Here is a 43,787-nt window from a genome sequence, read left to right as displayed (position 1 = left end):
TAGGCTGATTCAAGGCATTTACGGGAGAAAAAATCGGCTCAAACATGAAGAAATGAAATGACTGAGTCAGCCGAGAAGAATTTCCCCGCTTATTCGCACCTTCCTTAGCAACGGTAATGTATGCAACAGCGAGAACAATAAAAGCAGCAATAAACGCTCCAATTACCCACTTACCGCGCCATAGTTGTACTACTAAATCCAGTAAATCAATTTGCTCCGGGTCATTGCTGCGATTGACCAGGCTATCGTTGTTCTGCGTCATACAATCCCTAACAGATGAAAAAGGGCAAAAATAATCTTGTTTCCATAGTGTATCTCTTGTTGTAGAAAATTCTATAAGAATACGATGAGTTATATCGGAAAGATGGGTTATGTATGTGAAGAGCAACGCGCTATCATAGTCGGAATCTGATGTCCTGGGACATCAACAAGAACACTGTGAATGAGGGAAGCTATGAAATTTCTGGTAACGGGCGCGGCGGGCTTTATCGGTTCTCATGTCAGCAAGCGCCTGCTTGATGCAGGGCATGAAGTTGTTGGGATTGATAATCTGAATGATTACTATGACCCTAACCTCAAGCTCGCTCGCCTCGAACTGCTCAAATCCGAGAGTTTTACCTTCCACAAGCTGGACTTAGCGGACCGCGAGGGCATGACTGCGCTCTTCGCCAATGAAAAATTTGACCGCGTGATCCATCTTGCCGCACAAGCGGGCGTGCGTTACTCGCTGGAAAACCCGCATGCCTATGCAGATGCTAACCTGGTAGGTCACCTGAACGTGCTGGAAGGCTGTCGCCACAATAAGGTTCAGCATCTTCTGTATGCGTCATCCAGTTCTGTTTACGGCCTCAACCGTAAGATGCCGTTTTCAACTGACGACACCGTAGACCATCCGGTATCCCTGTATGCGGCAACCAAAAAAGCCAATGAGTTGATGTCGCATACCTATTCGCATCTGTATAACCTACCGACCACTGGCCTGCGCTTCTTTACCGTCTATGGCCCGTGGGGACGCCCGGACATGGCGCTGTTTAAATTCACCAAAGCCATGATTGAAGGCAACAGTATCGACGTATACAACTACGGCAAGATGAAGCGCGACTTCACCTATATTGATGATATTGCGGAGGCGATTATTCGCCTACAGGACGTCATTCCTCAGGCCGATGCCGACTGGACAGTCGAAACCGGTTCGCCAGCAACCAGCTCTGCCCCGTATCGCGTGTATAACATCGGTAACAGTTCACCTGTCGAACTGATGGATTACATTACCGCGCTTGAAGAGGCGCTGGGCAAGGAAGCGGTAAAAAATATGATGCCGATCCAGCCGGGTGACGTGCTGGAGACCAGTGCGGACACCAAAGCGCTGTATGACGTTATTGGGTTTAAACCACAAACCTCAGTCAAAGAAGGCGTGAAAAACTTCGTCGACTGGTACCGCAACTTCTATAACGTTTAAAAACAAAAAACCCGGCAGAGCGCCGGGTTTTTTTATATCACGATATTAATCAGTCGCTGCCGAACAAATCGCGGGTATAGACTTTATCTTTAACGTCCGCCAGCTCTTCCGCCATACGGTTGGAGATAATTACGTCCGCTTCTTTTTTGAATGCATCCAGATCGCGGATCACACGCGAATGGAAGAACTCGTCTTCCTGCATGGCCGGTTCATAAATAATGACCTGCACGCCCTTCGCCTTAATACGCTTCATGATCCCCTGAATGGAAGAAGCGCGGAAGTTATCGGAACCGCTCTTCATGATCAGACGGTACACGCCGACCACTTTCGGCTGGCGCGCAAGAATAGAATCGGAGATGAAATCTTTACGCGTCCGGTTAGCGTCAACAATCGCCGATATCAGGTTATTCGGCACAGCCTGGTAGTTTGCCAGCAGCTGCTTGGTATCTTTTGGCAGGCAATAGCCACCGTAGCCAAATGACGGGTTGTTATAGTGGTTGCCAATACGCGGGTCGAGGCAAACCCCTTCAATAATCTGGCGCGTGTTCAACCCAAGACTTTCTGCGTAGCTGTCGAGCTCATTGAAGTACGCGACTCGCATTGCCAGATAGGTGTTTGCGAAAAGCTTAATCGCCTCCGCTTCGGTGGAGTCCGTAAACAGCACCGGAATATCTTTCTTCACTGCGCCTTCCTGCAGCAGTGCGGCAAAGCGTTCAGCGCGCTCAGAACGTTCGCCAATAACGATACGGGAAGGATGCAGGTTATCGTAAAGCGCTCTCCCCTCACGCAGGAACTCTGGCGAGAAGAAGATATTATCAATACCAAACTTTTCTTTGATGGATTTGGTAAAGCCGACAGGAATGGTCGATTTAATAACCATCACCGCATCAGGATTAATCGCAATAACATCTTTGATAACCGCTTCTACGGTTGAGGTGTTGAAGTAATTGGTTTTTGGATCGTAGTCAGTAGGCGTCGCAATGATGACGTAATCCGCATCGCGGTATGCATCTTCTTTATCTGTCGTGGCGCGGAAATTCAGCGGTTTGTTGCTGAGATAGTCCTGGATTTCTTTGTCGACAATCGGCGATTTCTTCTGATTGAGCATATCCACTTTGGCCTGCACGATATCCAGCGCAACCACTTCATGGTTCTGAGCAATCAGAATGCCGTTAGAAAGACCGACATACCCTGTTCCGGAAATTGTTATTTTCATTCGCTAATGACTTCTTTTAGTTAACTGTATTGATGGCCGGCAGACCATCGCGATAAACATAACTGTTGGGCTTTGTACCTCCTGGCAAACAGCACTGTCAAGGCAAACCAGGAGTAATCATTACGAGCGGGACGAGATTCAGACTACTTCGATTATTGCGCGGCATTTTTTGCATAAAAAAACCCGGAGACGAGCTCCGGGTTGATGTTATTGCAGAGAGTTAACTCACTCCATCCATTCGGTATGGAACACACCTTCTTTATCCGTGCGCTTGTAAGTATGCGCGCCGAAATAGTCACGCTGTGCCTGGATCAGGTTGGCAGGCAGAACAGCAGCACGATAGCTGTCGTAGTATGCCACCGCAGCAGAGAAGGTTGGAACCGGGATACCGTTCTGTACAGCGTAGGCAACCACGTCACGCAGCGCCTGCTGGTACTCGTCTGCAATCTTCTTAAAGTACGGTGCCAGGAGAAGGTTAGCGATACCTGCGTTTTCAGCATAGGCATCGGTGATTTTCTGCAGGAACTGCGCACGAATGATGCAACCCGCGCGGAAGATCTTCGCGATCTCGCCGTAGTTCAGGTCCCAGTTATTCTCGTCAGACGCCGCACGCAGCTGTGAGAAGCCCTGCGCGTAGGAGACGATTTTACCCAAGTACAGGGCGCGACGAACTTTCTCGACGAATTCAGCTTTGTCACCTGCTGGTTTAGCCTGTGGGCCTGACAGCACTTTAGAAGCCGCAACGCGCTGCTCTTTCAGAGAAGAGATATAACGCGCAAAGACGGATTCGGTGATCAGAGACAGCGGCTCGCCCAGATCCAGAGAGCTCTGGCTGGTCCATTTACCGGTACCTTTGTTCGCTGCTTCATCCAGAATCACATCAACCAGGTATTTACCTTCTTCATCTTTCTTCGTGAAGATATCTTTGGTGATGTCGATCAGGTAGCTGTTCAGCTCGCCTTTGTTCCACTCGGTAAAGGTTTCAGCCAGCTCTTCATTAGAGAGATTCAGGCCGCCTTTCAGCAGGGAGTATGCCTCTGCGATCAGCTGCATATCGCCGTATTCGATGCCGTTGTGCACCATTTTTACATAGTGACCCGCACCGTCCGGACCGATATAAGTCACACACGGCTCGCCATCTTCCGCAACAGCAGCGATTTTAGTCAGAATAGGCGCAACCAGTTCGTACGCTTCTTTCTGGCCACCAGGCATGATAGATGGGCCTTTCAGCGCGCCCTCTTCACCGCCGGAAACGCCGGTACCGATGAAGTTGAAGCCTTCAGCGGACAGCTCACGGTTACGACGAATGGTGTCCTGGAAGAAGGTGTTACCGCCATCAATGATGATATCGCCTTTTTCAAGGTAAGGCTTTAGGGAGTCAATTGCAGCATCGGTACCCGCGCCTGCTTTGACCATTAACAGGATACGACGGGGCGTTTCCAGAGACTCAACAAATTCTTTTACCGTATAGAAAGGAACGAGTTTCTTGCCTGGGTTTTCGGCAATCACTTCTTCAGTCTTATCACGGGAGCGGTTGAAAACGGAGACGGTATAACCACGGCTTTCGATGTTGAGCGCCAGGTTGCGCCCCATCACAGCCATACCGACAACGCCGATCTGTTGCTTGGACATTACATACTCCTGTCAGGTGTGGTCACTGTCGGGTAACCCCGACAGATATAATTTGCAAGAATCTTAACTCATAAATCAGGGACAGAGGTAGGCATTTGTGGCCTTGATCACGCCAGACGACACAAAACGGGATATATCAAATCCCCACAAAAGGTGCAGGTATATTTTATTTATAAATGAACTAAATCACAACAGATAATAAATTCTCTTATTTATTATGTTTTTTATTAATTGCTTTTTGATAAAGTTCAACCGTTTTATTATACATTGCGTTGAATGAGAAGTTTTCAAGGAAAAATTCATTTCCTGACTTGCCTAATTCAACACGTAAAGCACTATCACTAATTAAGTCAGCGAGTCTGTTTTTAATGGCATCAATATCTGCACGAGGAACGAGATATCCCGTTTTGCCATCAATGACAGATTCAGAAACGCCACCAACGTCTGATGCTAAAACAGGCAAGCCTGCACGCATAGCCTCGAGAATACTGATAGGGAAACCTTCCCAGTTAGAAATTAACAGGAAAATATCACTGTCTGCCAGCAAGGCATCAACGTCTAAACGTTCGCCTGTGAACAGTACATTTTCGCTAATTCCAAGATCCTGTGAAAGCTGTTTCATCTCATCTAACCTGGGACCTTTTCCTACCAGCGTCAACGCCCAGTTTCTTGTTTCTAATCGACTCAACGCTTTCAATAGGCTTTCATGATCTTTTTGTTCTGAAAAACGAGCTACCGAAATCAACTTCACTACGTCGTGAGTATGGTAAACATGAGGAGCAGCACTTTTTAACGGCACGCCATTATGGATCACCGTTTGCTGACTGGCAGACGCAACGTTATGTTCGATTGCAAGTTGTTTATCTTGAGCAGAGACTGTGATTATTTCATCAGTAATTTTACTGAATAATCGTTCAATAACAATGTACAAGCGACGTTTCTTATCATGAACACCATTTGCGAATGACCAACCGTGTACGGTGAAAACAACAGGAATTTTCAGGAAAAGAGCTGCCAACCTCCCTACAATTCCAGCTTTAGAAGAATGAAGTGCAATAACATCCGGAGAAAATTCTTTTATAATCTTGCGTATAATTAAAGCGCATTTAATATCTTTATAAGGCGATATTTCCCTTACCAGCTCAGGGATAATATGAACTTTCACATTTAATGCGCGAACATCATCAACCAGAGCGCCTTGCTCTCCAACGATTAACTCAACTTGATGACCATCCTTTACTAAACCAGATGTCATATCACGCAAATGAGTCTGAGCCCCACCGATTTCATTCGCGCGTGTAATTATATAAAGAATTTTCATAGTTTTTGAAACAGTCCGATAAGTATATCGTTACTAACGCTCATTAACTTGCAACGAGACAGCTACACCTGGTATTAATGTCTTTTGAATGGTCCAAATCTTCCAGAAAGACCATCAGAAATACCGTAAAAGATCATCATCAACGTTTTCTTTTTTTCTTTATTAAGAATTAAAGATATTGCAGCACGAGCAAAATTAAGGAAAACCTCACGAATCTTATAACCCACTGGTATATATGGCTTTCTGATCATAAAGAAGCTATTTCTGACCAAAAAGTAACGTCGCATCGGGCTATGAACAGATATTTTACGTCCTAACAGATTCAGCCTTGAATCACCAATCGTATGAGCCATTGACGCCTGATTAGTCATTGCAACGCGATACCCAAATTTTTTAGCACGCAGGGCCCACTCCACGTCAATATAATCCACGAACAATGCTTCTTCCATTTTACCAACTTTCTCGTAAACTTCAGAAGAAAAGAAAGAGCCAGATGCAATAACGTAGGTAACATCTGTTATTACTTCTATTGGCGTTCGTTTAATAAATGGACCGATGTAATTAGTGCCCCAATAGAATTCGTTTGTGTGCGGATCATAAAAAGAAGGCCCCAAGATACCAACGTTGTACTGAGTGTAAATCTTACTCATGGCGCTGATGAAATTAGCACCTAACACACTGTCTTGATCAAGAAGTAATAAATATTCGGCACCGCAAGATATAGCATTTTGGATACCAATATTTTGCGCATGCGAAAGACCCATATTCTCGGGCAAGTTGATCAGGACGAAATTAAATTTTTCTGCTAAATTTTTTATCTCTTCGTAATTTCGAGAGCCGTTATCTATTATAACAGCACTGTCTATTTGGCCTTGCAAAGAAAGAAATTGCTTTTCTAAGCAAAGTATATCAGGGTTAAATGTCACAGTTACAGAACTAATCACGACCTATCACCTATTAATTTTTTTGTATTTTTCAACAGTATCTTTTACTGCATTCAAATAACCATAGCCATTTTTTTTATCAGGCTCAAGATACGTACCCTCAGCCCATTCATTCCAAGCATTTATAAATAAAAATGGTACATTAGCAGCAATAGATTTTTTATAAAGTTTATCGAAATTATTTTTAAATACCTGAGGATTACTTCCTTTCATCACGAGTGATTTAGTTTTTTTCCTTGGCGTATTATCCCAATCAACGAATGCACCTGAATAATGTGTTTCACTAAAATCCTTTTCAAGGATTTTGTCCCAAATTGATTGATAAGATAATATCTGCTCAACGTAATTTGTTTTTAATTTTTCATTGGAAATACGTTTTATTCTTCCGATAACTTTTCGCAATATTGGTTTAAGTTTCCCCATATTGTGTTCAAAAGTACACATTGGTTCAAAATTTAACTCGGCATCAAAATCTAGCTTACGATGATCTTGAGCGAATGAGGTAAGTGTTGACACAAAATGTATATCACCGAAAGACGTTTCTTTTGCCAGTTTCCGCCAATACTGAATCCATGCATTACACTTTTCAAAGCTAGCAGAACGATATAACAGAAATACAGGCTTACCATTATGTTTAATGTATCTTTCGTCTTCAAAAAATGGCTTGAGATAGTTAAAGTGATTTAACCAGTCTGATTCATCACCATAACTTTGGGGCATGATAACATCTCGATGACTACCATCCCAACTACGCGTCCATGGTTCGTTAGCCCATGAAAAAAGGAACGGGAGATGTATATCTTTGTTCTTCAGTAAAAGTTCAGCTGGTTTGTCCAGTAAACGCTTGCCATTAAACCAGTAATGATAGAAACAAAAACCATCAATATTATGCTTTTTTGCAAGTTCCGATTGCCATTTTAATGTTTCTACATCAAGCAAATTATAATAATAATCATTCAGAGGTTCTCTGGGCTGGTTATGATTTTTAAAAAGAGGCGTAGCCTTTTTAACATTGACCCATTCGGTAAAACCTTCTCCCCACCATTTATTATTTTCTTCGATCTCATGAAATTGCGGAAGATAAAATGCTAATGTTTTCAAAAATTACTCCTTATATTTCTATAACAAACTACAAAAAAATGAACTGATAACGAAATCAGGAAATAATCCCAAAAGAAGGATAACTGCACCGGCAAAAATTGATGAGAAAAGAAAATAACAATCAAAGCAAACAGGGAGTTGAAGTTAAGGAATGAGTTCTTATTGATAATGCAATTGTGATTTCTCGATACAATATATCCAAACAGCATACTGAGTACAGCTAACCCTAAACTACCGAAATAAAGAAAGGGTAATAACAAGGATGTATAAAAAGCATTAAAATAACCACCACTGCCCAGCAGAACGAAATTTTGTACTTTTGTGAAGAAAGCGCTTTGGTCGTAAAACTTAGCGCCAAGTATACCTAAGAATGAAAATGGACTTGAAAGCTCATACAAAGTATCAGTATCACCGCTATCAATTGCATGAGTAAAAAGTGAGTAACCTGCAATCGCATAATTGCGAGTATTAATCAGGCTTTGACTTAAGTCGCTATCACCTCTAAAAGTGAATATAGCTAATAACAAAATCAAAAATACAGCCAGAGCAAAAACAACCTTCTTCAAGGTCATTTTGCTATCATAGCAATATAATATTAATATTGCTGCCAGCACCGGGGCGAAAACATAGTATCTTGAAATCAAGATACTTTCTTTTCCAATCAACATTAAAAATGATAAAAATAAGATTGCAGATTTATTTTTATTAATCTTCAAATACAAACCATAACTAATACCAAAAAGCGGCACCAGGGTTGCAAATACAAATAAATAAGCAGCAAATGCTCCAAAGTATTCTTTTATTGATTGATCTTTAAATAAACTTTCTCTGTATTCTGCGAACGAAATACCACTCGCCATTATATTTTTAAACAAAAACACCAAATAAATCAATATGAAGAAGTTAATTGCAAGTAAAATTTTTACCTGCAAGGAAGCATTAAAGAGCGATTGATTATTTATTAGATTATCTTGCTGATGAAATCTTGTTGTTTTATTACCTATATAGCATCCTAAGAAAAAATATAAATAAGCAACAATTAGGATCATCAAACCAGAATCAAATGTGATGTAGAGGCTACTTTGTGAAACCCATAATACTAATGCAAAGACAACATACAGGCATAAATAAACAGATGGATTTCTAGGTCTTCGTTTAATCATCTTGAATTCTTTTCGCTATTAAAACTCACCAGGACAAAAATAGCCGAAACAATTATTTCTGTAATAATCACGCTAATTGTCACGCCATATGTTGGATTCAGATGCATTAATAGTATAGAAACTATAATATGCATAAAACTCACAGCAAGATATGTTTTCCTGACAATTTTTGTGAAATGATTAGGTATTAACCACCATTGTCCATATACAACGCCCACTGAAACGATAAATGGCAAAGGAGACATCATCAACAATATCATCGAAGATATTCGATATTCCGCACTATAATAATAAAGTGATACAGGGTATCCTATGACAGCCATTGCGATCGATATTAACAATCCGTACGCAATAAACTTCTTACCATACAAGTTCCAGATTTCATTTAGTGTTTTTCCTTCACTAATCAATGAACTGACTCTTGGGAACATCGCTTGCTGAACGGGACTCATCAAACCTTGCGCTGCAGTTCGGATTTTATCTGCTGCTGAGAAATAACCTGCCAGCGTCGGACCACCAAAATATCCAATGATTAATATATTTAAAGTTGTATAAAAACTTATAGTTATATTAGATACAAAAAGGTCAAATCCCTTAGATAAAACCGAATAGATTTCTTGTATTGATACTTGAGTAAATTTGGCCAATTTTTGTTTTTTTATAAAGAAACAAGCCAAAATACCTGAGATAAACATCCCTGATGATTGGCTTATAACGGCCATATTCATATCTTCAGGCGTTTTTACTAAAAGGAAAATCAGCACAAGGGAGACAAATTTTGCAATGGTTGTACAAATTGCAATACCCTGCATTTTTTCAATCCCTTGAAATAACCATACAGGAAATAAAACTGTACCTATTACGGATATCATCCCCAACAGGATCAGATAAGGGTATACACTCGTACCATTAATAATTACATATAAAGCAAAAATACATGAAACTATCAGTAATAAAACTAACTTAGCAGCAGTTACTGCTGTATAAATAGAATCAATTTTGGATTGATTATTCTTATTAACTGAAATCAGTAACGTCGCACTAAAGTTAAAGCCATAATCAACAAAAATTATTATGTATTGTAGCCACGCCTGGACCATAGCTACAATTCCAAAATTTTCAGCCCCTAACACTCGCATTAAATATGGGAGGGTTAACAAAGGGAATAAATAATTTGAAGCCTGTACAAAAAATAGCAGTATAATGTTTTTTTTCACTGGTATGATACACTCAGTAATGTGAAAAAAGCCTGTATGCTATTTACAGGCCTGCGTAGGAATTAATAGTCTGAATCTTTAAAAGCTTTACCAGCAAGATCTTTCGAAGACAAACTCGGTGAACAATCGGGGGTGACAGGCCATTGAATATTCAGTTCGCTGTCTGACCATAAGATTGAACGCTCATGTTCAGGAGAATAATAATTAGTTGTTTTATACACAAATTCTGCTGTATCGCTCAGAACATAAAATCCATGAGCAAATCCCTCAGGGATCCATAATTGCTTTTTATTTTCTGCAGATAAATGTACGCCAACCCATTTCCCATAATTGGGTGAGTCTTTACGAATATCGACAGCGACATCAAAAACTTCGCCGACGACACAACGGACTAATTTACCTTGAGCATAGGGCTGTAGTTGGTAGTGCAAACCACGAAGTACATTTTTGCTGGATTTAGAGTGATTATCCTGAATAAAATTAACTTCTTTACCAACAGCTTCGTTGAAAATTCGCTGATTGAAACTTTCCATAAAGAAACCACGATCATCACCAAAAACTTTCGGCTCAAAAATTAGCACATCGGGTATTTCTGTTTTAATGATATTCATTAATTAATAACCTTTAATCATTTTCAGTAAATATTGTCCATATTGGTTTTTTGACAACGGAGCAGCGAGTTTTTTAACCTGCTCATCATCAATAAATTCTTTGCGGTAAGCAATTTCTTCAGGACAAGCCACTTTCAGCCCCTGGCGTTCTTCAATGGTTGCAATGAAGTTACTCGCTTCAATCAGGCTCTGATGAGTCCCTGTGTCAAGCCAGGCAAAGCCACGGCCCATCATAGCCACGGAAAGCTTTCCTTGCTCCATATAAATACGGTTAATATCCGTGATTTCCAGTTCACCACGTGCTGACGGTTTTAAATTCTTCGCCATCTCAACGACACTGTTATCGTAGAAATAGAGTCCCGTCACCGCATAATTACTCTTCGGTTCCAGCGGTTTTTCTTCGAGGCTGATGGCGGTACCACTTTTATCAAACTCGACAACACCGTAACGCTCAGGATCGTTCACGTGATAGGCAAAGACCGTTGCACCATTTTCTTTATTAACCGCGGCATCCATCAATTTAGGAAGGTCGTGACCATAGAAAATGTTATCCCCCAACACCAGGGCGCAATCATCGTTACCAATGAATTCTTCGCCAATAACAAAAGCCTGTGCCAGACCATCCGGGCTTGGCTGGACTTTGTATTGCAGATTCAGACCCCACTGGCTTCCATCACCCAGAAGTTGTTCAAAACGCGGTGTATCCTGCGGAGTACTAATAATTAAAATATCTCGAATACCAGCCAGCATCAGCGTTGAAAGAGGATAGTAAATCATCGGCTTATCATAAATAGGCAATAATTGTTTACTAACAGCCATGGTCACTGGATACAAACGAGTGCCAGAGCCACCCGCCAGAATAATACCTTTACGCGTTTTCATTTCATCATCTCTATAGTCATAGGATGCCCATTCCCAGGCATCCCGATCATTATTAAATTGCTGTTGCTGTAAACCACTCAGTCAGCATACGCTTAACCCCCTCGTCCCACTGAGGCAGTACGAGGTTGAAATTCTGCTGGAACTTTAACGTATTGAGGCGGGAGTTTGCCGGACGTTTTGCAGGCGTAGGGTACGCACTGGTCGGCACCCCATGAAGCAGCTTTAATGCCAGTTCAATTCCTGCTTTGCGCGCTTCATCAAATACCAGAGAGGCATAGTCGTACCAGGTTGTTGTACCACTGGCAACCAGATGATAAGTCCCTGCCACTTCAGGTTTATTCAGGGCAACCCGAATAGCATGAGCCGTACAGTCTGCTAATAACTCAGCACCCGTAGGGGCCCCAAATTGGTCGTTAATAACAGACAGCTCAGAACGCTCTTTTGCCAGTCGCAGCATAGTACGCGCAAAATTATTCCCTTTACCGGCATAAACCCAGCTAGTCCGGAAGATCAAATGGCGTGAACAATTTTCACTTAACGCTTTTTCACCAGCAAGTTTGGTCTCACCATACACATTAAGCGGCGCTGTGGCGTCCGTTTCAAGCCACGGCGTATCACCATTACCAGGGAATACGTAATCAGTAGAGTAGTGAACAACCCAGGCCCCCAATTTTTGGGCCTCTTTGGCAATCGCCTCCACACTCGTGGCATTCAGCAACTGAGCAAATTCGGGTTCTGACTCGGCCTTATCGACGGCGGTATGCGCGGCCGCGTTGACGATGACATCAGGCTTAATGCGGCGCACCGTTTCTGCAATGCCTTCAGGGTTGCTGAAATCACCGCAATACTCCTGCGAATGGACGTCAATAGCAATCAAATTACCCAGCGGCGCAAGGGCACGTTGTAGCTCCCAACCCACCTGACCGGTTTTACCGAATAGAAGAATATTCATCAAGCACGGCCTCCATAGTTTTCTTCAATCCAGGACTTGTAGCTACCGCTTTTTACGTTCTCTACCCATTGTGTGTTCGCCAAGTACCATTCTACGGTTTTGCGAATGCCACTTTCGAACGTTTCCTGAGGCTTCCAGCCAAGTTCCTTACTAATTTTTTCTGCATCAATCGCGTAGCGACGATCGTGACCCGGACGGTCAGCAACATACGTTATCTGGTCACGATAGGAACCTTCCTTCGGCACAATTTCATCCAGCAGTGAGCAGATGGTATTTACCACATCAAGATTCTGCTTTTCATTGTGGCCGCCGATGTTATAGGTTTCACCTATCTTGCCCTGTGTCACTACGGTATATAATGCGCGGGCGTGATCTTCCACGTACAGCCAGTCACGAATTTGGTCTCCTTTACCGTAAACTGGCAGAGCTTTACCATCCAACGCATTGAGAATGACCAACGGGATAAGTTTTTCAGGGAAGTGGTAAGGACCGTAATTATTAGAACAGTTAGTCACAATAGTCGGGAAGCCGTAGGTACGCAGCCAGGCACGGACCAAATGGTCGCTGGAGGCTTTTGAAGCAGAATATGGACTGCTTGGCGCATAGGCGGTTTGTTCAGTAAACAGAGGGAGTTCAGAATCCTCTGTAACTTCATCCGGATGCGGAAGGTCGCCATAAACTTCATCTGTTGAGATATGGTGAAAGCGAAATGACGCTTTTTTATCAGCAGTTAACTCAGCCCAGTATTTACGGCTGGCTTCCAGCAGAACATAAGTGCCAACAATGTTAGTCTCGATAAAAGCTGCCGGGCCGGTAATTGAGCGATCAACGTGGCTCTCGGCGGCCAGATGCATCACAGCATCCGGCTGGTGCTCTGCAAAAATACGCGCCATGGCGTCGCTGTCGCAGATATCAGCATGTTCAAAATGATAGCGATTGCTGAGTGAGACACCAGCCAGCGATTCAAGATTTCCTGCATAAGTCAGTTTATCAACGTTAATAACAGAGTCTTGCGTATCATTAATAATGTGTCGTACCACTGCAGACCCAATAAAGCCTGCTCCACCAGTGACCAGAATTTTCACGTTTATTTCGCTCTTAATGTTTTCAGGAACAATGAATTATATTCCGTCGCCCCGATAACTATCGAAAAGTATCCGGGGCGGAGAAAATGACAATCTGCTATTTTAACTTGCCTTTTCATTCCAAAGTAAATCGCAGATACCATCCGTAGGATTGAACGCAGCAGGTGCTTGCAAGAGTATCTCACGCACACGTTCATAGTCGAATTCGCAGCAGGCTTTGTCGAGATCGTTGAGAATCATACTCATCTCACTCCAAGGCAACATCACTTCGTTAGCAGTCCTGATACGCGGGTGCTGTGTTGCAGAGACATTGTCGCCGATAAGCAACTCTTCATACAGTTTCTCACCTGGACGCAGACCCGTCGTTTTTATCGTAATATCACCATAGGGGTTTTTATCATCACGAACGGTTAGCCCTTGCAGCGTAATCATGCGGTGTGCAAGATCGATAATCCTGACGGGTTCCCCCATATCCAGAACAAAAACATCGCCGCCCGTGCCCATGGCTCCCGCCTGGATCACCAATTGAGCCGCTTCAGGAATGGTCATAAAGTAACGCGTGATATCTTCGTGAGTCAGCGTCACCGGTCCACCTGCAGCAATCTGTTTTTCAAATAACGGCACAACTGAGCCTGATGAGCCTAACACGTTGCCGAAACGAACCATACTGAAGCAGGTTTTACTGGATTCCTTCGCCAGCGCTTGCAGCACCAGCTCCGCCATGCGCTTGGTCGCCCCCATGGTGTTGGTAGGGCGAACGGCTTTATCAGTCGAAATCAGAACAAAGTTTTCAACACCGCAACTTGCCGCAGCCTGAGCGCAGCTCAACGTACCAAAGATATTATTGCGCACGCCATCAAGTACGTTGAACTCGACAAGCGGTACATGCTTGTACGCCGCAGCATGATAAATTGTGTCGACGTTGAATGCTCTGATTAACCTTTCGAGATGCTCTTTATCCTGAACGTTTCCGAGGATCGGATAGATTTTAACCTTAAAATCCTGACCCAGATTCAGGTTACGCAGTTCGGAATCAATGGAATAGAGGGAGAATTCGGACAGTTCGAAAAGAATAAGCTGGTTTGGCTTATTTTTAAGTATCTGTCGGCATAGTTCAGACCCTATTGACCCCCCTGCCCCGGTAACCATCACTGTTTTCCCGTTAATATTACGGGATATCAGTTCCGGAATGGGTGAGACAGGATCGCGGCCCAGCAGGTCTGTAATAACGACTTTCCGCAAGGAATCAATACTTGCCTTCCCCTCCACCAAATCGACCATTCCCGGGATGGAAAGCACTTCGCACGGCAGACCTTCCAGGGTTTTAATGACTTCGTTCTTTCTTGCCCGGCTTGCGCTTGGCATGGCCAGCAGAATTTTCTTCGCTTCGTATTTCTCAACCAGCCAGGGCAGTTTTTCTGGTGCGAAGACGCTTACCCCGTGAATCACCTGACCTTGCAGGGCACGGTTATCATCGACAAAAGCAACGGGGTAATATTCGTCCATCTGGCTCAGCGCAGGCAGTAATTGACGACCCGATGCACCTGCACCATAAATAACTACCCGAGTACCCAGATTCAACCCACGATTCACCAACATCCTCATTCCAAGCCGTGATCCGGCAATAAGCAGTAGACCGAATGAGAAATAGATAAAAGGAATCGTTCTCGGCAAATAGAGGTTGGTATAGAACGCTGCGATAATAAGTAAAATGGACGATATGACCATCCCCATCGTTACGACCAATAATATCTTGGCAGTAATATAACGAATTACTGCCCGATACAGTCCTAATTTAACAAATATTGCCAGAGTAACTAAAATAATTGAGAAAATAAAAAGCCAATGCTCCGTACTATATAATGGAGTCATTGAATCAATGCGCACCCAAAATGCAAACCAAAATGCGCACAGCAGAAGCACAACATCTATAGAGAGTGTGATAATACGTTTTATTGGTCGTGGTAAAGATATTAAATAATTTAGCATACTAAAAACTGGTCGCCTCACTAAAGCTTGCATTCAGTTTATAAAATAGTACCAGCAGGACACACTGAGTAATCGTCTACTTTAGTATTATAACCGCCCACTGTCCCCGCCTGGAGAAACGCTGCTTTCCCAATCACAGCGCTGCCCGCAAGATGGACACCAACACCTAAATGAGCGAAATCACCAAGAACGGCATCGTGATCTATTGTCGAGTGGCTATTCACAATCGTCGCCAAACCTAATTTTGCGTTGGCACCCACTACAGCTCCCGCTAACACAACAGTTCCCTCAGCAAGGGTCGCCGATGGACTGACAAATGCAAAGGGATGTATAAGCGTTACAGGATGAATACCTAAGCCGAGCAGTTGCTGATAGAGCTGCTCTCTGACTTTATTGTTTCCGATGCCAATAGCGACATGACTGACCTTACCAATATGTAACTGTAGTTCGGAAATTTTTCCAATAATCAGCTGATTAATTTCCTGGCAGGCAGAGGTATTATCGTCGAGGAAAACGATATCCTTATATCCCAGCAGTCTCGCTGTCTCGTACAGCGTACGGCCATGACCACCCGCTCCCAAAATCAATAAGTCATGCATTGACATTGCTCTCTTTGTCTTTAACACCTGCACCACATTTCAGTGCAACAACGAGAAGCGGGAACCAGGCGATGAGTAGCCCCACAACACCATCAATTTTGCCTGAGGCAATAAAAAAGGCGATGGGGAAGAGCCACAGAAGATTGACGGCAATCGCCAATGATGTCACCGGAACGTGGCTGCCATATTTTCTTGCAAGAATTTGGTAGCCATGGCTGGCATGTGCTTCATAGACCTTTTTACCTGCTACGAGCCTCCTCAATAAAGTTGTCGTGGCATCGACGATAAATACGCCCAGCAAACATAATTCTGCAATAAAGAAATGTGTATCTGCTTTCGCAATATGGAGAATCATCAGTCCGATAGTTATCCCCAGGAAACCACTCCCGGCATCGCCCATGAAGATTTTTGCTCTCGGGAAATTCCAGACAATAAAACCGGCCGCGGCACCGATAAGGGCAAGCGTCAGCGGATAAATACTTCCAGGCGCGTCCGTGTACTGGTTTACAACAATTAATATAGCACTACATGCGGCAAATGTTATTGCTTCAGCGCTGGCTAAGCCATTAATCCCATCCATAAAATTATATAAGTTCAGCATCCAGACCAGATATACACAGCCGAGAATCATACCAATCCAGGATAAAGAAAGATCGTAACCAAACAGCGTAATTACAGGGAAGGAACCCAGGAAATAGATGCCAATTGCTGCTGCCATGAAATGCATCAATAGACGCCAGCGTGCCGCAATATGACCATGATCATCAAGGAAGCCAATGATAGCGACAATTACACCTGGAATAAATAAACCCAGGAAACTGTCGAACGTAAGCGTATGGTTAAAATAAAATCCTACCAAAGCGACCAGGAGCGTCAGGACGATCGCTACTCCACCACCTCGCGGGGTCGGCACAGAATGAGAACTTCGCTGGTTTGGGCGGTCAATAACATTATGCTTTATTGCATACCCCCGCAATCCCCAAGTCAGTGCGCAGGAGGCTAAAAAAGCGAATATCACAATCCCATAATTCGTCATTATTTATTACCTTCGATATAATATTTCGCCGTTTTTTTCATCGTTTCATAAAGCGTTATCGGGGGCGTCCAGTTTAAATGCTCCCGGGATTTAGAGGCATCGACTTCCAGATCGCCAAACAGCTGATCGTAAATACCTCGTTTACCAACAGAAGAAAGCAATAACCTGAAGATACCCGTTGGGAAAGAGACCAGTTTCGCTTTAATGCCCATTCCTGAAGCAAAGGCATTAATCATATCTGCTGTAGAAGGTCGTTCCACATCTGCGAGTAAATAGAGTTGATTTTTGGATTTCTCATTTACCACGCATTCGTTGATGAAACTGACGACATTATCCAGAGACACCAGCGCTCGCTTGTTCCTGACATTTTTAAATGGCAACGGTAGGTTTTTAGAAACCAGTTTTAAAAGGCGCTGTATATTACCCGGTGCATTTTCACCACAAATCAATGCCGGGCGAACAATAGTGATCGCCATATCGCTTTCTGCAAATTGATTAAGCAGACTCTGCTCGGCTTCTCGCTTGGAAATGGCGTAATCAGAGGTGGGTTGTGGCTCCGAGGCTTCAGTAAATGGAATCCCTGAGGTGGCATTACCGTTAACGCCGATTGAGCTTACAAAGATAAAATGTTTAACTCCGCTGGTCGCAGCATCGCTCGCTAATTTCATCGTTGCGTCGTGATTGACACGGCGAAATTCCGCTAAAGCGTCCTGTGCATCATCATTAAGGATATGCGCCCTTCCTGCGGTATGAATGACAGTGTCGCATCCTTGCAGGAGATTTAACCAGTTGGTATTGGCTGAGATATCACTCAGGTTGTAAATGCCCTGTTCAGGGTTCTCCTGCTTGCGCGTTGTTAATATCACCTCGTGTCCTGATGACTTCAACGCCTGGACTAAAGCAGTTCCAAGAAACCCGGTCCCGCCCGTCACCATTACTTTCATTGACATCCCCTATCCGCTCAATCTGATATTTACGCCCGCACGTAGTGCAGATTTGCGTGAAACTGTCTCGTTCACAACTGTTCGTTTAAAATTCAATTGTAAATGCCAGGCACGCTACCGCCCCTGGCTTAACAGCTACCAGTGCACTGAGCGATGTTTGATTAATGATTTTGCTTGTCTGGTTACAGACAAAAACAGGCGTTAATTGTCGTCCTAAACGACCAGAGAAACAAGCACAAATCGCTACAAAGCTGCTGAGATTTGAATCAGATAACCGTATGTAATCATTAAAATTAATAACAAAAAACGGCAGTTATCACTTTGGTAATGTCTCAACATCCCAAAATGGTAACTGCCGTTGTTCAGGCCTTGGCAGGACTATCAGTCGTTAGCCAGCAGCTTCTCAATCCGGCTTCTGAACTTCGCCCCTTCCTTCAGGTTACGCAGGCCATAGTTAACAAACGCCTGCATATACCCCATTTTCTTACCGCAGTCATAGCTGTCGCCGGTCATCAGCATCGCATCAACGGACTGCTTCTTCGCCAGCTCAGCAATCGCATCGGTCAGCTGGATACGGTCCCAGGCGCCAGGCTCGGTTTTTTCCAGCTCAGCCCAGATATCCGCATTAAGCACATAACGACCGACTGCCATCAGGTCGGAGTCCAGGGTCTGCGGCTGATCGGGTTTCTCGATAAACTCAACAATCCGGCTCACCTGCCCTTCCGTCTCCAGTGGCTCTTTAGTCTGAATAACAGAATACTCGGAGAGATCGCCCTTCATACGTTTCGCCAGCACCTGGCTACGGCCCGTTTCGTTGAAGCGCGCGACCATTGCCGCCAGGTTATAACGCAGCGGATCGGCAGAGGCGGTATCAATAATGATATCGGGCAGAACGACGATGAACGGGTTATCACCCACCACCGGGCGCGCGCACAGGATCGAGTGGCCCAGGCCCAGCGGCTGCGCCTGACGCACGTTCATGATGGTCACGCCAGGAGGACAGATAGACTGAACTTCTGCCAGAAGCTGACGCTTAACACGCTGCTCAAGCAGCGCTTCGAGTTCATAAGAGGTGTCGAAGTGGTTCTCAACGGCATTCTTCGAAGAGTGCGTCACCAGAACGATTTCTTTGATCCCCGCAGCAACAATCTCGTCGACGATGTACTGAATCATCGGCTTGTCAACGATCGGCAGCATCTCTTTAGGAATGGCCTTTGTGGCGGGCAACATGTGCATGCCCAGACCCGCTACCGGTATGACTGCTTTCAAATTAATCATTATTTCTTCCACCTTAAAATGGTTGACGAATTATAGCTTTTAAACCTGTTTTCGCCAGCATGTTTTGCCGTAAATATGAAGTAATCCTAAGTCACCCCACCACAAATTACAGTAGTTGTAATCTGAATAGATCGCGATTCTGATCCAGAATAGTCGCAAAATAGACTTTATGATTACCTGTGCGGCAGCGCAAAATTCAACCGTTCCGTATTCACCACATGTTGATCAACCCGATCAATATCCACCGAACTCTGTCCTTTTTCATTTACCGCATGAATGTTTGCCAGCGACAACAGCGTCTCGTTTTTGGCCATAAACTTCCCGCGCACGTCTTTGCGCAAGTCGAAGTTCATCGTCAGGGCTGGCCCCGTCGCGGACTCCTGCATCACGTTGATATTACGTAAGAAAAGGTGCTGTGGCTTGTTGTGCAGCTCAAGCGTTGCCCGCTGCATGTTGACGTTGGTAATGGCGACAAACGACGTGGCATTGCCGGAGGAAATCTGTATCCCGCGCAGCTTATACGCCAGCTGTCGGTTATCCAGGCGTATATCGTTAAGTTTGAAGTTCTGCGGTATCGACAGATAATCGCCTTTAATCACGCCATAGCCGATTAGCATTCCGGCGCTGTTGACCATATCGACATTATCAATAACGAAATTATCACAGCCATAAATAGCTACCGTCGCGTTATCAATTCCGGCCTTTTTACTGAAGTCAGGGGTAATATTGCTGGCCTTGATATTCCGGATCACAAAATGTTTACCGTTTTCAACATGGACCAACTGCCGACAGTTGCTGCCGGTGATATTCGCCACCACGAAGTTTTTAACGGTCTGCTGTTCCGGATAATCATTATCGTACGTACTGCCGGCCAGCCCAATGCCTATCCCCCAGTTGATCTTGCCGTTTGTGCAGTTGATGTTATCGATCACGTGGTGAGAGATCAGGATGTTGCGGTCATTAATCGCCACGTTCCACTCAATCGCATCACCCTGCAAGTGGCTGAATTTACTGTTGGTAATGCGCGCACCGTCAACTTGATTATGAAAACCCTGGCGCAGAATGGCGTAGTTGGCCTGTGACACATTGATGTTATCAATGAGCAAATTGCGCATCACCCTCGGTTTCTTGCCGCCGATGTAGATCTGGGTGACGGGTCCGAAGCCGCTCATCGCCAGCCCTTTAATAACACAGTCGGAGCCACGCACGTCCAGCGTAATGTTATGCGTGTGCCCCTCTCCTTCCCCAATGACCTTGCAGCCTTCCTGAAGCACAAACCGCCCGCGGCCGTTGCCCTTCAGCGCACCGCGGATCAGCAGGGTTTTGCCATCAGGAATGAAAATGCCGGTATTGATGTTTTCACAGGTTAACCCGGCGGGAACAACAACGGTATCGCCCTCGGCAAAGGCCTGCTTAAAGGCGGCGATCCAGTCGTGATTGTTGTAGCGATCGACAGAAACCGTCTTCCCGGTCGCCGCCCGCGCAGCGCGGGGCGACAACAGCGGCATGGCAGCCAGGACGGATAAAGAAGAGACAAATCGGCGTCGGGTAATCTTTTTCAGCATACAACCTCAGCATTACAGCGTTTGCAGCAGGCTCGCTAACTGGCGATTAATCACCTGCTGATTAAATTCTGCTTCAACTTTTTGCCGCGCATTTTGCAGCACAGGGATCAGCGTCTGCTGATCGATATCACTGAACGCAGCCAGACGGTCCGCCAGCGCCAGCGCATTGTTTTCAGGGACCAGCCAGCCGGAGTGTTCAGAGGTGATCAGCTCCGGGATCCCGCTGTGCAGGGTCGAGACCACCGGAATGCCGACCGCCATCGCCTCCATCAGCGCCACGGGAATGCCTTCCATATCGCCGTCGGCGCCGGTTACGGAAGGCAGCAGGAACACATCCGCGTCATCGAGCATGGCTTTCACTTCGTGGCTCGGCTTGAAGCCGGGCATCTCGACCACGTCTTCCAACTGATACTGTTCAATCAGCGTGCGCAGACGACGCTCCCACGGTCCGATGCCCAGGATGCGGTAGTGGAAGTCCACGCCGCGCGCCTTCAGCTGGCGACAGGCTTCGATGGCTACGTGCAGCCCTTTCTTTTCGGTCAGGCGGGCAACAGAGATAATTTGCAGCGGCTTGCCCGGCACCTTAACCGGTCGCTGGGTGAAACGTTCCATATCCACGCCCATGCGTGAAACGGTGATTTTCTCGCTCGGGCACCCCATGGTTTTCAGGCGCCCGGCCCACAGGTTGCTTATCGGCAGCATCATGTCGCCGCGGCGAAACAGCTGCTGATATTCCGGCGTGTAGTGGTTCAGCACTTCCCGACTGGAGATGTCGATACCGTGGAAAATGGTTGCGATTTTGCCTTCAATCACCCCCAGCTCACGCAGTTTTGCCGCAGTGACGCCCGCCGGGCCAAAGTGGGCGATAAAGACATCGGCCCGGTACGGCTGGGCCGTTTGCCCGCAAATGGCGGAAAGGATCAGGTTGCGGGCCTCCGCCCCATAGCGCGACATATTCAGCGCCCGCCACGTCGAGGCGCGATGCAGGCCGCGCAGCGTCTGCCCGGCGCGATAATGCAGTTTGTTCATTCGTCCGGCGGGTTCGTCCTGCAACCAGCGGGTTTTCGCCTCCAGCCCATACTGGGTATACGCCGCATGGGTGTTTTGCGTATCGCCCTTTTGCAGGGCGATAATCTCCACGTCATACCCCATATCGATAAACGCGGTGATTTGGTTCAGCACAAAAGTTTCAGACGACAGCGGAAATTTCAGTAAGAAGAAACCAACCTTCATTTCCCCTCCCGGACGCGGTCGAGTACGGATTTCACCATGCCAATACCTTTTTCGCGTTCGGCTTTTACTGCCACCGCCAGACGTTCGTTGATCGCAGGCAGCTGGCCGAGCGTGTCGCCCACCATCGCACCCAGCGACCCGTCCAGCAGATGACGAATATCGACGGCCATTTCCGGCATGCCGAGCTGCTGCATAATGCCCGCAGACTTGTGCTCGTAGTTAATGGCGATGGCTGGCGTGCCGAAGTTCATCGAGATAATGGCCGAGTGCAGACGCGTGCCCACGGTCAGGTCGCAGGCAGAGAGCAGCTTGCCCATCTCCAGATCGTTCAGCTCGTCCATCACCACGTGATAGCGGGACGGATCGTTCACCAGGTTGCGCAGGTTGAGCGCCACCATACGGTCATCTTTGTTGTAGCTGTCAATACCGGTACAAGTGGAAAGCGCCAGCACCTGGTAACCGCTGTCCAGTACGCGGTTCACCACGTCGGCAAAGGCTTTCTCGTATGCCGCCTGGGTCGTGCCGAGGCGTTTATCGAACGGCGCAAGTTCACGCAGGGTAATGGCGACGGTTTTCTGCTTTGCCGCCACGTCGAGCCAGTGCTGTACCGCGTAGCTGGCCTGGAAACTGTCATCCTGATGATCCACCAGCCAGGCGGTGTCTACACCGTGCTCCACTTTGGTGGTGTCGATTTCGCTGCGCTTCATCATGTCGAGGCTGACCGATTCACGCAGGATCAGCGCGTCGCAGTGGCCGAAGACATAGTTCGCCAGCTGGTTAAACTGCGGATCCTGGAATGGCCCGACGCTGTGGCCAATCATAAACAGCGGTTTTTTCGCCATGAACGTACAAAGTGCATGCTCAAACTGCGGCACGCCGTAGAGATCGACGAAGAACGAACCGCCCACCTGAATAATCGCGTCATAGCCGGACAGCAGACGCACAAAATCGGTAAAGCCCTGCGCGATGGCGATGTTGCGCAGCTTGCCGGTGTCGGTCACGCGGGAAAGCAGCACCTGATGCTGGTAGCGGCGACGCAGCACTTTCTTCACGCGCCCCATCACGCCCGCGGCGTTGTTGTGCTGTTTCATCTGGCTGTAGAGCGGGTCGCCCATCACCGGGCGGTTCAGTAACCAGGATGAGCTGACCGGATAACGGCTCATCACATCCACTTCAGTCTCAGGCTTAAGGGTGTTAATTGCATCCAGTAAACCGCGCAGGATGGCGCTGTCGCCACGGTTGCCGCAGGTATGGTTGCCAAGAATAAGTAATTTCATAATGGCCTCGTAAAATTAGCCTGCGCGAAGCAGCGTTTTCATTTTTTCGTTACGGCAAAACTGGCGCTTCATCTCGACCACCAGCGCATTGCGTGACAGCACAATCATCACGCCGAACGCCAGCGCGCCTGCCGCGACCTGCACCGCAAGCAACGCCGCCAGCGGCAGATGCCCGTTGAGCACCACGCCCAGGCCGTAGCTCACCGCAAGCGTCGGTAAGGAGAGGTAAAACGGCAGCCACAGGCTGAGGATGTACTGACGGTAGCTGGAACCCAGCACCGGTTTGATCATCACGAAGTAGCTCAGCACGGTATTGACGATCTGCACCAGCAGGAAGCCGAGCGTCACGCCAATGGCGCCCGCCGTGTGGCCGCCCACAATAATTGCCGGAATAAACAGGAAGGTTTTAAACACGTTGAACTTGAAGCTGATATCCACGCGCGCCTTTGCCATTAGCAGAGAACCAATCGGGTTCCCCACCGAGCGCAGCAGCCCCACGACGCACAGCAGTTGCAGGATCGGGATGATGCTGTTCCACTTCTCGCCAAACACCAGCGGTACGAAATTGCTGGCGACCACCATCAGCCCCAGCAGGACCGGGAAGTTGATGATCCCCACCACGGAGAGCAGCTTGTAAAAGTTCACGCGCAGCTTTTCGGTATCGTCCTGAATTTTGGCGAACGCCGGGAACAGCACGCGGGTAATGATAGGGTTGAGCTTCATCGGCGGGACAACCGCGACGTTATACGCCAGGTTGTAGCCACCCGCGACGCTCGCGCCCAGAATGCGCGCCAGCACCAGCGTGGAGAGGTTAGTATTCACGTAGTTGATAATGCTGTCTGCCGTCAGCCACGCGCCGAAGCGCAGGTTGGATGAAACAGACGCCAGCGAAAAATGCAGCCCCGGGCGATAAATCTTGCGGCCAAAGAAGCCAAACAGCAGCGTGCGCACGGCAGAGTTAACGAGGTAGCCGAGGATGGCGGTCATTGCCAGCGGCCAGAAATGGGCGCTGACCACGGTGAAGGTAAAGCCCGCCAGCACGGCGCTGGTCTCAATCATGCCGATTTTGTTGAACTCCAGCTCTTTCTGCATCAGCGCGCGGAACTGCTGCCCGTGCGGGATCACCACGAAAGCGAACGACAGGGTGCGCATCAGCGGCGCCAGGTCCGGGTTATGCAGCACGCCGGCAATCACATCGCTCAGCAGAAACACCAGCACAAAGACGAAGATACCCAGCCCGACGTTCAGCCAGTAGAGGGTGGTCAGCTCCAGATGGCTGATCTCTTTGCGCTGGATAATGGAGTTGGCGATACCAAAGTCCGACAGCGTATCGGCCAGGGCGATAATCACCAGCGAGACGGTCAGCAGACCAAACTGGTGATTATCGATAATGCGCGCCAGCACCGTCATCTGCACCAGGCCGAGGCCAATGATGACGATGGTGGCCATGGCTGACCATTTCGCGCCGCTGATGGTTTTTTCTCGTAAGCTCATCTTAGTACGCCGCTTTGTTCACGAAGCCTTTGAAAATGGTCAGAAAAACAATCTTGATATCGAACCAGAGGCTCCACTCGCGGATGTATTCCAGATCGAACTCGATACGTTTTTCCATTTTTTCCAGCGTGTCGGTCTCGCCGCGCCAGCCGTTGATCTGCGCCCAACCGGTGATGCCTGGCTTCACCTTATGGCGCAGCATGTAGCCTTCGATCAGGGTACGGTACTGCTCGTTATGGGCCACGGCGTGAGGACGAGGCCCGACGATGGACATCCCGCCGGTGAACACGTTGATGAACTGCGGCAGCTCATCGAGCGAGGTACGACGCAGGAAGTTACCCACGCGGGTGACGCGCGGATCGTTCTGCGTCGCCTGGGTCACCACCTTGTCGTTCTCCATCACCTTCATGGAGCGGAATTTCCACACCATGATCGGCTTACCGTCCATGCCGTAGCGGGTCTGACGGAAGATGATCGGCCCCGGCGAGCTGAGCTTCACCGCCAGCGCAATACAGCACAGTACCGGGGAGATGAGCAGCAGGATCAGGGACGAAAGGACGATATCTTCCACGCGCTTCAGCACGCGGTTAATCCCCGACAGCGGCGTGTCGTACAGTGGAACAACCGGTACCCCGTTCACCTCTTCAATACGGGAGTGGAGAATATTGAAGGTGAAGACATCCGGGATGAGGATCACCGAGCAGGTGGTATCCGCCAGCTCGCGCATCAGTTTCTTGATGCGGGATTCATCTTTCATCTGCATGGCGATGTAGACGTTATGAATTTTGCCAGCTTTCGCATCGTCAATAAGCTGTTCGTAGTTACCTGCCCAGTCGGACGGCACGCCGCCGGGCTTCGCGTCGTGATAAATCCCGACCACTTCAAAACCTAACCACGGCTCTTTGCGGAAGCTGTCGAGCAACACCTGCCCCACCGGCAGGTCGCCCGCTACGGCAACGAAGCGACGGTTATACCCGCGGTTGCGCAGCCAGCCCGCGCCAAAGCGGATCAGCGAGCGGCAGACCACCATGCCAATGCTGGTTAACAGATACCAGCAGAGATAGGTCACAAGACGGTTATCAAAATCATGGCTGAACGCCACCAGGCCTGCGCTGAAAATCAGGCTTAAGGTCCAGTTCTGGAGCAGCAGCATCAGTTCGGTGGTCATTTTGACGCCGCGCCATGAACGATAGAAATCGGTCATGCCGCCGATCATCTGAAACACCACCAGCGCAATCAACGCCATCAGCAAGTGCATGTATAAGAACGACTGCCCGCTGACCCAACACACCGCCCACAGTCCGCCGACCATGATGGTGATATCAGAAAAACGCTGCACCATAGAGATTAACGATGCATTCGTTCTCGCTCGTTCGCGCTTTTTTAGATTTGTCATCGTTGTTCCTTTAGTTCTAAACCTTTCCCCTCACCCTACCCCTCTCCCCAAAGGGGGAGGGAACTTGAACACCCTCTCCCCTTTGGGAAGAGGGCTGGGGTGAGGGGCAGTTTTTACTGATTCAACAGCGCCAGAATGTCCTTCGTTCGGGCTTCCATCAGCGCGGTATCGGCGCGGGCCTCCACGTTCAGGCGCACCACCGGCTCGGTGTTGGAGGAGCGCAGGTTGAAGCGCCACTGCGGGAACGCCATGCTGATACCGTCTGTACGGTCAATCTCCAGCGCATGAATGGCAAAGTGCTGTTCGACGCGGGCAATAGCCTCAGCGGGCTGCGCCAGTTTGCTGTTGATCTCGCCACTCGCCGGGAACGCCGCCATGCGGTCGCGCACCAGTTCGCCCAGGCTCTGCCCTTTCAGGCACAGCAGCTCAATCACCAGCAGCCACGGGATCATCCCGCTGTCGCAGTAGGCAAAATCACGGAAATAGTGGTGGGCGCTCATCTCCCCGCCGTAGATGGCGTCTTCCTCACGCATACGCTCTTTGATAAACGCGTGGCCGGTTTTGGACATCACCGGCTCGCCGCCCGCGGCCTTCACCACGTCGACGGTGTTCCAGGAAAGACGCGGATCGTGAATGATTTTCGCCCCCGGGTTTTTCTCGAGGAACGCTTCCGCCAGCAGGCCAACGATGTAGTAGCCTTCGATAAACTGCCCTTTCTCATCGAACAGGAAGCAGCGGTCGAAATCGCCGTCAAAGGCGATACCCATATCGGCGCCGTGCTCAATCACCGCGTTGCGGGTGTCGTCGCGGCATTCCGGCAGCAGCGGGTTAGGAATACCGTTCGGGAAGTTGCCGTCTGGCGTGTTGTGCACTTTGACGAAGGTCACCGGCACGTTCAGCGCCTTAAAGCGGGCTTCAAGTGCATCGACAACCGGGCCTGCCGCGCCGTTGCCGGAGTTAATCACCAGCTTCAGCGGTTTGAGGTTCGCCACGTCGATGTAGCCCAGCAGGTGGTCGATGTACTCTTTTTGCAGGTTAATCTGCTTATAGCTGCCGCGTCTGGCTTCATTCACCGGCGGGAAGTCGTTGGCCTCGGCCAGACGCTGCACGTCGCGCAGGCCGGTGTCGCCGCTGATAGGACGCGCGCCCTTGCGCACCAGCTTCATGCCGTTGTAGTCCATCGGGTTATGGCTGGCCGTCACTTCGATACCGCCATCCACGCCCAGGTGGAAGGTGGCAAAATAGATCTCTTCGGTACCGGAAAGGCCGATATCCAGCACGTCGACGCCCGCGTCCTGTAGCCCTTTCGCCAGCGCCAGCTTCAGGGATTCGCTTGTCAGACGCACATCGCCGCCCAGCACGATAGTTTTTGGTTTCAGGTATTCGCCGTACGCGCGACCGATGCGCCACGCAATGTCTTCGTTCAGCTCTTCGCCCAGCTTGCCGCGAATATCGTAGGCTTTAAAACAGGTTAATTTTTCCATGATGACCCCTTTTTCAGGCAACAGTTGGCCCTGACCATGTAATGGCCAAATTTATTTTTGTCATTCGTAGGCCCGGTAAGCGCAGCGCCACCGGGCATGATGCGGAGTGCTACACGCGCCCGTAGCGATCCTGGAAGCGGATGATGTCGTCCTCTTCCAGATAGGAGCCGGAACGCACCTCAATTAAGTCGAGCGGAATTTTCCCCGGGTTTTCCAGACAGTGCGTGGCGCCCAGCGGAATATAAATGGACTCGTTTTCACCGAGCAGCTTCACTTCACCGTCGATGGTCACTTTGGCGGTCCCCGCCACCACCACCCAGTGTTCGGCGCGGTGATGGTGCATCTGCACCGACAGCCCTTCTCCCGGCTTCACGGTGATGCGTTTCACCTGATAACGCTCGCCAGCGTCGATGGAGTCATATTTGCCCCACGGGCGGTAAACTTCACGGTGAATATGGTGTTCGTGGCGGCCATCGGCCTTGATCTTCTCCACCACTTTTTTAACGTCCTGCACGGCATTACGGTCGGCAATCAGCACCGCGTCTTTGGTCTGCACGACCACCAGATCCTTCACCCCTACCGTAGTGACGAGGCCTGATTCGGCGTAGACGTAGCTGTTTTCCGTTTTGTGGCTGATCACATCGCCGTGATGGACGTTACCCTCCGGGGTATGCGCGCTAATCTCCCACAGTGACGACCAGGAGCCGACGTCGCTCCAGCCCGCATCCATCGGTACCACTACCGCATCTGCCGTACGTTCCATCACCGCATAGTCAATGGACTCTTCCGGACAGGCGAGGAAAGCTTCTTCGTCCACGCGGATAAAATCGAGATCCGGATCCACCACCGCCATCGCTTTTTCGCAGGCGCGTAAGATATCCGGGCGATATTTTTCCAGCTCTTCCAGGTAGCGACCGGCGCGGAACAGGAACATACCGCTGTTCCAGTAGTATTCACCGCTGGCGACGTACGCCTGCGCGGTTTCCAGATTCGGTTTTTCGACAAACTGCGCCACGTCAAAGGCCACGCTGTCGCCTTCACCCGGCGTAACGCTGCCGCGGCGAATATAGCCATAGCCGGTTTCTGGCAGATCCGGCACGATGCCGAAGGTCACCAGCTTGCCGTTCTCAGCGTAAGGAATCGCGGCGCGTACCGCGTCGCGGAAGGCCTCTTCCTGCTGGATGACGTGGTCAGCCGCCAGCACCAGCATCAGCGGATCGCAGTCCGGGCTGCTGCGTTTTGCCGCCAGCGCCGCGAGGGCAATGGCAGGCGCCGTGTTGCGTCCGGCAGGCTCCAGAATGATATTTTCGGTCAGTTTGTTCAGCTGGCGCAGCTGCTCGGCAACGATAAAGCGGTGCTGTTCGTTACAGATCACCACCGGGCTTTCACACTCCACGCCGTGCAGACGGTTAACCGTCGTTTGCAGCATGGTGAGGTCGCCTTTCAGGCACAGAAATTGTTTTGGATAAAGCACGCGGGACAGTGGCCACAACCGGCTCCCGGATCCACCCGCCATTACGACCGGATACAAAGTGGTTTGACTCATGATTTATCCCCGTATATCTGCAATAAATTGGCTCAGCACGTTCTCTTTCTCGAGCGTGCGTTCGGCATATTCACGTGCCACCGTGTTCTCTTTTGGCATGGCGAGTGCCTGCTCAATTCCGGTCACCAGCGCAGGAACCGATTCCGGCTCCACGCAAACGGCAATGCCCGGGTAGCTGTTGCACAGCTGGCCTAATTCTGTTGCGGCTTCTGCCGTAATCACCGCGTTTCCGCCCACTGCCAGAATGTTGGTCAGCTTGGACGGCAGCACCGCATCCGCCGCGCCGCGTTTTTGCACCACCAGATGGCAATCCGCCATTTTCAGCAGCGCGGGCAGCGCGTCATAAGACTGAAGCGGGAAGAAGCGGATGTTGGTCAGTCCGCGCTCGCTGGCCATTTTTTCCAGTCGCGCTTTACCGCCGCCCTGCCCGACTATCACGAACATCCACGGGTGTTCGCTCAGCTGAAGCGCAGCGTCAATCACGCTCTCCAGCCCCTGTTTTTCGCCGATGTTGCCTGAGTAAAGAATGATTTTTTGCTCAGCAGGCAACCCGAGCTGCGCGCGTAACGCCTGCGCATCCTGGTCTGTCACATCGCGAAAACGCGCCACTTCGGACCAGTTCGGAAAGAAGATCACTTTTTCCGCCGGGACGCCCTTCTCCTGCGCCTTGTTCATCATTGAGCGCGAGATGGTCGAGACGTAATCCACGTTGTGCAGGCCGCTGCGCTCAAAGGCGCTGGCGAGCTTCGCCACCTTGCCGCCCTTGCCTTTCCCCGCCATCCCCAGCCCGAGCATGGCGTCCACTTCATAATCCTGAATGTGCAGCAGGGTGCGCGCGCCGGAGAGTTTTCCCAGCAGGCGCATGCCTGGCGTGCAGAACAGCGTCGGCACCACGCCGATGATGCGATCCGGCTTCCAGCGACGCTGCGCCATCAGCGGGAAGAAACTGCTCAGGGCAAAACTGCCCAGATGAATTAAACGTTTCAGCGTCGAGGGCTGTTTCGGCACGTAGAGCGGGCAGCGCCAGACGGTCGCGGCGCCCTCTTCGCGGCGGTAGCGCCAGCTGGAATAGCGTTCGCCTACCTTCCACTCCGGGTAATACGGCGGGGCAGTAATCACCCGCACGTCATGTCCCTGGCTCGCCATCCACTCGACCATCTCTCCGGTGTATTTCCCGATACCGGTAAGCTCCGGCGAGTAGTTAATTCCGTAGACGAGGATTTTCATAGACCTGGCACCTCGGCCTGACGTTCCGCAAGGAAGTACGCCCGACTGTTGTCATGGACGTTGTCGCTTGCCAGCAGCGCCTCTGGCGTTAACCAGCGGTAATCGTCATGCTGAGAATCAGGCAGACGCAGGTCTGCCTCACTCACCTTCAGGCGGAACCCCAGCACGACGTAGTGCGTGGTGAACCCGGTGCCTGAAAAGTTATCGTCATAGAAGTGCTGCCAGACCCCGTAAAACTGGCCCGCTGCCATCGGCAGTTGCAGGCCCAGTTCCGCCAGAGTGAGACGCTCAAACGCATCGGTAAGCGTCTCATCCTTCTGCACGCGCCCGCCGGGCACGAACCAGAAGCCCTGTGCAGGACGATTGGTTCGTTTCCCCAGCAAGAACTCGCCGCGTTCGTTCTCCACGATCAAATCAATTGAGATCAGCGGAGTGGAACGCACTACCGTGGCAAAATCTTCCTGACTTAAAAACATCATTACCCCCGGAAGCGGTGCTGGTTTTCCAGGAACCACTGGTAGGTGCTGGCCAGCCCCTGCTCCAGTGACACCTCGTGATACCAGCCCAGCTGATGCAGACGGGTCACGTCCAGCAGCTTGCGCGGCGTGCCGTCCGGTTTGGTGGCGTCAAACACCACGCGTCCTTTGTAGCCCACCACCTGCGCGATGGTCTGCGCCAGCTCGCGAATGGTGCAGTCCACGCCGGTCCCGACGTTAATGTGCGACAGCATCGGCTCGGTGTTTTCCTGCCACACCTCGCGATCCAGCTCCATGACGTGAATGCTGGCCGCCGCCATGTCGTCCACATGCAGGAACTCGCGCATTGGCGTACCGCTGCCCCACACCACCACGTCCGGGGCGTTTTCGGCAGCCGCCTCGTGGAAACGACGCAGCAGCGCCGGGATCACGTGCGAATTGCTCGGGTGGAAGTTGTCGTGCGGTCCGTACAGGTTGGTCGGCATCACCGAGCGATAGTCGCGGTTATACTGACGGTTGTAGGATTCACACAGCTTGATCCCGGCAATTTTGGCAATCGCATACGGCTCGTTGGTGGCTTCAAGCGTGCCCTGCAACAGTTCGCTCTCGGCGATCGGCTGCTTCGCCATTTTCGGGTAGATACAGGATGAGCCGAGGAACAGCAGTTTATTCACGTTGTGCAGATGCGCCGCGTGAATGATGTTGCTCTCAATCATCATGTTCTCGTAGATGAAATCCGCCGGGTAGGTGTTGTTAGCGACAATGCCGCCCACCTTCGCCGCCGCCAGATACACCTGGTCGATACGTTCGCTGGCGAAGAAGTCCTGCACCGCAAGGCTATCAAGCAGGTTCAGCTCGTCGCGGGTGCGAACAATCACCTCAACGTCGCCGCGCTGTTCCAGCTGGCGAACAATCGCGGAACCCACCATTCCGCGATGACCGGCGACAAAAATACGTTGTTTTGTCATTCTCAGGACTCCAGCGCGATGGCAACCTCGTAGCCATGAGACTTGAGCAGGGAGTGTTTTTTCGCTGCTTCAAGATCTTTGGCCACCATCTCGGATACCATTTCTTGCAGGGTGGTTTCTGGTTTCCAGCCCAGCTTCTCGTGCGCTTTGGTTGGGTCGCCCAGCAGGGTTTCCACTTCAGCAGGACGGAAGTAACGCGGATCAACCTGGACAATCACGTCGCCTGGCTTCACGCCCGGTGCGTCGTGGCCGGTCACGGAAACAACGATACCCTTCTCTTCCACGCCGGTGCCTTCGAAGCGCAGCTTGATGCCCAGCTGTGCCGCAGCCATCTCAACGAACTGACGTACGGAGTACTGCACGCCGGTCGCGATCACGAAGTCTTCTGGCTGTTCCTGCTGCAACATCATCCACTGCATTTTCACGTAGTCTTTCGCATGGCCCCAGTCACGCAGGGAATCCATGTTGCCGAGGTGCAGGCAAGACTCCAGGCCCTGAGCGATGTTGGCGATCGCGCGGGTGATTTTGCGGGTCACGAAGGTTTCGCCGCGACGCGGAGATTCGTGGTTGAACAGAATGCCGTTACAGGCGTACATGCCGTAGGATTCACGGTAGTTCACGGTGATCCAGTAAGCGTACAGTTTCGCCACAGCGTACGGAGAACGCGGGTAGAACGGCGTGGTCTCTTTCTGCGGAATTTCCTGCACCAGACCGTACAGCTCAGAGGTAGATGCCTGGTAGAAGCGGGTTTTCTTCTCAAGACCAAGGAAGCGAATCGCTTCCAGCAGACGCAGCGTACCCATCGCATCCACGTCAGCGGTGTACTCCGGGGACTCGAAAGAAACCGCAACGTGGCTCATCGCCCCCAGGTTGTACACTTCATCCGGCTGTACTTCTTGCAGGATGCGGGTCAGGTTGGAGGTATCGGTCAGGTCGCCGTAATGCAGATGGAATTTCGGGTTTGCCGCATGCGGATCCTGGTAAATGTGATCGACACGCTCGGTGTTGAATGAAGAGGCACGACGCTTAATACCGTGAACTTCATACCCTTTTTCCAGCAGCAATTCTGCCAGGTAAGAACCATCTTGTCCGGTAACGCCGGTGATGAGAGCGACTTTAGACATGTTTATATTCCTCTGTACTTATCAAAGTTTTTCAGTTTCAACGCGTTCGCGTATCACCACTGCGGGGTTGCCACGGCAAATTTTATTTGCCGGTAGCGATTTAAAAACGCTGCTGCGGGCACCGACTACCGTGCCATCGCCAACAGAAACACCGGGTGCAACAAAGACGTCTGTTGCCAGCCAGCATTTTTCACCGATCACAACAGGCGAAGCGGTAATATCAAAATGCGGGCTCATAAAATCGTGGCTGCCGGTGCACAAATAACACTTCTGTGAAACCACCGAATTTGCGCCGATCGTAATCTCGCCAAGGGTATATAACACTGCGTCATCCCCAACCCAGGCGTAATCCCCAAGCGTTAATTTCCAGGGATAAGTAATTTTCACCGAAGGTCGAATGACTACGTTTTTTCCTATTTTTGCGCCAAACAGACGCAGTAAAAATGCGCGCCAGCGGTACAATATTTGCGGCGACCAGGCAAATAACGTTGCCTGTACAGCCCACCATAGTTGAACTTTAATACCGCTCCCGCCCCGAAAACCTTTCGGCACGGAGAATCCATTTAATTCCTGCATTACGTTTCCTTATATCTCAGGCTTTGTTATATAAGGCTTTCGCTTTACCCGTCGTTTTCAGACGTAAGAAATAAGATAATTCCGCCCAGAACCCCGGCACGCGTAATATTTTACGCTGCACGTTTTTGGCATCCTGGCACAGTTCCAGATTATTCGAGGTTGACACGCCGCCCATTGAAAATTCAGATACCAGTCCTTTAATTCGACGGAACGGGTAGCCAGATTTGTACAGGCTGGCAGCCAGGGCATAATCTGATGACACTTTATAGCGCAAATCGTAAGGCTGTTTTTTCAGGCCGCTCATTGGGAAGAAAATAGCCTGATGGCTGGCCGGCAGGCTGTGGTAGATATACCAGCCTGGTTTCGCGCTGCGCAGCACTTTTTTCCCCTCGCCGAAATCAAGCAGCGCATCACCGATAAACATGGCATCTTCTTTCTGGCGCGCCAGCTGGCGGGCAAACAGCGCCACATCTTCATGGAACACATCGCCGGAATTGAGGAAGATGGCGTAACGCCCCTGCGCCATGTTGATGCCTTTATTCATGGCATCGTAAATGCCTTTATCTTTCTCGCTGATGTAACGTAAGTTGAACTCACCGTTGAGTTTTTCCAGGAACTCCGCCGTGCCGTCGTTCGAGCCGCCATCGACCACGATCCACTCAAACGTGAGGCTCGGATCGCGCGCCAGGTTGCGCAGCGAGCGCCAGGTTTTTACCACCCCTTCGTAGTTACGAAAGGCGACAGTAATGACGCTAAGAAACATAAATCACCTCATTTCGTCATACGCTCGTAATATTCAGCGCTTTGCGCAAAATAAACGGACATACAATTAAGAATGCATATTCCGGGCTAAATATTGACCCGGTAAAAAACAACGACACCGGTGTGAACAGATAAAGTTGCACGCGAAAGTTCTGGTTATCACCAAACGCGTTAATCATCATTTTGAAAACTTTAAACAGATACCACAGTGTCAACAGTACGGCGAACCAGGAAAAATAGATAATTAACAGATACAGACCATTGTCTATGGTTTTACCGACATCCGCACCGTTAAAGATTCCGAATGATGCAACATATTCGTAAAGTGAGCCGAATCTTACTACGCCATCAATATGGGTTAAGGAATAACCCACCATCACCAGTGGACCAATGATGCGATAATAGGACGACGAACCTTCCGTTCCCAAATCACCCAGACGTTCAGAAATGTACGGAAACGCGAATATTACGCCCACTAAAAATACCGTCAGAGAAATTATCGCCAGCGGCAGTTTTTTCTTAATCGCCTCTTTGTTCAGGTACTGGAACGCCCACTCCAGCAGGTAAAACAGAATAAACGTCATTACCCCGGAGAACGACCCTGACAGAACGATTCCTGCAAGAATCATAGCATCGGTCTTGGGGGTTTTGATACCGAACTGTTTGATGCTGAGCCAAATTGAGATTAATGCCAGAGCAAAAAACGCCGGTTCAAAATAGAGCGCGGTTGTACGCTTGCCACCAAACTTAATGAAGTTCAGTACATAGCTGTTACTGTATATAAGATATTTCGAAATTATTTCCATCAGGCTACTGCCGCCTGTAAGAATAATTTGCGCCATCTCCATTGCCGCAAGCACAACAATCAGCCCGACGACAATATAAAAGAACCTGAGGATTTTCCTATAATTGTGCGGAGAAATAGTTTTAAAGCGAATACTCCACACCATGCCAATAATGATAACGATATAAACAAACAGCATGGTGGAGGTGACATATTTGCTGGCGTCCAGCGACTGACCAAAGATGTAGTTAAACGCCGTCAGACCAAACCCGATGCCCAGTGAAATCATCAGCTTTTTGAGGTTAAGCTTGTCAACGTAAAGCAACAGCAGAACCGGCAGGAAGGTGACGATAGTGATCGGGAAGCTTTCACCGAGCTGGGCAATCTTAACGTTGACCAGCAGGTAGATCAGCGGCAGCAGCAGATAACTACAGATTCTGATAGAACGAGACATACTCCTCCAGCATCTGTTGTCCACTGTACGCTTTGCGGCTACGGTTGCGGAACGATTCCAGGTCCGTGCCAAAAACAGCCTGCGCGATATCGGCCTTCGACAACTGCACCAGCGGCAGCACCTCATTTTCACTGAAGGTTTTACCGCCGGATTTCTCCAGCACTTCCCGCGCGGCGTCGCTGTGGGTGGCAATCACCGGTACGCCGATGGAGAGCGCTTCGCACAGGATCAGCGGGTAGTTGTCCACGCGGGAGCTGAACACCAGCGCGTCCATACCGTTCAGCGCGCTCATCAGTTTGCGCTTGTCGGTTTCAAACCCGTGGTTCACCACGTTAGCGCCATCAAACGGCGAGAATTTGCCAAAGGTATGCAGCTCAATTTTGTCGCCGAGCGCCATCATGTCGCGCACCAGCTGCTGGTTGGTTTTGCCGTCGTAGCGCAGGTCATGGGCGACGACCGCAATTTTCGGCTTACCGGGGGTAACGGCTACGGGCGTCAGTTCGGCCAGGATCGCTTCCGTTGCCACATCAATACCGTTGTTGATGATCTGGCAGCGCCCTGCTCCGTACAGGCTATTAAAAGCGTCCGCCACGTGCTGGCTTGGGGAGATAAAGGTGCAGCCGAGCGAGAGCATATCGCGGAACAGCTGACGCTTACCCTCAACCAGCTGATGCGCGCGATCGACCTTCACAGGCGGGTAGTTGCTGAGCGTAGGGCATTTCTGGCAGTTATCTTTCCAGCCTTCGCAGCCGTCGGTAAAGGCGCAACGTCCGGTCACGCTCCAATGGTCGTGCAGCGTCCAGACAAATCGGGTATCCGGCTTGTGCGCCTTCACCTTGCCACAAAACGCCACCACCTCTTCCAGATTCAGCCAGTAGCTGTGCAGCACGTGGAAGTGCAGCACAACCGGGCCGCGAGTGCGGGTGACGGTGCGGTAGAGATTATTCAGGTTGCCGAACAGGTCGCGGTTAAACAGGCGGAACAGCGCAATATTGGCGATGGAGGTCAGACGTGGCGTCTGCTTCAGCACCTGCGGATAGTTATCATGGCTGACGCTTTTCTTGCCGCCTTTACCGTAACCGTAAACAAAGCGCGACTGGAGTCCTTTTTGCAGCGCGCGCTGGTGCAGATCCAGCGCTACGCCTGCCGCCCCGCCCTCTGCGAGGCGTACGTTAAATTGCAGAATGTTCATTTAATCACCTTCACGCGGGCTTTCTCGCCCACCACCAGCGCGTTGTCCGGAATGCTGTCCAGCACCACGCTGCCTGCGCCAATCGTCACGTTATTACCCACGGTAATGTCCCCGATCATCACCACGTTGGCGCCCAACTCGACGTTATTGCCAATCACCGGGCAAGCCAGGCTGTCTGGCCCGCGGTTACCGATTGTCACCCCGTGGCGAATGGTGAAATCATCACCCGCGACGACGAACTTGTTGATGACCACCGCATAGCCGTGATGAATGGTAAAGCGGCGGCCAATGGTGGCAGCGGCCTGAATTTCATAGCCAAAAAAGCATTCGGTGATGATGCGGTACAGCACCAGCACCGGCGCGGCCCAGATATTGTTCAGCACATTTTTTTTGCGCCACACCGAGCAAAAGTGCGCAATACGGTAGGCCAGAACCATGCAGCACGGGCGCAGGCTCCAGCTGTTAGCGCGGCAATCTTCCAGAAACATTATTTCCCCCGAAGCCCGTCAGCCAGACGCTTGCCGTTACGTACCGACAGTAGCGTCAGCAGCGTGCGCCAGTTCATGCGCTTGTTACGGATCTGATACAGGGTGAAGAGCTGATACTTCCGGCTGGCACGGTCAAACTTGTCCTTGTGCTTGCGGTAAAAATGGAAGTAGCCCGAGAATTTCTTCGGCGACGAGGTGATTTGCATCTCCCCGTGATTGATGTGCAGGATCTGCGTGGCCTCTTCCACCTTCCACGGCTCGCCGTACTCCACCACCATCCGCAGGAAGATGTCGTAATCCTGCGCGGCCTTCAGCTCGGTGTCGAACAGGCACTCCTTAAAGCGCCATGCCCAGGTAAACACCTGGTTGCCAATAATGTTGCGCTTGTAGAACAGGCGGCGGGAATACGGTGATTTCGGATACAGCGGCAGGCTGGCCGGCTGCGAATAGACCTCGCCCTGGCAGACATAGTCGTTGGCATACAGAAACGCGTGGGTCACCAGCTGCGCTTTGTGCGACAGGAAGATCGACAGACGGTTTGGCGTCCATTCGTCATCGTCGTCGATACCGGTCAGATACTGCCCTTTCGCCTGCATAATCGCCTGGTTGCGCACCGCACACGCCCCGGAGTTGATGGCGTTGTGCGTGTACATCACGCGCGGGTCGTTCAGGTCTTCAACAAACTTTTGCAGCTGTTCGTAAGAGGAGGAACAGTCATCCACGATAATCAGTTCCCAGTTATCGTAATCCTGACGCAGGACCGATTTAATCGCGCGGATCGCCAGCTGCTGACGATTCCATGTCGGCATATAGATAGAAATCAAAGGGCGTTGTGTGGTCATATTTTCCCCTCACCCCGGCCCTCTCCCCATAGGGGAGAGGGTGAAAGGCATCCAGTGGTTATCATTACGTTCGTCCCCCAAATCCAGCACCGAACAGTCCCCTCTCCCCTTTGGGGAGAGGGTTAGGGTGAGGGGTGTGGGGTGTATTTTGTTATTTACTGTCAGACTTATATTCGTACTCGTAGTAGCCGTAATCCTGATACCCGGTCGCGCGGCGGAAGATGGAGTTCAGAATGACCCCCTTCACCTCAATACCGTTCTGCTCAAAGCGGCTCAGGCTGGTTTCCACTTCCTTCAGGGTGTTCACCGCATAGCGTGCGACCATCAGCGTGGTGCCCGCATGACGCCCTACCACGGCAGCGTCGGTAACCGCCAGAATTGGTGGGGTATCGATCAGCACCAGGTCATAATTTTTGCTCGCCCACTCAATCAGCTGCGTGAAGCGCTCGCTCATCAGCAGTTCAGACGGGTTCGGCGGCACCTGGCCACGCGGGATCAGGTCAAATTTCGGAATCGAGGTCGGCTTGGCGCTCTCACTGATTTCCCCTTTACCGAGCAGGATTTCCGACAGACCGTTAACGTTGTTGGTGCCCAGCAGCTCGTGGGTGTAGCCCTTACGCATATCGCAGTCGATCAACAGCACGCGCTTGTTGGTCTGGCTCACCACCGCCGCCAGGTTGGCGCAGACGAAGGTTTTACCGATTGACGGGCTGACACCGGTCATCATCAGGACGTTGTTTTTGGCCTGCATCATGGCGAAGTGGAGGCTGGTACGCAGGCTGCGCACCGCTTCAATCGCCAGGTCGGTCGGGTTACCCACGGCCAGCAGCTGGCTATGTTTGTAACGCTTGACGCCCTTAACGGTTTTCACGCTGTCACGGGACTTCTGCCACTCTGAAAGCGGGATGCTGGCGTACACGCTGATCCCGTTCTCTTCCAGCACCTGCGGGCTTTCGATACCGCGGTTGAACAGCGAGCGCAGCAGCACGCCGACGATGGAAAGCATCAGGCCGAGAATAATGCTGCCGAGAATAATCAGCGCTTTCTTCGGCTTCAGCACGCCCGGCTGGGTAATCGCCGGGTCAACGATACGCACGTCGCCGACGGTGCTGGCTTCGGTGATTTTCAGCTCCTGCTGTTTGTTCAGCAGCTGCATGTAAACCTGCTGGCCGGATTCCACATCACGCGTCAGGCGTACAATTTCCTGCTGCGTCTTCGGCATCGCGGTCACGCGGTCATTTAGCTTCGCCTTCTCTTCTTCCAGGGTACGACGTTTCTCCAGCAGCGTGCGGTACGCCGGGTGACGTTTGGTATAGAGCTTGGAAATCTCCGCCTCTTTGAAGGTCAGCTCGTTCAGCTGCGCATCAATATTCACCATGGAGTCGAGAACCGATTTCGCCTCCAGCGGCAGATCGACGGAATCCTTGTCCTGACGGTACGCGTTCAGCTTGTTCTCAGCGTCATCCAGACGGGCGCGCACCTCCGGCAGCTGTTTACTGAGAAACGCCAGACTTTTTGCGGCTTCCGCTGACTTACGCTCAACGTTCTGCTCCAGATAGTTGCGGGTGATGCTATTGAGGATGTCGCGAATTTGGTCCTTGTCTTCACCGGTGAAGGTCATGCTCAGGACGCCGGTGTCCTTGCCGTTTTCGGTGACGGTCAGGTTGTTTTGCAGGTTGTTGATCATCCCGAGCGTCGAGAATTTGGTGACCGTAAACTCCCCGCCCTCATGCGCCTGAATTGCGCTGACCTTGATGCTGACGCCCTCTTTGGTCAGCATCTGCCCCACTTCGCCGCGCGCGCTGAAGCCCGCGTCGCTGGTCAGCTGATACTGTTTTGGTCCCAGCACGGTCAGGGTAAAGGTTTGGTCCCCTGCCCCTTTTGGGATCACGAAGTCGGTCACTTTTACCGTATCGTTACTGCGCCCCATCAGGCGATCCCAGCCTGCGCCAAACACCGGGAAGGTGTTTTTGGTGACCGCGATATCCAGCCCCAGATCGTGAACCGTTTTGCCCAGTACCAGGCGCGACTGGATCAGCTGAATTTCGGCTTCCGATGCCGGCGGCTTGTTGGCCAGCGCCGAGCCGATATCCTGAACCAGCGAGTTTCCGGTATTTTGTTCGATCTGCACCAGCGCGTCGGCGCTGTAAATAGGCGTCGCGAACAGCGTATAAACGATCGCCGCCACGGCAAAGATGGCGGTAATACCCAGCACCCACCATTTCGCTTCAATAACGGTCCCGACCAGGCGACCGATATCGATTTCATCACTGCCCGACGTCGGGGCGGCAGAAGGTCTTGTTTTTTCTGTCATTGTTATCCCTGCTGAGCTTTCAGTGCCTGCGCCCACTGACGGGCAGACTGGTCTAGTAAGGTGTATACCGCCTCAAAGGCCTCGCGGCTCTTGCGATACGGATCGGGAATTTCGCGCTCACCATCCCAGTGACCAAACAGCATCACCTTGCCGCGCATCTCCGGTGCGATATCGCACAGCGCGTGAATGTGGCGTTTTTCCATCGCGAGGATCAGGTCATATTCCCGGCACATCCGGCCAGAGACCTGACGGGCAACGTGCCCGTCGAGTGAGAGGTTATGCTCAAGGGCAACGCTTGCGGCACGTTCGTCGGCACCTTTTCCGACCAGCGCGCCCAGCCCTGCGGAGTCGACCGTTAACGCAGGCTGGTAATTTTTCAACAGCCTTTCAGCCGTGGGGGAACGGCAAATGTTCCCCACGCACACCACCAGAATTTTGTTAAACATCGCGGCTTACCAGTTATGAACGTCGCTCGCCGTATCCGTCATGTAGCGAACGCCACTGATGGTAGGCAGCAACTGGTTGATCAGACGGTTCCAGCGGGCAACCGGCGCGGTGGTGACATAGACCACATCGTACGGCTGGAGACGGAACGACGTTGCCATGACCAGCGACGTCGCGTCGGACATATCCAGCTGGTAGATGTTGGCAATCTTGCCCTTCGCGTTCTCGCCTTTGATAGGACGGATCACGAAGATCCCGCTGGCGTTGGAGGCGGTCAGATCGATGCCTTCCGCATTGCCCAGCGCTTCGGTCAGGGTCATACCGCTGAAGTCCATCTTGAGGGTGCTCTGTTTCTTCACTTCACCCATCACGAACACTTTCAGATCGTCGTTGCGCGGCACGTACAGAATGTCGCCCGGATAAAGGAGGCGGTTCTGGGTCAGGTCACCGTTTTGCATCAGCGCCTGAAGCGAAATGCGCTGCTCTTTGCCGTTGTGGGTCAGCACCACGTTGCGCCAGTCAGCGCCATCGGTTAAGCCGCCTGCGGCATTGATCGCATCGAGAACGGTGAGCGGGACGTTAGTGATCGCCTGCTGGCCGGATTTATTGACCTGGCCAGAGATATAGGCTTTCTGGGATCGGAACGCGGCGATATTAACGTCCACCTGCGGGTCAGCAATGTACTGCGCCAGGCGGCCGGTAATATCACTACGGATCTCAGCAAGCGTTTTGCCCGCGACGTGCACTTTGCCAATGTAGGGATAGAACATGGTGCCATCGGACTGTACCCAGTTACCGGTGTCGCTTGAGCTGCGGTACTGACCCGCAGGCGTGGTCAGTTCAGGGTGATCCCAGACGGTCACGTTAATGACGTCACCCGGACCCACGCGATACTGGTAAGAGGCAATTTCCTGGTCCAGAGACATATTTGGTTGAGCAACATTTGGACGTGGGCGTAATTGTTCCACCAGACGTGGGGTTAATGGATACACATTCACCATTTTGTCGAGATCAAAATCAGCATCCTGCTGTTTAATCACATCCTTGCCCATTGTCGACATATTGCTGCCGGGAAAGACCGTGCAACCACTCATCAAGGTCACAGACACCAATAATGGCATCAATTTCATTTTGGATTTCATCATTGATTATTTATCACTTTGGCAGAGTAATTATCCTGTGCAATTAAAATAAGCGCGGGTCGTGGTGACAATCAGAATGCAGTTAATCATTTAGCAATATAACTGGCATCAGTCCTAAAAAAAGCTTATTCATCGATTGGCTATTGACAGAATAATTGAGGCTGATTCACACGCTTTCAGGCACGCTACCGCCCTTGGCTTTCAGTTACCAATCCACTGACTAAACAATGCGTTATGGTTAGACACCCTCTTGGATAAGGCCTTTTGCGAAATATATCAAACGCCTCACAGGGGCGATTGATAATGTATAACCTTCACCAAAGACCGAAACAAAAATAGCAACAAGGAGATTTAACATTTGATGCTGGAAGAATTGTTGCAGCTAACCTAATAGCAGGCAAGGAGACAACCGTCCTAATATTCGTTTTTAAGATTAATATTAAGAGCAAAGTTTTAAGGTTTTCGGATTTTCTTTATATTGACAAAATAGATCGCCGGACCATTTATTGCGATATTTCCTAAATATCGATTCGTGTAATTAAATCTTCGCAATTAACTTATTTACACCGCCCGGAAAATGGGGTTTACCAGAGTGTAGCATTAAGAGAAATCTCACCCCGGCATTGCAATTTCCGTCGGCTTTATCCATGATCGAAGTGTGACATTAGTCATATAACAGAAGGTATTGCATTTACTATGGAATGGATTGCCGATCCATCAATCTGGGCCGGGCTGGTGACGCTGGTCGTCATCGAATTAGTGCTCGGCATTGATAACCTGGTGTTTATCGCCATCCTTGCCGATAAATTACCCCCTTCACAACGCGACCGCGCCCGAGTGACGGGTCTTCTGCTCGCCATGGTGATGCGTCTGCTGTTACTGGCCTCAATCTCCTGGCTGGTGACGCTGACCAAACCCTTATTCAGCGTACAGGGTCTGAGCTTTAGCGCCCGCGACCTGATCATGCTTTTCGGCGGATTGTTCCTGCTGTTCAAAGCCACGGTTGAGCTTAATGAGCGGCTGGAAGGAAAAGACAGTGAAAATCCCACCCAGCGACGCGGCGCTAAATTCTGGCCGGTGGTCGCACAGATAGTGGTGCTGGATGCCGTCTTTTCTCTCGACTCCGTGATCACGGCCGTCGGCATGGTTGACCATCTGGCGGTGATGATGGCCGCGGTGATCATCGCCATCACCCTGATGGTGCTCGCCAGTAAAGCCCTGACGCGCTTCGTGAACAGTCACCCGACTATCGTCATCCTCTGTCTGAGCTTCCTGCTGATGATTGGCTTTAGCCTGGTGGCGGATGGTTTTGGCTTCCATATCCCGAAAGGGTATCTGTACGCCGCCATTGGTTTCTCGGTGCTGATTGAGTTTCTCAACCAGCTGGCCATTTTCAACCGTCGCCGTTTTCTCTCCGCGAACCAGACATTACGACAGCGCACCGCAGATACGGTGATGCGCCTGCTGAGCGGCAAAAAAGAGGATGCCGAGCTGGATGCTGAATCCGCGGCGATGCTTGCCGACCACAGCGACGGGCAGATCTTCAACCCGCAGGAACGCCGGATGATAG

39 protein-coding genes (1 of these 39 only partly in view) are annotated in these 43,787 nt (G+C 50.3%); 2 read left to right on the top strand and 37 right to left on the bottom strand.

Features of this window, described 5'->3' with window-relative positions:
- The coding region (locus ACOTW6_RS14500; RefSeq protein ID WP_421766262.1) for a Wzz/FepE/Etk N-terminal domain-containing protein at window positions 1-262 on the bottom strand (262 nt) is incomplete at its 3' end.
- A 192-nt stretch (window positions 263-454) separates the two neighbouring features.
- Between ACOTW6_RS14500 and ACOTW6_RS14495 the strand changes: the two genes are divergently transcribed.
- Window positions 455-1,459, top strand: a complete 1,005-nt coding sequence (locus ACOTW6_RS14495; protein ID WP_172754519.1) for an NAD-dependent epimerase — start codon at window positions 455-457, stop codon at window positions 1,457-1,459.
- A gap of 49 nt (window positions 1,460-1,508) precedes the next feature.
- Here the strand turns inward: ACOTW6_RS14495 and ugd are convergent, their stop codons facing one another.
- The 36 genes from ugd to ACOTW6_RS14315 all read right to left on the bottom strand — a co-directional run bounded on the left by ugd (window position 1,509) and on the right by ACOTW6_RS14315 (window position 42,220).
- Complete coding sequence (gene ugd / locus ACOTW6_RS14490; RefSeq protein ID WP_062932824.1) at window positions 1,509-2,675, bottom strand: UDP-glucose 6-dehydrogenase; 1,167 nt, start codon at window positions 2,673-2,675, stop codon at window positions 1,509-1,511.
- Between the two features lie 225 nt (window positions 2,676-2,900).
- Entirely contained in the window at window positions 2,901-4,307 is a 1,407-nt protein-coding gene (gndA, locus tag ACOTW6_RS14485) for an NADP-dependent phosphogluconate dehydrogenase (RefSeq protein ID WP_028013772.1), read from the bottom strand.
- 208 nt (window positions 4,308-4,515) lie between these two features.
- Window positions 4,516-5,628: a glycosyltransferase family 4 protein gene (locus ACOTW6_RS14480; RefSeq protein ID WP_041909159.1), complete on the bottom strand. Its 1,113-nt coding sequence runs from the start codon at window positions 5,626-5,628 to the stop codon at window positions 4,516-4,518.
- Between the two features lie 74 nt (window positions 5,629-5,702).
- The gene (locus tag ACOTW6_RS14475) at window positions 5,703-6,572 is read right to left on the bottom strand and encodes a rhamnosyltransferase (RefSeq protein WP_213789148.1); all 870 of its coding nucleotides are present in this window, start codon (window positions 6,570-6,572) and stop codon (window positions 5,703-5,705) included.
- A gap of 6 nt (window positions 6,573-6,578) precedes the next feature.
- Window positions 6,579-7,673 carry a glycoside hydrolase family 99-like domain-containing protein gene (locus tag ACOTW6_RS14470; protein WP_213789147.1) on the bottom strand — a complete coding sequence of 365 codons (1,095 nt, stop codon included), beginning with the start codon at window positions 7,671-7,673 and terminating at the stop codon, window positions 6,579-6,581.
- On the bottom strand, window positions 7,670-8,836 hold the full coding sequence (locus tag ACOTW6_RS14465) for an O-antigen polymerase (RefSeq protein ID WP_213789146.1): 1,167 nt from the start codon (window positions 8,834-8,836) through the stop codon (window positions 7,670-7,672). The genes ACOTW6_RS14470 and ACOTW6_RS14465 overlap by 4 nt, the downstream gene beginning before the upstream one ends.
- A complete protein-coding gene (locus tag ACOTW6_RS14460) occupies window positions 8,833-10,053 on the bottom strand; it encodes an oligosaccharide flippase family protein (protein ID WP_213789145.1) in 1,221 nt (406 codons plus the stop codon). Before ACOTW6_RS14460 ends, ACOTW6_RS14465 begins: the two co-directional genes overlap by 4 nt.
- Before the next feature lie 62 nt (window positions 10,054-10,115).
- The gene (rfbC, locus tag ACOTW6_RS14455; protein WP_213789144.1) at window positions 10,116-10,664 is read right to left on the bottom strand and encodes a dTDP-4-dehydrorhamnose 3,5-epimerase; all 549 of its coding nucleotides are present in this window, start codon (window positions 10,662-10,664) and stop codon (window positions 10,116-10,118) included.
- A gap of 3 nt (window positions 10,665-10,667) precedes the next feature.
- Window positions 10,668-11,546: a glucose-1-phosphate thymidylyltransferase RfbA gene (gene rfbA, locus ACOTW6_RS14450; protein WP_213789143.1), complete on the bottom strand. Its 879-nt coding sequence runs from the start codon at window positions 11,544-11,546 to the stop codon at window positions 10,668-10,670.
- 52 nt (window positions 11,547-11,598) lie between these two features.
- On the bottom strand, window positions 11,599-12,498 hold the full coding sequence (rfbD, locus tag ACOTW6_RS14445; RefSeq protein WP_062932817.1) for a dTDP-4-dehydrorhamnose reductase: 900 nt from the start codon (window positions 12,496-12,498) through the stop codon (window positions 11,599-11,601).
- A complete protein-coding gene (gene rfbB, locus ACOTW6_RS14440) occupies window positions 12,498-13,583 on the bottom strand; it encodes a dTDP-glucose 4,6-dehydratase (protein WP_213789142.1) in 1,086 nt (361 codons plus the stop codon). The genes rfbD and rfbB overlap by 1 nt, the downstream gene beginning before the upstream one ends.
- Before the next feature lie 102 nt (window positions 13,584-13,685).
- Window positions 13,686-15,455, bottom strand: a complete 1,770-nt coding sequence (locus ACOTW6_RS14435) for a polysaccharide biosynthesis protein (RefSeq protein WP_407057592.1) — start codon at window positions 15,453-15,455, stop codon at window positions 13,686-13,688.
- Between the two features lie 155 nt (window positions 15,456-15,610).
- On the bottom strand, window positions 15,611-16,177 hold the full coding sequence (locus ACOTW6_RS14430) for a sugar O-acyltransferase (protein ID WP_246616017.1): 567 nt from the start codon (window positions 16,175-16,177) through the stop codon (window positions 15,611-15,613).
- A complete protein-coding gene (locus tag ACOTW6_RS14425; RefSeq protein WP_213789140.1) occupies window positions 16,164-17,207 on the bottom strand; it encodes an MraY family glycosyltransferase in 1,044 nt (347 codons plus the stop codon). Before ACOTW6_RS14425 ends, ACOTW6_RS14430 begins: the two co-directional genes overlap by 14 nt.
- Window positions 17,207-18,157, bottom strand: a complete 951-nt coding sequence (locus ACOTW6_RS14420; protein ID WP_246616018.1) for an NAD-dependent epimerase/dehydratase family protein — start codon at window positions 18,155-18,157, stop codon at window positions 17,207-17,209. Before ACOTW6_RS14420 ends, ACOTW6_RS14425 begins: the two co-directional genes overlap by 1 nt.
- A gap of 375 nt (window positions 18,158-18,532) precedes the next feature.
- Window positions 18,533-19,429 (bottom strand): GalU regulator GalF, encoded by an 897-nt coding sequence (gene galF, locus ACOTW6_RS14415; RefSeq protein WP_017383282.1) that lies wholly within the window; start codon window positions 19,427-19,429, stop codon window positions 18,533-18,535.
- Window positions 19,430-19,602: 173 nt separating this feature from the next.
- Window positions 19,603-20,994: a colanic acid biosynthesis protein WcaM gene (gene wcaM / locus ACOTW6_RS14410; RefSeq protein ID WP_213789139.1), complete on the bottom strand. Its 1,392-nt coding sequence runs from the start codon at window positions 20,992-20,994 to the stop codon at window positions 19,603-19,605.
- Window positions 20,995-21,006: 12 nt separating this feature from the next.
- Window positions 21,007-22,227, bottom strand: coding sequence for a colanic acid biosynthesis glycosyltransferase WcaL (wcaL, locus tag ACOTW6_RS14405; protein ID WP_213789138.1), 1,221 nt, complete (start codon window positions 22,225-22,227; stop codon window positions 21,007-21,009).
- Window positions 22,224-23,504, bottom strand: coding sequence for a colanic acid biosynthesis pyruvyl transferase WcaK (wcaK, locus tag ACOTW6_RS14400; protein ID WP_006811234.1), 1,281 nt, complete (start codon window positions 23,502-23,504; stop codon window positions 22,224-22,226). Before wcaK ends, wcaL begins: the two co-directional genes overlap by 4 nt.
- A gap of 15 nt (window positions 23,505-23,519) precedes the next feature.
- Entirely contained in the window at window positions 23,520-24,998 is a 1,479-nt protein-coding gene (wzxC, locus tag ACOTW6_RS14395; protein WP_033487316.1) for a colanic acid undecaprenyl disphosphate flippase WzxC, read from the bottom strand.
- 1 nt (window position 24,999) lies between these two features.
- Window positions 25,000-26,394 (bottom strand): undecaprenyl-phosphate glucose phosphotransferase, encoded by a 1,395-nt coding sequence (wcaJ, locus tag ACOTW6_RS14390; protein ID WP_003863525.1) that lies wholly within the window; start codon window positions 26,392-26,394, stop codon window positions 25,000-25,002.
- A 113-nt stretch (window positions 26,395-26,507) separates the two neighbouring features.
- Window positions 26,508-27,878 (bottom strand): colanic acid biosynthesis phosphomannomutase CpsG, encoded by a 1,371-nt coding sequence (gene cpsG / locus ACOTW6_RS14385; RefSeq protein WP_213789137.1) that lies wholly within the window; start codon window positions 27,876-27,878, stop codon window positions 26,508-26,510.
- Between the two features lie 109 nt (window positions 27,879-27,987).
- The gene (gene cpsB, locus ACOTW6_RS14380) at window positions 27,988-29,424 is read right to left on the bottom strand and encodes a mannose-1-phosphate guanyltransferase (protein WP_017383276.1); all 1,437 of its coding nucleotides are present in this window, start codon (window positions 29,422-29,424) and stop codon (window positions 27,988-27,990) included.
- A 3-nt stretch (window positions 29,425-29,427) separates the two neighbouring features.
- Window positions 29,428-30,651 (bottom strand): colanic acid biosynthesis fucosyltransferase WcaI, encoded by a 1,224-nt coding sequence (wcaI, locus tag ACOTW6_RS14375; RefSeq protein ID WP_022651482.1) that lies wholly within the window; start codon window positions 30,649-30,651, stop codon window positions 29,428-29,430.
- Entirely contained in the window at window positions 30,648-31,127 is a 480-nt protein-coding gene (locus ACOTW6_RS14370) for a GDP-mannose mannosyl hydrolase (RefSeq protein WP_003863519.1), read from the bottom strand. Before ACOTW6_RS14370 ends, wcaI begins: the two co-directional genes overlap by 4 nt.
- A gap of 2 nt (window positions 31,128-31,129) precedes the next feature.
- Window positions 31,130-32,095, bottom strand: a complete 966-nt coding sequence (gene fcl / locus ACOTW6_RS14365) for a GDP-L-fucose synthase (protein ID WP_213789136.1) — start codon at window positions 32,093-32,095, stop codon at window positions 31,130-31,132.
- A 2-nt stretch (window positions 32,096-32,097) separates the two neighbouring features.
- On the bottom strand, window positions 32,098-33,219 hold the full coding sequence (gene gmd / locus ACOTW6_RS14360; RefSeq protein WP_003863514.1) for a GDP-mannose 4,6-dehydratase: 1,122 nt from the start codon (window positions 33,217-33,219) through the stop codon (window positions 32,098-32,100).
- Between the two features lie 21 nt (window positions 33,220-33,240).
- Window positions 33,241-33,795, bottom strand: coding sequence for a colanic acid biosynthesis acetyltransferase WcaF (gene wcaF, locus ACOTW6_RS14355; RefSeq protein ID WP_015572376.1), 555 nt, complete (start codon window positions 33,793-33,795; stop codon window positions 33,241-33,243).
- Window positions 33,796-33,811: 16 nt separating this feature from the next.
- Window positions 33,812-34,558, bottom strand: coding sequence for a colanic acid biosynthesis glycosyltransferase WcaE (wcaE, locus tag ACOTW6_RS14350; RefSeq protein ID WP_047053460.1), 747 nt, complete (start codon window positions 34,556-34,558; stop codon window positions 33,812-33,814).
- A 16-nt stretch (window positions 34,559-34,574) separates the two neighbouring features.
- Window positions 34,575-35,795, bottom strand: a complete 1,221-nt coding sequence (wcaD, locus tag ACOTW6_RS14345; RefSeq protein ID WP_015572375.1) for a colanic acid polymerase WcaD — start codon at window positions 35,793-35,795, stop codon at window positions 34,575-34,577.
- Window positions 35,770-36,987: a colanic acid biosynthesis glycosyltransferase WcaC gene (gene wcaC, locus ACOTW6_RS14340; RefSeq protein ID WP_045348878.1), complete on the bottom strand. Its 1,218-nt coding sequence runs from the start codon at window positions 36,985-36,987 to the stop codon at window positions 35,770-35,772. Before wcaC ends, wcaD begins: the two co-directional genes overlap by 26 nt.
- Window positions 36,984-37,475, bottom strand: coding sequence for a colanic acid biosynthesis acetyltransferase WcaB (gene wcaB, locus ACOTW6_RS14335; RefSeq protein ID WP_003863505.1), 492 nt, complete (start codon window positions 37,473-37,475; stop codon window positions 36,984-36,986). Before wcaB ends, wcaC begins: the two co-directional genes overlap by 4 nt.
- Complete coding sequence (gene wcaA, locus ACOTW6_RS14330) at window positions 37,475-38,317, bottom strand: colanic acid biosynthesis glycosyltransferase WcaA (RefSeq protein WP_017693085.1); 843 nt, start codon at window positions 38,315-38,317, stop codon at window positions 37,475-37,477. Before wcaA ends, wcaB begins: the two co-directional genes overlap by 1 nt.
- Before the next feature lie 151 nt (window positions 38,318-38,468).
- Window positions 38,469-40,631: a tyrosine-protein kinase Wzc gene (wzc, locus tag ACOTW6_RS14325; protein WP_421766261.1), complete on the bottom strand. Its 2,163-nt coding sequence runs from the start codon at window positions 40,629-40,631 to the stop codon at window positions 38,469-38,471.
- Between the two features lie 2 nt (window positions 40,632-40,633).
- Window positions 40,634-41,077 carry a low molecular weight protein-tyrosine-phosphatase Wzb gene (gene wzb / locus ACOTW6_RS14320; protein ID WP_003862078.1) on the bottom strand — a complete coding sequence of 148 codons (444 nt, stop codon included), beginning with the start codon at window positions 41,075-41,077 and terminating at the stop codon, window positions 40,634-40,636.
- A gap of 6 nt (window positions 41,078-41,083) precedes the next feature.
- A complete protein-coding gene (locus ACOTW6_RS14315) occupies window positions 41,084-42,220 on the bottom strand; it encodes a polysaccharide export protein (RefSeq protein WP_003862079.1) in 1,137 nt (378 codons plus the stop codon).
- Between the two features lie 693 nt (window positions 42,221-42,913).
- Here ACOTW6_RS14315 and ACOTW6_RS14310 point away from each other — a divergent pair.
- Window positions 42,914-43,787: the 5' portion of a TerC family protein gene (locus ACOTW6_RS14310; RefSeq protein ID WP_015572372.1), read on the top strand. The gene runs 710 nt beyond the window's last position; 874 of the gene's 1,584 nt are visible here — the first part of the coding sequence; the start codon lies at window positions 42,914-42,916; the stop codon falls past the right edge of the window.

The sequence above is a fragment of the Enterobacter cloacae complex sp. IR5403 genome (assembly GCF_049238705.1).
Classification (GTDB): Bacteria; Pseudomonadota; Gammaproteobacteria; order Enterobacterales; family Enterobacteriaceae; genus Enterobacter; species Enterobacter hormaechei_C.
Note: the sequence above shows the minus strand (reverse complement) of the source record. Positions and strands in the feature narration are given on the sequence as shown.

Excerpts from the sequence above, each read along its gene's own strand:
- wcaJ (WP_003863525.1), bottom strand. The coding sequence starts at position 26,394 with ATGACAAATCTAAAAAAGCGCGAACGAGCGAGAACGAATGCATCGTTA.
- ACOTW6_RS14480 (WP_041909159.1), bottom strand. The coding sequence starts at position 5,628 with ATGAAAATTCTTTATATAATTACACGCGCGAATGAAATCGGTGGGGCT.
- ACOTW6_RS14425 (WP_213789140.1), bottom strand. The coding sequence starts at position 17,207 with ATGACGAATTATGGGATTGTGATATTCGCTTTTTTAGCCTCCTGCGCA.
- cpsB (WP_017383276.1), bottom strand. The coding sequence starts at position 29,424 with ATGAGTCAAACCACTTTGTATCCGGTCGTAATGGCGGGTGGATCCGGG.
- wcaE (WP_047053460.1), bottom strand. The coding sequence starts at position 34,558 with ATGTTTCTTAGCGTCATTACTGTCGCCTTTCGTAACTACGAAGGGGTG.
- wcaB (WP_003863505.1), bottom strand. The coding sequence starts at position 37,475 with ATGTTTCTGGAAGATTGCCGCGCTAACAGCTGGAGCCTGCGCCCGTGC.
- wcaI (WP_022651482.1), bottom strand. The coding sequence starts at position 30,651 with ATGAAAATCCTCGTCTACGGAATTAACTACTCGCCGGAGCTTACCGGT.
- gndA (WP_028013772.1), bottom strand. The coding sequence starts at position 4,307 with ATGTCCAAGCAACAGATCGGCGTTGTCGGTATGGCTGTGATGGGGCGC.
- wzc (WP_421766261.1), bottom strand. The coding sequence starts at position 40,631 with ATGACAGAAAAAACAAGACCTTCTGCCGCCCCGACGTCGGGCAGTGAT.
- ACOTW6_RS14495 (WP_172754519.1), top strand. The coding sequence starts at position 455 with ATGAAATTTCTGGTAACGGGCGCGGCGGGCTTTATCGGTTCTCATGTC.
- fcl (WP_213789136.1), bottom strand. The coding sequence starts at position 32,095 with ATGACAAAACAACGTATTTTTGTCGCCGGTCATCGCGGAATGGTGGGT.
- ACOTW6_RS14370 (WP_003863519.1), bottom strand. The coding sequence starts at position 31,127 with ATGTTTTTAAGTCAGGAAGATTTTGCCACGGTAGTGCGTTCCACTCCG.
- gmd (WP_003863514.1), bottom strand. The coding sequence starts at position 33,219 with ATGTCTAAAGTCGCTCTCATCACCGGCGTTACCGGACAAGATGGTTCT.
- ugd (WP_062932824.1), bottom strand. The coding sequence starts at position 2,675 with ATGAAAATAACAATTTCCGGAACAGGGTATGTCGGTCTTTCTAACGGC.
- ACOTW6_RS14315 (WP_003862079.1), bottom strand. The coding sequence starts at position 42,220 with ATGATGAAATCCAAAATGAAATTGATGCCATTATTGGTGTCTGTGACC.
- wzxC (WP_033487316.1), bottom strand. The coding sequence starts at position 24,998 with ATGAGCTTACGAGAAAAAACCATCAGCGGCGCGAAATGGTCAGCCATG.
- wzb (WP_003862078.1), bottom strand. The coding sequence starts at position 41,077 with ATGTTTAACAAAATTCTGGTGGTGTGCGTGGGGAACATTTGCCGTTCC.
- ACOTW6_RS14430 (WP_246616017.1), bottom strand. The coding sequence starts at position 16,177 with ATGTCAATGCATGACTTATTGATTTTGGGAGCGGGTGGTCATGGCCGT.
- wcaK (WP_006811234.1), bottom strand. The coding sequence starts at position 23,504 with ATGAAATTACTTATTCTTGGCAACCATACCTGCGGCAACCGTGGCGAC.
- rfbD (WP_062932817.1), bottom strand. The coding sequence starts at position 12,498 with ATGAATATTCTTCTATTCGGTAAAACCGGTCAGGTGGGTTGGGAGCTA.
- wcaM (WP_213789139.1), bottom strand. The coding sequence starts at position 20,994 with ATGCTGAAAAAGATTACCCGACGCCGATTTGTCTCTTCTTTATCCGTC.
- wcaD (WP_015572375.1), bottom strand. The coding sequence starts at position 35,795 with ATGTCTCGTTCTATCAGAATCTGTAGTTATCTGCTGCTGCCGCTGATC.
- cpsG (WP_213789137.1), bottom strand. The coding sequence starts at position 27,878 with ATGGAAAAATTAACCTGTTTTAAAGCCTACGATATTCGCGGCAAGCTG.
- rfbC (WP_213789144.1), bottom strand. The coding sequence starts at position 10,664 with ATGAATATCATTAAAACAGAAATACCCGATGTGCTAATTTTTGAGCCG.
- ACOTW6_RS14435 (WP_407057592.1), bottom strand. The coding sequence starts at position 15,455 with ATGACTCCATTATATAGTACGGAGCATTGGCTTTTTATTTTCTCAATT.
- rfbA (WP_213789143.1), bottom strand. The coding sequence starts at position 11,546 with ATGAAAACGCGTAAAGGTATTATTCTGGCGGGTGGCTCTGGCACTCGT.
- wcaC (WP_045348878.1), bottom strand. The coding sequence starts at position 36,987 with ATGAACATTCTGCAATTTAACGTACGCCTCGCAGAGGGCGGGGCGGCA.
- wcaA (WP_017693085.1), bottom strand. The coding sequence starts at position 38,317 with ATGACCACACAACGCCCTTTGATTTCTATCTATATGCCGACATGGAAT.
- wcaL (WP_213789138.1), bottom strand. The coding sequence starts at position 22,227 with ATGAAGGTTGGTTTCTTCTTACTGAAATTTCCGCTGTCGTCTGAAACT.
- ACOTW6_RS14420 (WP_246616018.1), bottom strand. The coding sequence starts at position 18,157 with ATGTCAATGAAAGTAATGGTGACGGGCGGGACCGGGTTTCTTGGAACT.
- ACOTW6_RS14465 (WP_213789146.1), bottom strand. The coding sequence starts at position 8,836 with ATGATTAAACGAAGACCTAGAAATCCATCTGTTTATTTATGCCTGTAT.
- wcaF (WP_015572376.1), bottom strand. The coding sequence starts at position 33,795 with ATGCAGGAATTAAATGGATTCTCCGTGCCGAAAGGTTTTCGGGGCGGG.
- galF (WP_017383282.1), bottom strand. The coding sequence starts at position 19,429 with ATGATTAATTTGAAAGCAGTCATACCGGTAGCGGGTCTGGGCATGCAC.